Here is a 57,671-nt window from a genome sequence, read left to right on the forward strand (position 1 = left end):
TTTTCTATACGAACAAAGGCATGTTCAAAAAATGCATAAAAATAACCCGCAGCGTTAGGGACTGCTGCGGGTGCGAAAAGGAAAATAGAGAAATGGATCTGTTGCAAAATGAGATCGAACAGTTGATAAAAAAATAAACATCCATAGGTACTCCGAGTTCTGAAACACATTATGCAAAATTTTTTAAGGCCACTGCGGTATATCGATCTGTAATCAAGATATTCATATAACCTGCCTTCAAAGCAGCATGGATTGCCCGAATTTTTTCTTTACCTCCGGCAACCAGAATACGCGTTTCTTTTTTCTTGAATTCGTCCAACTGGATCCCTACCGTCCGGGCATTCAGTTCTTCATCTACGATTTTACCATCATCATCATAGAAACGTGAGCACAGGTCTCCAGCAGCTTTCTGACTGAGCAGTTCCCTATCCTTTTCATTAATATAATAGCCTAAGTGGAACAGGATAGATTCATTGGAAGCTGTTCCTACCGTTACAACGGCAATATTTGCTTTCTTGCCCATATCCAGTATATGTTTGACGTACTTATCGTGTTCGACCAGACGCTTTACTTCCATATTGTCGAACATGACTGGGATTGGCAGGAAAACGCCTGTGGTGGAAAATGCAGCGGCGACAAGTGTTACGATTTCATGGGCATACGTATTGGCCTTAGAATAGCTGATGCCCCCCTTTAACTGCACCACTTGTACGCCCTTGACAGGTTTTGATTTTAGATGAAGCGCCATCTGGTATAAGGAAGACCCCCAACCCATGCCGATAATGTCATTGTCTTTGACGGTTTTCCATAAATAGGATGCAGCAGCTTCGCCTATGGCCTTTTTTAGCTCACGGTCATTGTCAAGAGGAGCATTGGCTACGATTGCATCTTTTAAATGATATTTTTTACAAAGTTCACCACTGAGAGATGCCTTTAAATCAATGGGATCAATAATCCTGATCTGCACAAAGCCCTGATCTTTGGCATGCTGCAGCAACCTGGAGACGGATGGTCTTGATATCCCCAATTCATTCGCTATTTTTTGCTGGCTCATATCCGATTCGTAGTATAATCGGGCTGCATCGATGCTCAGCCTGTCTTTATCCCTATCCGGTTCCATATCTGTCATCCCTCTCAAAGAACTTTTTATCATTTTTATTATAACAAAACGCAAGAATTATATTCAATGGAAACCATATATTTTATGAAAAAGACGACATCCTTAAGGCAGGATGCCGTCTTTTTTCTGCGTTCCACTTAAGCGTTTAAGCGTTCAAAAGTTTCAATACCTCTTCCTTTTCAGGATACGATTTTTGCGTACCGCGTTTGGTTACGCTAAGACCTGCAAAGGCACTGGCCGTCTTCATCGCTGCGATGATATCATGATTTTCTACATAGCAGCATGCGAAGCAGCCGATGAAGGCATCTCCCGCGCCGGAGCTGTCTACTGCATTTACTTTAAACGGCTTTACAAGCTGAGTGCCGTTTTCATCTACCAAGAGTGAACCATGCGAGCCCATCGTGACGATAACGTGTTTCAAGCCGCGAGCGGATAACGATTTAGCAGCAGCTTCAATCTCTTCCTGATTGGATACAGGCATACCGGTTAAGATAGCCAATTCTGTTTCGTTTGGCATAAAGAAGTCGCATTGGCATACCTTAGCAATATCCAGTTCCTTTGTGGCCGGAGCAGGATTCAGCAGAACCGGGATATTATGTTTTTTACCGAAATCGATGGCATAATATACGGTCTCAAGGGGGATTTCCAGCTGCAGAATAATCAACTTGCAGGTTTTCAGATCTTCTTCTGCTGCATCGATATCAGCCGGTTTTAAATCATTGTTAGCCCCCTTGATGATCAAGATGCTGTTCTGTCCGTTTTTATCAACGAAAATCGGTGCTACACCACTGGAAACACCAGGAACTTTCTGAACGTATTTGGTGTCGATGCCATTCTTTTTAAAGTTAGCAATGGTATTGTCGGCAAAAAAGTCATCACCGACTTTGGTTACCATCAGAACGTCCGCACCGTATTTTGCAGCGGCGACAGCCTGGTTGGCGCCTTTACCGCCGCAGCCCATTGAAAAGTCTGGAGCTTCTAATGTCTCGCCAAGAACTGGCATACGCGTGATATACGAGGTGAGGTCGACCATGTTCGACCCAATAACAGCAATTTTCATGGGAAATGCATCCTTTCTATGATGCTGGAAATAATCAATGTCTTACTTTAAACCAGTCATAACAGTAAACGTCTTTTTCTCGTTCGGCTGGAGGTAAAGGAGCGTGCCTGCTTTCTTGGCAGCCAGGAATCCTTCCGGACGGCAGGTTGCTGGCAGGACAAAAGCGGCGACCTGCAGATCATCGTTCTTCATAATCCAGCGAGTAGCACTCGTGAAATCCTTCGTCGAGAATTCCGTCTTGAAGCCATAGCCTTTCGGGGAATCAATCTCTACCGTCACATCCGGTGCATACTGATCGATGTGGTCTGCCATGAAGACAATCTCCGGATCATACATGTCTGGCTGGTCGAGGACTTCCATGCTGCGTCCTTCCTTCTGCAGCTTTTTAATTTCTTCGTTATAAGCCAGCCATTTCTCGGTCGGATGAACATGCGACGGAATCGATTCACGCAGTTTGAAAGCTGTTGCCGGGATGTTCGACGAGATGCGTCCCTGATCAACATATGCGTAATTCATATGGCACATGTACTGCAGCGGCATTTCCGTGCAGGTAAGGTTTGTAACTTCCATGTGGATCTTGAAACGCGTAGCATCTTTTGTCAGTGTTACGCTTGGCTCTGCGATGTAATGATAACCGAAGCCCTGGCAATATTCGTACTTGCTGACCAAAGCTACAGAATCTGCAGTGACCTCTAACCAAGCTTCATCCATCGTTGCGCAGGAGAATTCACCATGCATTGGATGCGTATCTTCAGGCCCTGGGCAGCCATTCGCCAGAAGTCCGGAATGGAATGCAAAGCAGCCATAGGTATCAACAATGCATTTTGCAGGTTTCGGCTGTTTGAAGATATTCTTCAGGCGCAGGCTGATTCCATTAAAAGCAGCGTCCCAAATGATTTGTCCCATGTACGGAAGAAGCTCTACATAGCCTTTGCTGTTCTGGATTTTTACCGATTCAATGCCGGATGGATACCGAAACGATGTAACTTTAAAATCATCATTTTCCAGCAGAGTCTTATGACTATCTGTAAAATAACTATGATTCAGAAAAATCTTTGTAGACATCACTATGGACCTCCTAAATAAACAAGATGCTTAAGAATCTAGAGAATAAAGAACATTAATGTTCTGCCGTAGGAATGGCATCTTCAACTTTTTCCGTGCGATACTTTTTAAAGAAATAGTAGCCGACATAAGCGAAGCAGAAGAAGTTAACGATGAACGAGAACTGCATCGAGCCAGACACATCGGAAACATATCCCTGGATGGCCGGAACAACAGCACCACCAATGATAGACATAACAAGGATTGCACCAGCCGTAGCCGTGTATTTTTTATCAACCGTCTTCAGCGTTTCGCCGTAAATCGTTGCCCAGCAGGGTCCCATAAGAATGCTGATTGCTACAGCGGCATATACTGCCGTGAAGCTCGGCATGAAGGATACATAAAGAACAAGCAGGCAGCCGATGATGGAATATGCGACAAGTACTTTATTCGTTGAGAAACGGGCAAGAAGGAAGTTTGCGATAAACTTACCAACGAAGAAGCATGCATAGCTGATTACCATGAAGTTCGCAGCCATACGTTCGTTAATGGAGGCATCCATCGTCAAAGCCAGACGGATGGTGAATGACCAAACAGCAACCTGCATACCGACATAGAGGAACTCGGCAAGAATGCCTTTTTTGAATTTTGTGTTGTCTGCAAGGTAATGCAACGTTTCGATGATGCCAGGATCTTTTTCTTTGGAATTCTCGGGAACCACAGGTTTGCATTTCGGATATTTTGTGAAAGCAAACAGGGCGAGAACAGCGAGAAGAACAACGATGAGAACACGGTAAGGTTCCAATGTATTCATCAGCATATCAAGGCGATAAGCATGTGCCTCTTCTGCCGTCATGCTGGCAATCTGTGCGGCCATACTCTGACCATCTTCGAAGATTAAATATTTACCAAGCAGAATACCTGCGGCAGCACCAATTGGATAGAACGTCTGGCTGATATTCAGGCGAAGCGTGGAATACTTTTCAGGGCCAAGCATCGTGCTGTACGTGTTCGATGCCGTTTCAAGGAAACCAAGACCAATTGCAATAGCGAAGACAGCTGCCAGGAACATCGTATACGTTGCCATATGAGATGCCGGGAAGAAAAGTGAGCAGCCTACGATATAGAAGATTAAGCCGCAGAGGATGGCGGTCTTATAAGTCGTTTTTTTGATGACCATTGATGCTGGAATGGAAATGAGGAAGTAGCCACCATAGAAAGCACTCTGTACCAAGGCACTGGCAAAGTCACTTAGATCAAAAACACTCTTGAACTGTGTAATCAAAACATCATTCAAGCTTGCTGCTGCTCCCCAAAGGGGGAACAGGCAGGAAAGAAGAATGAACTGGAAAATCGGGGTTTTGTTCAGATATCCGTTGTCGTACTGAATCCATTTTGAACTCATATCTCTTTCCTCCTATTTTCAGAGATAATGGCTGACGAATCAGCCCTGCATAATTTCTACACCATGGCTGGTGCCGATGCGGTTTGCGCCAGCGGCAATCATAGCTTCAGCTTCTTCTTTGTTTGCTACGCCGCCAGATGCCTTGACGCCCATATCCTTGCCAACGGCCTGACGCATGAGCTTAACATCTTCGACTTTTGCGCCCCATTTCGAGAAACCGGTCGAGGTCTTTACAAAGTCAGCGCCAGCCTTCTTAGCGATTTCGCAGGCTTTGACTTTTTCGTCGTCTGTCAGCAGGCAGGTCTCGATGATGACTTTCGTTACTTTGCCGTCAGCGGCCTCAACTACTGAACGAATGTCATTTTCTACATACTCATATTGTTCATCTTTCAGGAAGCCAATGGGAATAACCATGTCGACTTCATCGGCTCCGTCTGCAATAGCCTGCTTGGTTTCAAAGACTTTGACGGAAGTCGGCGTTGCACCTTCTGGGAAACCGATGACCGTTACAACGTTCACACCACTGTCAGCAAGTTCTTTATGAGCATAAGATACCCAAATCGGGCTGATGCATACAGAAGCGAAGTGATATTCCTTAGCTTCTTTCAGGATCTTGTCGATGTCCTTTTTCTGCGCGTCCGGTTTGAGATATGTGTGATCAATATACTTTGCAAGTTCCATTTTGTATACCTCCAGATTGTTTCTTATTTCTTCTGACAGTTCATATAATAGCACTACTTTGAACGAATGTAAATAATAAAATGAACAAAATTTTATAATAAGAAAAAATATCATCCATTACTCATTGAAAAATATTCCCCAGCATAGCCAAAATTTTTAAATGTACGGCTTATAAGGCCTCAGATTACCCGCACCAGATGTTTTCTTTATACAAAAAATGGAGAGAACCTCACCAACGAGTTTCTCTCCATTTTTACTTTTTATATATCATCATTTAAGGATGGTAATGCGGCCCTGCGGCGCAGCGTACTGGCTGCCGACCGTGCCGCCAAGTTCTTTGATGTAGTTGCGCACGGCGTCTGCATCGAGATAGTCGACGTCGTGTACCTGAACCTTTTCGGGATCCTGCATGACGTAGTAGGAGTCGCCGCCCGAGGTCAGGAAGTCGGGAACCGCGATGTTATACACCGCATTCGGGTCAAAGGCCCTGCCGCCCACGCTCTTGATCGTCACGCGAGTGCCCGGTTTGGCCGGCTGATAGTAGACGGAATGCGGATAGAGCTCACCTTTGACAAAGGGCTTCGCCGTATCAATTGTGTACTCGATACCGGCGACCTGCGGGAAGGCACCAAGTGCCGTCGGCGTCGTGCACGTAGCAGCCTCGAGGACCTCGAGAAGCGTCGAGCCCTTGAGCGTGACATACTGCAGATCATTGTGATACGGCAGGACGCGCAGGATATCGGCCTGCGTGACTGTCCCCTGCTTAATGCCCGCGCGGATGCTGCCGCCGTTCATGACAGCGCCGTCAATCGTGACATGGTCAAGGACCGTGGCCTGACGGACCTGCCAGAGATACGCATCGGCAATAAAGTCGCCGAGGTTCGTTTCCTCCGTGCGCACGCCCGGGTCACGCGAGCCATTGAGCTCGACAGACGTCGTACCGAGAGGTGTCGAAAGCTGCTTGTCGATATCAGCCTGTGCCTTGTCGACCATAGCCTTTACCTGGGCATCTTCCTTGTTGAAGCGGCCATAGGCATGCAGGTCTTCCTGCCATTTGCCGTCTTTGTACTGCACAACGCCGATGTTGGCGAGATGTGCGCCCGTCTCCGTCAGCAGCGTACCGTTGACGTAAAGATTCTTGACCGTGTGGTCATGGCCGTCGATGAAGACATCGATACCTTTGACATTTTCGAGGACATCATTCGAGCGGTCGCCAGCGGCATCCGGCTCGCTGCCGAGATGGCCAATACCGACGATGAGGTCGCAGCCCGCTGCCTTAAGAGCGTCGACTTCCTTCTGTGCCGCCTTGTACATTTCCTCTTTCGAGAGGAACGTAAGGCCGCGCGTGCTCTTCGGATTGGCCGTCGTGATGGTCGACGGCGTCGTCAGGCCGAAGACGCCAATCTTGAGACTGCCCTTTTTGATGATGGTATGTGTTTTCGGCGTAAAGGACTTGCCCGTCGACTCGACGATGATGTTCGCCGACATGACGGGGAACTTCGCCTGCTTGATGCGCGCCAGCGTCACATCAGAGCCATAATCAAATTCGTGATTGCCGAGCGTCATGGCATCGTAGCCCACCGCATTCATGAAGTCGATGGCCGTCTTGCCCTTGCTGAAATTGACAAGGTTGTTGTCCTGAATGGCATCGCCGGCATCGACGAGCAGGACCTGATAGCCCTTGGCCTCATAATCTTTCTTGAGTGCCGCGACCGTCACCATGCCGTTGACGCCGTCGGCACGCTGGTCGTATCCATGCGTATCATTCGTATGCATGATGACGAGATGCGAAAAATCCACCGCAAACGCCGTGCCCCAAAGGCAGGCAAAGACGAGTGTCAGCACTGCCAGTATTTTCTTCATAGGCTTCCCCTTTCTTCGACAGCCATGGCTGTCAGACTGTTTTTTATCATTATATCAGGTTTTGTCGAGGTACGCATGACGCGCATAAAAATAACCCGCAGCGTCGGGGGACTGCTGCGGGTTTGAAAGGGAAAATAGAGAAATGAGGGATTTGTGATGCCCGCTTCAGTCTTCCACGAGCATCATGCCCTGGTTTTCACCAAGGTTCAAGGTGAGATTGCCGCCGCTGACGGTGACTTTCGTGCCAGTCAGTTCGTCGGTAAAGGCCGTGCCGTTGGCAAAGGAGACAGGCAGAACGACCTGCTGGGCCTTGCCGCGGTTGAGGGCAACAATGCCGGATTTGCCGGAGTCCGCCGTGCGGCTGAAGGCGTAGATATCGCCCTCGGCTTTGAGTGTCTTGACATCGCCGCGCGCAAAGATGTCCTTGTGCGCGTTGCGGACGCCGATGACCTTTTTATAGTAGGCAATGAGATCTTTATCCTCCTTGCCCCACGGATACGTGCGGCGGCAGTCCGGGTCGGCGCTGCCGAACTGTCCGGCTTCATCGCCGTAATAGATGGTCGGCATGCCCGGATAGCCCATGAGGAACGTCGCGGCGAGTTTGAGACGGGCCTTGCCGAGATTGTAATTGAAGTCTTTTTTCGTGGCCTGTGCGACATTTTCTGCACCGCCGCCGAATTTATAGATGGCGCGGACCGTATCGTGGCTGTCGACGATGTTCATGAGGTCGTAGAGAGCTTCCTTCGGATAGTTCTGGCGCAGAATCGTCAATTCATCGTCCGCAGCCTTGGCATCGCCCTTATCGAGGAAGAGGTCGCCGAGGGCAAACGAGAGCTTGTAGTTCATGACGGAGTCGAATGTATCGCCCGTGAAGAACTGCGAGCCGTCCTGCCAAATCTCGCCGAGCAGCAGCGGGTCGTCGCCATTCTTCGTCTTGATGGACTTGACTTCCTTACGTACATCGGCCCAGAATCCCGGCGGCACCTCCTTGGCGACATCGAGACGCCAGCCCGAGAGGCCTTCGTCGAACCATTTCATGATGACGCCTTTATCATTGCCGCGGCCATAGAGCAGATAATCGCCGAGGTCCGACTTGACCGTGCCCTGCTCCGAGCCCGGATAATCGGCATCCTTGAACGGCACGAGGCTGTCGTAGCCCTGCCAATCATGATAAGCGTATTTCTTGCCCATCATGTCCTGCGTCTTCTGGTTCTTTATCTCGAACCAGTTCTCCCAATGCCACGGGCTGAAGACCTGACCTTCGGCCTCGAGCTCTTTCTTCGCCTCGACCTTTGCCTGGTCTTCCGTCATATGCTTGTCATTCATGAGGTCATAGATGCGGCTCCAGTATTCATACGCACCGACCGTCTTATACTTGCCGTAGCGGTCGAAATAGATGGAGTCATCGCCGACGTGGTTGTAAACGCCGTCCATGATGAGGTGCATGCCGCGTTTCTGCATTTCCGCCGTGAGTTTCTCGAGGTCCTTCGTCGTACCAAGGAACGGGTCAATCGTACCGTAGTCGACGGCATCATAGCGGTGATTCGAGCAGGCGTTGTAAATCGGGTTGACGTAAATCGCCGTGACGCCAAGCCCCTGCAGATAGTCGAGCTTCTTCGTGATGCCGGCGATATCGCCGCCAAAGAAGTCGTTGCACTCCCATTTATCGCCATCGGCAGCCGGCGTCTTGCTGTAGTTGGCCGGCAGTGCATTCCATTTGCGGTGCTGGACCGGCTGGAAGCCGCGGGCATTTTTGCGCGCGTAGTCATTGCTCTTATCGCCATCGAAGAAGCGGTCCGGGAAAATCTGGTAGCAAACTGCGTCTTTGGCCCAATCCGGCGTCTTGAAGTCTTTGCTGTAGACCGTCAGCTGATACGGCTTGACGCCGCGCAGCTTAAGCTGCCCCGTATGGCCCGGCTTCGCGTCATCGCCGTATTCCTTCGTGTCGTTAAGCAGGAATTTATAGCCATAAAGGCCGTACGACTGCGGCGTAAAGGTGACAGACCAAATATCCTGGTCTCCCTTCGTGCCGACTTTTGTCATCGGATAGTAGCTGACCGTACCGGCCGTGTAATCCGGATTGTACTCATCGCCGCCGTTAGCCGTAATCTTGGCCTTGTAAACGACGAGTTTGGCATTCGTGACATCGCCCGTGCCCGTGGCGAGCGAAAGTTTGACCGGCGTGCCTTCCTTGACGGCTTCAAACGGAGAACGGTAAGCCGTACTCCAGCTGTCATGGTAGACCTTATCCTCACGGATGCGTCCATCGTCAGCGATGAGCTTCTGAGCCTTGCTGTCATAATAGAACGTAACGTCGCCGTCTTTGGCCACATTGACGGTCTGCGTCAAGGCATCATGGCCCGGCATCGCAACCGTCACCGTGTATTCACCTGCGGAAAGAGGAATCGTCTTCTGGAACAGATTGTCGAGCATCTGGTCGCGCATCAGCGGGTCCTTGACTTCGCCGAAGCTGCCCGAGATGACCGGCAGCTGACTGTCAGCGAGGAAATTGTACTCCGTGCTGTTCTCGATATGATGCGACTTATCATTATAATAGAAGGTAACTTCCTGCGCCTTCGGCAGCGTCAGCTGGACATTCGCACCGTCGAAGTTGCCGCCGAGGCCGTAGTTTTCGGCCCAGCTGCCGTTGACGGAAATCTTGTAGTAGTACGTGCCCGCCGGCAGATTCATCTTATACGTGTAGAAATCATGACCAATCGACTTCATGCGCGTCGTCTGGTCCGACGGGTCCCAATCCTTCTTGGCACCGGCCTTCGTCTGTACCGTACCCGTCAGGACGATGCTGCGTCCATCTGCTGCCAGAGCCTTCTGCTCGGCATCCTTGCCCTGATAATCGTACGTGATGGCATGCGTTGCATCGTCATACGTGAACGTGACATCGTGGTCCGCGAGCAGGCGAATGGGGATATTCTTGCCGTTGGCCTCGCCATTCGCACCGTAGTTGACGTCCCAAGAGCCGCCGACTGCGACCTTGAAATCATAATTGCCCTTCGGCAGATGGCCCGTAAAGACATGATGGCCCGCGCCATCCGATTTCATAATGGTCTTAGCATCGGCAGGATTCCACTCTTTCGCAGCACCGAGCTCATCCTGCAACGAGCCAACGAGTACCACATCTGTTTTCTGCACAGATGCGGCCTTCGCCGGTACTGTTTCTTTCACCTGCGCAGCAGCTTCTGCCATGCCGTAAAGTGAAATTGGCTGTACTGGAACAAACGGCACCGCCAACAGCCCAAAAGTCAACGACATGCCGACGGCACGCGCTAAAATCTTTTTCCGTTCCATATGAATCCTCCATATAAAAGGAACGATAAACCGGAGAGTATGGACTCCAATTTATCGTTCTTGTTAAGCTGTCAGGGAAATATCAGAAGTGGTAGTCCACCTGCGTGCGGAAGAGCTTGCGGTCATACTGCCAATCCTGACTCCAGCCGCGAACCTGCGGGGAATAAAGCGTTTCCCACTCAATATTCTTGGCCGGCACGTACTTGACGCCGAAAATCCAGCCTTTCGTGCCGTTCCAAATGGAGTTCCATTCATCATCACCAGCGAGCCAGCCGTTTGCACCGTATTTGATATAGCGCGTGTAAAGCTGATATGTGCCTGGGCAGTTAAGGTCCGTATTGCGATAGTTAAGGCGCAGAGCCAGGGAATTATTCTGGAAGTCTGCATCCGTGCGGGAGTAGTCAGCAAGGAAGCGTACATTCTTCGCGAGATTGATGCCGGTACTTGCTACCCAGCCATAGCTGCGAGGATTTTTCGAGCCTGCAACCGTTTTTTCCTTAATCTTATAGCCGTCATCAGGATCGGCATAAGCATAGGAACTCGTGCCGTTCACTTCACCTTTATCAAGACTGCTCTTGCCATACGCAAAGTTGACATCCACGGCATGGCCAATAGCACCCCAGGCAGCCACACCATAGATGCTCTCTTTATTGCCATCACCGGTCGAAGCCATCCAGAAGCCGCTGCCCGTCAAATGCGTGCCCGGAATCGGCACACCGAACTGGATACCATCGGATTCATTGCCGAACAAGACATTCTGCATGCCGAGGCCGCGCCATGCACGGCCGACGCTGACCCACGACTTCGAATTGGGGAAGTAACCATCCACCCAGATGCGCTGCATATTGCCATCGTGGCCGGACCAAGTCTTTTTGCCATTGGACGGGCTGAAGCCAGTTTCTTTGTTGCGGTCATGGCCATCATTATAATGACGGTTTGTCTCACTCTGGAAATGTGCCGTCCAATCCTTATTGACCTTGAAGTCACCATAGAGGTTCATATAGAAACGGTTGGTCTGTTTGTCCAATGTATCATCCGTCGTATTTTTATCATGGTCATACTGGGTACGGACAAAGCCATGGATATTGACACGGCCTACTTCATCCTTCAGGCCCTGAATATCTTTTGTATTCTGGTCAACCTGTTTCTTCAGCGTGCTGATTTCGCCAGCATACTCACCCTCGAGTTTTTCAAGGACGGTCTTATCACCATAGTTCAAATTCGTTTTCTGCATAGCCTTGGCAACGATGGATGCCATTTCATAACGCGTCATGGTGCGGCCGCCCTGGAAGGTACTATCCCCCATACCTTCGATGACGCCCTCTTTGGCGAGATAGTCAAGAGCCTGATAGGACCAGTGGTCCTTCGGGACATCCGTAAAGCTGTCCGCCGTAGCAGCAAAAGCGGTGCTGGACATTCCGACTGTCAGACCAGCGAGAATGGCAAGAGCTTTCTTGTTGATTTTCATGTGATAGACTTCCTTTCCCTCTAAAGATTCGGAATATTCATCTTTATAAGAGTGAGAGCCCCCGATCTATCCTTGTTCCGATGCGAAGGTCTCATCCAATAAATTCAAAAAGGATTGTAAGCGGCCTCGTTGTGATAGAGTTGAGGCCGTTTGCAAAAAATCATCTGCCTGTATGGTATCTATGTTGTCAGGCAAAGGGGAAATTTATAACACGCAAAATGCGCGAGGGGCTGATTTAAATGTTGGCGAGCAGCATGGCACCGACGCTTTCGTAGGAAGCGCGGGCCTCTGCCTTGATGGCGTCACGGGCTGTATCTACTGTGTACCCGTTGAAGGCCTGAATCATCGGCAGATCGTTGACTTCATCGCCAATCGCGAAGATTTCGGCATCCTGCCAGCCCATAAGTGATAGAGTATGAGCAATGGCCTGATCTTTGCCGATCTCCTTCGGCGTGATGTCGACGGCGCAGCGGTTCGGATAAGCGTGAACCACATCCCCGAACTTCGCATTGACTTCGTCGCTCGCGGCGAAGGCATCCTCGGGATTCGTGAAGCCGAGGGCAAATTGGTGGATGGTCTGCGGCAGATGGTCAACGTCACTCTCTTCGATGTGAACAATCGGAAAATCCCACTGTTTCGCTTCGCGGATGACCCAGGTACCTTCTGACGCATGGCAGAGATACGTGCGGTCCGCAGCGGACAGGGCAAAATGGAAGGACTTGCGCACCTCCGGCAGCTTGGTGAGTTCGGCGAGCATCTTCGGGGCGATTTCCGCTTCCCAAAGGACCTTGCCCTCAGCTGTGCAGATGATGCCGCCATTATTGCAGGCCAGATAATCGTAGCCAACGCCATAATGCTGGAGCTGCGGCACCAGCATGCCATGGTCGCGGCCCGAGACCACCCCAAATTTATGTCCGGCCTCACGCCATTTTTTGATTGCTTCCGCATCACTTTTCGCGATTACATCCTGACGGAAGAGTGTTCCATCATAATCACTAGCGGCTACTTTCATCTCGGATCCTCCTTATTTGGCATAGACAACGGCTTCCGCCGGTCTGAGCGTTCCTTGTTTCGAGTCCTCGTAATTGCCAAGTACATGCTTGGCTCCTTCGAGGCATGCTGCATCGTATGTTACAGATTCATTCGTGAAATTGACGATGGTATAAACGGTATGTTCGCCGAGCACGCGCTTGAAAGCGTATACGTGTTCATCGTCGTGCAGGATTTCTTCATAACGGCCCTGCAGCAGGATGTCAGAATACTCGCTTTCCGTGCGCAGGCGGTTCATCATGCGGTAATAGCTGAGAACAGACGTGCCGTCTTCGCTTTCCGCCTCTACACAGCAGCGGTCAAAATCCTTGTGAACCGGCAGCCACGGCGTGCCCGTCGTGAACCCTGCATTCGTATCATGCGTCCACTGCATCGGCGTGCGCGCGTTGTCGCGGCTCTGGAACTGTACGGCCTTCAAGGCTTCTTCCGGCGACAGGCCTTCCTTGATGGCGTATTCATACTGGCCGTGCGTCGAGATATCATTGTAGTCCTCGATTTTCGGGAAAGCCACATTCGTCATGCCAATTTCCTCGCCTTCGTAGACAAAAGGCGTACCGCGCAGCGTGAACAGGATGGTCGCCAGCGCCTTGGCCGCGGTTTTCGGATTCGTTCCTTCCGGGAAGTAACGGTGCATCGAGCGGTTCTGGTCGTGATTCTCAAAGAAGATCGGATACCAGCCTTCCTTGGCTGTCGCCTGCTGGCTGGCCGTCAGTGCCGACTTGAGCTGCGTGAGCTTCCAGGGGAAGCGCTTGCACCAAATCTCGCCTTCCGGATAGGAAAGCTCGAGATGGCTGAACTCAAACAGCATCGAGAAAACACCGTTGTCGCCGACCCACTGCGGCAACTCCTCAGGGCTGACGCCGTTGGCCTCGCCGACCGTGAAAATGTCGTGGCCGTCAAAGACCTCGCGGCGGAACTCATGAAGGAAATCGAGGATGCCCGGCGTATTGGCCGTCATCTCATGGATGCCCGAAAGGCCATCCGCGCCGTCAACAGGTCCATCCTTGAATTCCGGCTTCTTGATGTAGACGATGGCATCGATGCGGAAACCGCCGACACCTTTGTCGAGCCAGAAGTTGGCGGCATCGAACAGGGCTTTGCGGACTTCCGGATTCTCCCAATTGAGGTCCGGCTGCGCCTCGGCGAACGTATGCAGGTAGTACTGCTGGCGCTCTTCGCACCATTTCCACGCCGAACCGCCGAAAATTGCGCGCCAGTTGGTCGGGGCCGAACCGTCCGGCTTGGCGTCGCGCCAAATGTACCAGTCGGCCTTAGGATTCGTGCGGTCCTTCTTGGATTCGAGGAACCACGGATGCTGGTCGGAGCTGTGGTTGAACACGAGGTCCATGACAATGCGGATATTGCGTTTCTTCGCCTCGGCGATGAGTTCTTCCATGTCCTCCATCGTGCCGTACGACGGGTCAATATCGCAGTAGTCCGAGATATCATAGCCATTGTCGACCATCGGGGATGGATAGACCGGCGTGAGCCAGATGGCTCCGGTGCCGAGGGATTTTAAATAATCAAGATGGCTCGTGACGCCCGGAATATCCCCGACGCCCGTCCCCGTCGTATCCTGAAAGCTTTTTGGATAAATCTGATAGACGATGGATTTCTGCCACCATTTCAATTCTTTCATATAATAACTACTCCTTTCTTCCGAATATCATCCTATCATAAAAAGCAAGGGTGGAGTGTGGAGGTCTCCACGCTCCACCCTCTTTTTATGAATGACACATCAGAAGGAGATGATCGGGGTTTCGTTGACTACGACTTCGCCATCGGCAGCTTTCTTCATCTGCGGATAGTCGGCGCTGTTCGTGACGGCCAGGATGATCGTATCCTTGTAGCCGGCAGCCTTGATGGCGTCACGGCTGAAGCCGATGAGTTCGTCGCCGGCCTTGACTTTTGCACCCTGTTTCGTCAGGCAGCGGAAGCCCTTGCCGCCCATCTTGACCGTATCGAGGCCGATGTGGATGAGGATCTCGGCACCATTCGTCAAGCGCAGGCCGATGGCGTGATAGGAACCTTCCATGATCATGGTGACTTCGCCGTCAGCCGGAGCTACGACCATTTCCGTCGTCGGCTCGATGGCAACGCCGTCGCCCATCATCTTCTGGGAGAATACATCATCCGGAACTTCCGTCATGTCGATGAGTTTGCCGGAAGCAAAGGCATTGAGCTTCATCGAAAGATCCGTCTTGACGGGTTCACTCGGGTTGGCAGCAGCTTTCGCTTCTACCGGAACATCGGCGATATCGCCTTTAAGGAGAGCATCGAAGTAGCTGCGGACATTCGGCACAGAGAGGCCGACGATGACCTGGATGGCATGGCCGTTCTTAACAAGGCCAAAGGCACCGGCCTTCGTGAACTTGCTGGCTGCAGCGACTTTATCAGGATCTGCGACCGTGACGCGCAGACGCGTTGCACAGTTCGTGACTTCTTTGATGTTGGACGGGCCGCCGAGGTTATCGAGGAAGACCTGAGCTTTGAGGGCTTCCGGATTATTGGCAAGACCTTTCTTTTCCATTTCTTTCTTGGCCTTGTACTCGGCTTTCGTGAAGAGCTTATCCTCTTCATCGTCATCCGTGCGGCCCGGCGTCTTATAGTCGTTCTTGAGAATGAGATAACGGAATACGAAGAAGTAAATTGCGGTGAAGCAGAGGCCTACGACAATCTGCATGATGTAGGTGCCTGCATGATATTTGAAGAGTGGAATCCAGTTCTGGACGAAGCAGTCGATGAGGCCGCCGCCAAAGTTACCGGAAAGACCGAAGAAGTACAGCGTTGCGGAAAGCGTAGCTGCGAGAACGGCATGCACTGCGTAAAGGAGCGGTGCGACAAAGAGGAACGTGAATTCGATTGGTTCGGTGATGCCGCAGAGAACGGCCGTGACCGTTGCCGGAATCAGGAGCGTTGCGACCTTTTTGCGTTTCTCCGGCTTTGCGCACATATACATGGCAAGAGCAGCACCAGGAAGACCGAAGACCTTAGACATACCGTGGAGGGCGAAGCCGCCTTCCGGGAACATTTCTTTCAGCGAATGAGCGCTCGTAGCGAAATCATTGAGGTGCTGGAGCCAGTAAGCCTGGATACCGCCATCGCAGACGGCCGGGCCGAAGATGAACGGCAGGTAGATGAAGTGATGCAGACCAGCCGGCAGGAGGATACGTTCGGAGAACGTGTAGCACCAGACACCGACGATGCCGCTTGTTTTCAGGAAGAACTGGAACTGTTCAATTGCATGCTGGACAGCCGGCCAAACAAAGCAGAAGAGCAGTGCCATCGGGATCATGACGGCGAAGCCAACGGCGACGACGAAAGCAGGTCCCTTGAAAATACCGAGCCAATCAGGAATCTCGGTATCGTAGAAGTGGTTGTGCAGCCACGAGGAGCAGCAGGCGATGAAGATAGCACCGAGCATGCCCATATCGAGGGTCTTGATGTTCGCGATCATCGCGAGGCCCGTGCCGGCACCAGCGGCCTGGCTGTAGTCAACTCCGAAGAAGCTGCCGTGCAGCGTCAGGAAACCGGAGATGAAGTAGTTGAAGCACATGTAGATGACGAAGGATTCCATTGCGCAGCGCGCCGGTTCCTTCTTTGCGAAGCCGATTGGCACCGCAATGGCAAAGAGGATTGGCATCTGGGCGAATACCGTCCAGGCACCCTGTTCTACGACAAACCAGAAATCATACCAGACGGTGCCTTTATCTGCGATGCTGCCGAGAAGCATGGTGTTCTTGCAGACAATCGAGATGGCGACCGTGAGACCGAAGAATGCGAACAGAATGACCGGCGTGTACATTGCGCCGCCAAACCGCTGCAATTCCTGCATGACGCGATCTTTCTTGATCGACATGTTCATTCCCCCTAAATCTTCATTACCCTTACATATAATAACGTTTGAAAACCCTGCCGCCTCGATTCGTTTCTTATCGATTTGGCTTGTCATCCAGAGGGAGGATTGCAATCCCCCGATCCATCTCTCTGGATTCCCTGTGACTAAAGAATACTAAAAAAAGCCCGCGAACGCAATAGTTTCGCGGGTTTCAGGCACATTACCCCTGTCGTGTACCATGGTACATTTCACGGATATTGATACACATGAGCAATAGCAAGGGTTCAAGGGCACTTCTTGTTTATATCCATTTATATTGTTGACTGAATGTTTTTCTGTTTCAGCCGATGCACATACATGCGGTATTTGACATACCAGACTTCGATGAGCATGAAGTACGGCATCATCGACCTAAACATAATATGTTTGCCGTCATCGGCATCGTAGAGCTGGAATTCCGCCGGTGAGACGTAGAGATTGACGGTCGAAAGGCTTGCCAGCGTATTGTCGTGGAGCTTCGTGATGGATATCAGCGGAATATCGCGCAGCCCGAGTTCACGTGCGACCTCAACGACGATCGGCGTTTCCCCCGACAGGGAAATCACAATAAACAGGTCATCCTTTGTCGCTGTCTCAAGTGCTGAATAGAATTCTTCCCTTGCCGGAATTTCACAGAAAAAAACATGGTCGTAGAAAAACAGGCGTTTTAGCTCATGCATAACATTGGCCTGCACGTATCCCGAAGCAAAAGCAAAAACACGGTTGGCTTCATGCACGAGGCGGCTTGCACTGTCAAAATTACGCTTGAAAATCTTTTCACCAGTCTTAAGATAGAATGTCTTGAGGTCCTCAATGACATTCGTGTTGTAATGCGGCTGGTCGGGTTCCTCCATTTTGAGAACAGCCTTGAGTTCGCCAAAGCCGTCAAGGCCAAGTTTCTGCGCAAAACGCACAATGGTCGTGCTCGAGACGCAGCATTCCCTTGCGAGCTCATGAATGGAGATATGGCTTGCAAGTTCCCGGTGCTGCAGGATATATTTCCAGATGACCATGTCTGTATCATTAAGGTCTTGTCGATGGGTGTTGATGAGTTCATCGAGTCGCATGCTCTATTCCCCCTAGGATATTTCTTCTTTCGTCTCTATCTTCTCTAAATGATACCATCCATAGAGAAAACCGACAAGGCGTTCGCTCATAGATATTTTTTATGTACCGTTAAGGGAATCATTAGAACATGCCAAGCGTCTTCAGGACAAAGACCCAGCCGAAAATCGTAAAGCACGAAAGCCCCGTCGTATAGACGACACAGTTGCCGGCAAGATCCGCATCGCTGCCCATCTGCTGGGCCATGGCAAAGCCGGCGACGGCACACGGCGTCGCAAAAATCGCCATGAGCGTCACGAGCTCGATGCCGCGGAAGCCGAGGAAAATTGCGAGGCTCAGCATGATGGCCGGCACGATGAGGAGGCGGCCGCAGATACAGCCAATGAGCTGCGGCAGATGCTCATGGTACGTACCAGCCTTGAACGAAGCACCGAGGATAATCAGGGCAATCGGCGTCGTTGCCGCGGCAATCTGGCTGATTGGCTTCAGGATGACCTTGGGCAGAGGAATACCGAGCAGCAGGAGCGCGAAACCGAGAATAGCACCGAGAATCATCGGATTCTTAAGCACATTCCTGAGAATGCCCCAAACGTCAAAATGACCGCCGCGGAACGTCTCGAGAATAAAAACGGAAATGATATTGTACATCGGCACAATGATGGCAATCATCATCGTCGGAATGGCCAGCTGGTCGTCGCCGAAGATGTTGCTGATGATTGGAATGCCCATGATGACAAAGTTGCTGCGGAAAATGGCCTGAATCATCGCCCCGCGGCGTTTATTCGACTTTTCAATCAGGCAAATGACGATGCCACCGATAATGGCCGACGCGAGGACGCCGAGGGCACCGAATAAAATCAGATGCGGCTTAAACGTCTCGGCAATATCCGTGGTGTAGATGTTGTAAAACATCATGAAGAAGAAGAAAATCTTAAAGACCATGCGGTTGACGTGCGCGAGTTCCAGCTCCGTCAATAATTTCATCTTTTTGACAGCTACACCAATGAGCATCAGGAAGAACAAAGGAATGACCGCACCAATCGCCACGATCAAATTGCTTATCATAGGATTCCCAGCTTTCTTTCAATAAATAAATCCAATACTTAATTCATCCATAAAACAGAGTTATGGTTTCAGTATAACACAAAAGGGAGCATCTGTGTAAAATGTCACAGATGCTCCCTTTGCATATGAAAATTCTTACCAGCGATGGCGAAGTTTCCAGAATTCAGGGCTCAGCATGACGAGCAAAGTGAAGAGCTCGAGGCGGCCTAAGAGCATTTCCACGCAGAGAATGCTCTTCGTGAAGTCCGACAGCCCCGCAAAGGTGCAGGTCGCGCCCGCAATGCCAAAGGCCGGACCGACGTTGCCGAGTGCCGTAACGCTGATGCCGATGGCGTCAAATGCCTCGATGCCGTCAAAAGTCAAAAGCAGCGCCCATAAGACAATGCAGAAGATGTAAAGAAAGAAGAACTGTCCGACGCGCAGCAGAATATCGTTTCCTACTTCTACGCCGTTCATGCGCGCGCGGATGACGCGGCGCGGGCTGAGCTTTTGATGCACGACGGCCCAGGCACTCTTCACGAGCAGCACGACGCGCGAAATTTTGACGCCGCTGGCCGTCGACCCTGCACAGCCGCCGCCAATCATCAGCATCATCAAGATGCCCTTTGAAAAAGCCGGCCACTGGTCAAAATCAGCCGAGACAAAGCCCGTGGTCGACAAAGAGCCCACCTGGAAACTCGCATAGCGGAAGGCCTCAGAGGGCGTCATGCCCATTGCAGCGACAAGATTCCAGGTGATAAAAAGCATCGCTGCCGCGAGGATGCCGAGATACGCCTTGAACTCCGTATTGCGCCAAAGAACGTGCGGCCCCTTCTTCCAGACGCGGTAGTAAAGGCCGAAGTTGCCGCCCGCAAGAATCATGAAAAAAGTCATCCAGCTCTCGAGAGCCGGATTGTCAAAATGCATGGCATTGTCATCATAGAGCGAGAATCCCCCCGTGCCGAGCGTGCTCATAGCATGCGCGATGGCATCGAGGAATGTGAGCCCGCAGCCCAGATAGATGATGCAGGCCGCCGTCGTGAAGACCATGTACATGACAAAAAGAGAGCGCGTCATCTCGCGCAGGCGCGGCAGCACGCGGTCACGCGTCGGCCCCGTCGTCTCCGCGTTGTACATGTAAATCGTGCTCTGGCCGGCCTGCGGCAGCAGCGCGATGAAAATGACGATAATGCCGAGTCCGCCGAACCAATGTGTCATCATGCGCCAAAACAAAATGCTGAAAGGCTGCGACTCGATGCTCGTCATAACCGTCGCACCCGTACCCGTAAAGCCCGAAATACTCTCGAAAAGGCCGTCAAGAAAGCCGAGCGAACCGCTCAAAAGATACGGCAGCATGCCTAAAAAAGTCGCGAGCATCCAGCCAAGCCCCGTGATGGCCGCACCCTCGCGCATCGTCAGCTGCTCATTTCCCGACCTGCCCTGTACGCGCAGCGCTGCGCCGATGAGCACGCAAATGAGGATGGACACGGCAAAAGCCGGTGCACTTGCCTCCTGACCGTAAACAGCCATCAAAAAAGGAATCATCAGGATGACAGCTTCTGCTGAAACAAGCCGTCCGAGTACATAATAGATGATATTCCAGTTCACGCTGTCACCCCCCTTATCCGTAAAATACGCTTACCAATGCCGTCCCAGCGAGCGGATGCCGCCATCGAGCAGCACAAAGAATGAAAAAATCTCAATGCGGCCGATGATCATGATGAACGAGCAGAAAAGCTCGAGCCAGGCAGGCGCCGCAGAGAAATCCGCTATGCCGAAGAGGTCCGCCGTCGAACCCGCGCTCGTCAGGCAGCCTGCGGCCACGCCCATGGCCTGCATGAGACTCATGCCCGCCAGCGAGATGACCAGGGAAGACACGATGAACAGGCTCATGAACAGAAAAAAGAACGTCAGGATGCGCCCGACAATTTTCATCGGCACGGGCAGTCCATCGATCTTGATGCTCACGACCATGTGCGGGTGCAGGGTATGGCGCACTTCCGTCACGGCCATGCGCATGAGCACCAGAAGCCTCATGGCCTTGAGGCCGCCGCCCGCCGAACCGATACAGCCGCCGACAAAGACGAGTGCAAAGAGCAGCAGGCGCGAAAAATCCGGCCAGTCCCAGCACGGCGCCGAGACAAAGCCGCTGGTCGACAAAAAGGACATGGTCTGAAAAAAGCCGTAGCGCAGACTGTCTGAAATATTGTAAACACCAGTACGGCAGAGGTTCCAGGCAATGAGGCCGCCGCTTGCTAAGAGCAGCGCCGTATAAGCCTGCAGCTCCGTATCGCGGAGCATCAGGCGAAAACTCAGCCTGTCCCAGGCCTTCCAGCAAAGCAGGGGATTGAGGCCAGCCATGAACATCGAAATGCCCGCAGCCAGTTCCAGATTGGGACTGTCGTAGGCCACAAAGGCCGTCGTCTCAGCCGAACCGCTTGAAGATAGCGTCACCATGGCCCGCGTCAGCGCCGAAAACGGCTCCAGCCCGGCCAAAAGATACAGGAAGAACGACAGGGCCGTCAGACTCGCGTAAACGCCAAAGCCCTGCCGCGCCGATTCTGCCATCTTGTGCCAGACAGGACTGAAAAAAATACTTTGCCGCGCCGAGAGCGTCAGGCCAAAGCAGCCGCTGACCTGCGGCAGCACGGTGGAAAGGATGATGATGAAATTGAGACCGCCCAGCCAGTTCATGATGCTGTGCCAGAGAATCATGCTTGGCAGCATATCTGGCCGCGCATAATCAAGGCACGAAAGCCCCGTCGTCGTGATGGCGGCCGCGCTTTCAAAAAAAGCATCGACGGGATGGGGCAAAATACCCGACAGCACATACGGCATCATGCCCAGCATGGAAAGCAGCGGCCAGACCAGCACCATGAAAAGGGCACCTTCCCAGACATTGATTTGTCTTTTATGGTCGCGGCCCAGCCAGATAAAGCCAAGTCCCAGCATCATGGACAGGACAGCCGGCACCAGATAAATCCAGTATTTCCCTTCCTGCCCGAGCAGGCTGTCAGCCATGGGCGCAAACATAGAGAGCCCGATGATTTCGGACACGCCGCCCATGAGCAGCCAGAAGATATCGAGCTGCCGACTGCTCTGCCTCAACTTCAACATGGACTCTTCCTCCGCCTTCTCATTCTTTGCCCTTAAAATACTTCATGACCTTTTTCGAAAACTGTGTCTGGATAAAGAGAATCGTACGGTCCCCAGGCTGCAGGACCGTAGAACCATTTGGAATGACGGCTTCGCCATCGCGCACATAGGCGCAGACGAGACATTCGCGCGGCAGCTTGGCCGCCATCAAAGGCTTGCCCGCCACGGGTGCGCCTTCCTGCACAATGACTTCGACGGCCTCGGCCTTCGCGCCTTCGAGCAGCGAGACCGAAACGACGCCGCCGCGTCTGGCAAAGGCCAGGACCTCACTTGCAGACAGCAGGCGTGCCGACAGAACGATATCGACGCCGACTTTCTCCATGAGCTCGACGTATTCATTGCGCGCAACGCGCACGACGGTCTTGGTCTTATTATGCGACATATGGCGGGCCAAGAGAGCCAGCATCAGATTGAGCTTATCATCCTCTGTCAGGCAGACGACGACATCGGCCTCAGCCACGCCCTCTTCCGTCAAAAGGTCGATATCCGTGCCGTCCCCGCAGATGGCAATGCCGTCGACGAGTTTATCGGCCATGAGGCGGCAGCGGTCCGGATCTTTATCGATGACCTTGACGCGCACGCCCTGCTTTTCGAGCATCGGCGCCAGAGCGCGGCCGGCTCTCCCCGCCCCGATGATGATGACGCGGTGCAGTTTGCGCGCATCGCGCTGCACGAAGGTCTGACTGAATTTCTCGATTTCCTCCGGAATGCCGATGAAATACGCATTGTCATGCGGCAGCAGGCAGTCATCGCCGTGCGGGATGATCATGCGGTGATCGCGAAAAATCATGCCCGCGAGCACGCCCTTCGGGAAATCAATATCCTTGAAGGGAATGCCAGCCAGCGGCGATGAACGCCGGACCTTCGTCTCGAACAGGCGGATCTTGCCATGGGCAAAATCTTCGACATCGAGTGCGGCCGGCGTCATGAGAATGCGGTTGATTTCATTGGCCGTAATGAGCTCCGGATTGAGCATGAGGTCGATATCAAAATTTTCCTTGAGATAATCCTTTGCTTCACTCATGAACTGCATATCGCGGATGCGCGCAATTGTGTGCTTGATGCCGTGTTTTTTCGCAAGGATGCAGGCCACCATGTTGACTTCATCACTGGCCGTCACGGCAATCAGGATATCCGAGCCGCGAATGTCAGGATCATTCATCGTGATAGGGCTTGCACCGTTGGCAAAGATAGTCAGTACATCGAGGGTATTCTTGACTGCCTCAAGCTGGCTTTCATCGTGGTCGATGACAGTCACATCAAACTGTTCCTTAGAAAGCAGCGAAGCAATGCTGTACCCGAGCTTGCCGGCTCCTACTACAACGATACGCAAGTTGACGACCTCCCCTGTCCGGACTTTTCTATCGTAAAAAAATAAGACGTTTTTGCTGTTATTATACCATCTCTGCTATTTGCAAACAAATCCGGACACAGAAAACGGGCAGGAACCTGATAGCTCCTGCCCGAAATTGTGTGATTTAAGAGGGATCTGTCTTTGCTTATTCTGCGAAAAGCTCCGTGGAGAGGTAACGGTCGCCCGTATCCGGCAGCAGAGCAACGATGTTCTTGCCTGCAAATTCCGGACGTTTTGCGAGCTCGATGGCTGCCGAAAGGGCAGCACCGGAAGAAATGCCGATGAGCACGCCCTCGACGTGCGAGAACTGACGGCCATACTTGAAGGCATCTTCATTGGCAACAGCGATGACCTCATCGTAAACCTTCGTATCGAGCGTTTCCGGCACAAAGCCTGCGCCGATGCCCTGAATCTTATGCGGGCCAGCCTGTCCTTTCGAGAGGACCGGGCTCGTTGCCGGCTCAACAGCGACAACATGGATGTCCTTGTTCTGCTTCTTGAGGTAGTGGCCAACGCCCGACAGCGTGCCGCCCGTGCCAACACCGGCGATGAAAGCATCTACTTTGCCGTCGAGGTCGTTGTAAATTTCCGGGCCCGTCGTTGCTTCATGGGCAGCCGGGTTAGCCGGGTTGTTGAACTGCTCCGGAATGAACGAGTTCGGCGTGACTTTGGCGAGCTCCTCTGCCTTGGCAATGGCACCCTTCATGCCTTTGGAGCCGTCCGTAAGGACAATCTTGGCACCGTAAGCCTTCAGGAGGTTGCGGCGCTCCACACTCATCGTCTCCGGCATCGTCAGGATGGCCTTGTAGCCGCGTGCAGCTGCGACGCTGGCAAGACCGATGCCCGTGTTGCCGGAAGTCGGCTCGATGATCGTAGCACCCGGTTTGAGCTTGCCATCTTTCTCAGCCTGCTCAATCATGGCCTTGGCAATGCGGTCCTTGACGGAACCAGCCGGATTGAAATACTCCAGCTTGACGTAGATGTTTGCCTTAAGGTCGTTGGCCTTGATGAAATTATTGGCCTTCAGAAGCGGCGTGCCGCCAATCAGTTCCGTAACGCTGTTGTAAACTTTAGCCATGGTGAATACCTCCATTTATCTTCTTGTTATCTTCTTGCTTAAACGCTTAATTGAAAACATATATGATTAATATGTTTATATATTAGCACAGGCTATCCGGCTTGTCAATAGCAATTCTGCGGGGATTGACTTTTTCCTCTATTTTTACTATGATATATACTATAGTATACTAGAATGACATATCGTTTTGGTATGAATATTTGTAGAAACGAGGGAATATAGATGAAGATTTCTGCCAAGGGCCGTTACGGCCTTGCTGCCATGACCTATCTTGCCCGCAATTATGCTGCAGATACGCCTATCACCATTGTCAATATCTCGAAGAAACTCGGCATTTCGAAGATCTATCTGGAACAGGTCTTTTCCTTATTAAAGAGAGCTCAGCTCGTCACTTCCATAAAAGGAAGCCAGGGAGGCTATCAGCTGGCCCGCGCGCCGCGCAGCATCACGACCTATGACATTCTTGCGTCCATCGAGCTGTCACTCATGGAAAAAACAGCCCCGGCTGCTCAGGAAAAGATGCCGGAACTCGACCGCGCACTGGCTTCCTGCGTTTTTGACCCGCTCGATAAGGCCATCCAGCAGACACTTGCCTCCGTATCGCTCGATGATATCCTCACGGCCATCGACAAGGAGAAGTCAACGGAAAGCCTCATGTACTTTATCTGACCTCTCTAAGCAAATAAATCCAGCAAAAGAACGGCAGAACGTCGATGATTTCCTCGTTCTGCCGTATCTTTTGCGCAAAAATATGCATGTTCCGCCATTATTTATATAGAAAACGTTATCTTAATGGGATTAATTCCACAAAATCATGGAATTTCCATAAATTAGACGTAAAATGCAGGTTAACATCAATTCCAATCTGTAGTATAATAACCGTAAGTTGTGAAGGATACGCCCCTATCCCTCTCATCGCTTACAACAGCCCGCAAGTTTTCAATGCATGATATTTGAATTTCTCAAAGTCATGCCGTCGGTTTTGTTGGAGGTGTTTCCCATGATGATCGACAACATTCGCGTTATCATCGAACAGGGTCCCTTCTCCGCGGAAGACGCGCAGTATTATATCGAACGTATCAAAGCTACTACGAAGTTCACATTGAAAAAAATTACATTTACACGTTCCGATACTTATCTGGATATCCGCTATTCCTTTGCAGAGATTCCATTTGAGCGCATCCGCCGAGTGCCATTGGCGGCCCCACCAGAAAAACGTGCTGTGAATAACTGATTGTATGTTATATATCGGTTTACAGAAAAGCCCCGAAGCAGATTATCTGTTTCGGGGCTTTTTTGCTGTCTATTCCTTTTGGCAGATTTCAGGGATTAGGGATTAAAGCGGAAAGAGTCGAGCTCCCAAACGCGGCCCGTAACGGTCTCGAGCGGGGCATCTGCCGTCACCCGGAGTTCCGGACGGATATTCTTCTCAGGGAAGACGAGGAAGCTGGCCGCTTCTTCACCATGCTGGAAGAATGCCTCGACGGCTGCACGGTCGACAAAAAGCTGCAGAGAAAGCACGCGGTCGACAAACATCTTGAAGCGGCGCACGCCGCGGCCGCCATTTTTCATGCCCGTGCGGTCAATCGTCATGACCTGGGTCGTATGGTCATAGGAGAACACCGTCTTCTCAAGGCCATAAACAAGAGTCAGTTCCACTTTTTTTGCCTTGCCGAGTGTGATGTCCATGAGAACTTCCGAGCCATCGAAGAGACGGGTCGACAGTTTGTCTTCCATATCGCTGTCAATATCGAGGGCCGTGTCCTCGATGCGCAGTGCCTTGAGCTCGGCAGCCGGCCGCGAGAAGATATGGCCCTGACGGAGCGTCAGCACGCGCGGCATCGTCAGGCTGTACATCCAGCCCTTTTCACGCGTCGGATACTCATCATCCCTGTCGGGCATGCCCATCCAGCCGAGCAGAATATGGCGCCCCTCGTGCTGGAAAACCTGCGGTGCATAAAAATCGAAGCCATGGTCGAGTTCCTGGAATTTCGTATGCTGCATCATATCCATGCTGTCAAGCGACAGATGGCCTGCAATATAGCCGGCCTGATAGAGATTCTGACGGTCAAACTCGCGTGCCTCAAGGCCCTGCGGGCAAAAAATCAGGGCATCGTAGCTGCCGAAATGGAGCATATTCGGGCATTCCCACATATAACCGAAATCGCCGAGGCGCGTATGGAGCTCACCGAGATTCTGCCAGCCATCCTTGCCTTCTTTATAGATGAGGACCGTGCCGCGCGGCTTCTCACCGTCCGCCTGTGCGCCGATGACAAAATAGCGCCTGCCATGACGATGAAAGAGATACGGATCGCGGAAATGGCCCGTGATACCCTCCGGACTGTCGGGAATCACGATTTCGTCTTTGCGTACCGAGCCATCTTCCTGCAGCGTGCCAAGGCGCTGCGCCGGCGTGCGGACGCCGTCATTTTTGGCATTGCAGGTATAAAAGACGCGTACTTTGCCCTTCTCCGCAAAGCCGCAGCCCGAATAACAGCCATCTTTATCGTGCTCATCGCTCGGCCAAAGCGAAAGTTCCGGCAGTGAATAATGTACGAAATCACGCGTGCGGACGTGGGCCCAGCATTTGTTCTTATGCTCACAGCCCAGCGGATTCCACTGGAAAAAAATATGATATTCACCATCCGCATAAGTCAGACCGTTTGGGTCATTGATGAGGCCAAACGGCATCTCAAGATGAAAGCGATTGTGCCAGCGGTCCGTAAACGGCAGGCCTGCTGCGACTTTACTGTCGATGGCCTTTTTATCAAAATGTTCCATGACGATTCCCCTCTTTACTATTACTTATAAGGAAAGAAAAAGGGCTGCCGTAAAGGCAGCCCGTACGTTTCTTACGCTTCGTCTTCTTTTTCCGGGTTAAACAGCGTGAACGTCAGAGCAAACGCTACGGCAAAACCAACTACATTGACGAGGATGTACTGCGGCAGATGGTCGAGGTACAAAAGCGTACCTGGAAGAACCGTGATGCCCATGCCCGTACCGGCGAGATGCAGGAAACCGGCAATGCCGCCTGCGCAGGCGCCGCCGACCAGTGCATAGAGGAACGGCTTCATGAGACGCAGATTGATACCGAAGATGACAGGCTCCGTGATGCCGAGGAAAGCCGGCACGATGGAAGAAACGTAGAGAGCGCGTTTCTTTTTGTTCTTCGTGCGGGCAGCGACAGCAGCTGCGGCACCGCCCTGGGCAATGATGGCGCCCGTGATGATGGCATTGAACGGGTCGACGCCGGTCGTAGCGAGCAGCTGAACCTCAAGGGCATTGAAGACGTGGTGTACACCAAAGACGACGATGACCTGGTGGATGCCGCCGACGACGAAACCGCCGATGCCGTACGGCATAGCGAGAAACGCCTGAACAGCGCCGAAGACAGCGAGTTCAATCCAGTGCATGATCGGGCCGACGATGAGCAGGCCGAGGATCATGGAGATAAAGAGCGTCAGGAACGGCGTAACGATGAGGTCGATGACATCCGGGATGAAAGTCTTGAGCCATTTCTGCAGCTTCGCGGCAAAGATGCCGAGGACGAGCGCCGGCAGAACAGAACCCTGATAGCCGACGACCGGCACTTCAATGCCGAGGAAATTCATCATGATTGGCTGGGCTTCACCAGCGGCAATCGCATAAGCATTTGGCAGCTGCGGGGCGACGAGCATGAGGCCGAGGACAATGCCGATGACCGGCGTGCCGCCAAAGCGCTTTGTCGTGGACCAGCAGACAAGGGCTGGCAGGAAGGCAAAGGCCGTATCCGTGAGAATCTGGCTCATGCGCAGGACGTTGTCACTGAACTGGACGCCCATGCTCAGGCAGGCGCCGCGCAGGCCCATGAAAAGACCGGTAGCAACGAGAACCGGGATGATCGGCACGAAGACATCGCCGAGCGTGCGGGAAATCTTCTGGGCCATCGACATCTGCGCATAGGCCTCAGCCTTGTTGTTGCTGGCGCCGGCAAGATCCGTGCCGGCCGTGAAAGCATCGTAGACCTTGTCTACAAAGCCCGTGCCGAGAATGATCTGATACTGGGCAGCCGCGAAGAACTGGCCTTTGACGCCATCGATATTCTCGATTGCTTTTTCGTTCAGTTTGGACTTATCGTTGATGATGAGGCGCAGGCGCGTTGCACAGTGCTCAGCGCTGCGGACATTGTCACGGCCGCCGACATATTTCCAGATGAGCTTGGCTACGCGCTCTTCCTTCGGCAGATTGCTGTAATCTTCCTCAGGTTCAGATGCAGCTTCTGCAGAAGCAGACGGGGCCTCGTCCTTCGTCTCTTCCGGCTCGGCCGTGACCGTCGTGATTTCCTGGTCGCCAAGGGCTACCGTGATTTTGTCGTAGTCAAAGGCATTCGTCACGAGAACCGGCGTCGTCGTGTCATATCCCTCTGCCTTGATAGCTTCCGGGTCAAACTCTAAAAGGAGCTGGCCTTTCTTGACCGCATCGCCCTGCGCAATCTTGGCATCAAAATGCTTGCCGCCGAGATTGACCGTGTCAATGCCGACGTGAATCAGAATATCGGCACCGTCGTCTGCATGAATGCCAATGGCATGCTTCGTGCCAAAAAGTACCGTGACGGTACCATCGACCGGCGAATAAACCTTGCCGTCCGGATTCTTGACAGCCGCGCCTTTTCCCATTGCGCCGCTGGCAAAAGCCGGATCCTTGACATCTTTCAATTCGATGAGCTGTCCGTTGAGCGGACTGTCCAAGCGAATTTCTTTCATGAAGATTTCCCCCTTTTCTTTTTTCCTCTCGCTTCCGTGTGATTCTTCTTTATGAGACCGTTTTCATACTTAAAGTGTATTACGTCACTTGCCATTTGTCAAGCAAAAAAGCACATGAAAATTTACTGCTGCAGCATATCGCGGAACTTCGTAAATTCTTTCTGGAAGTACAGCTGAATTGTATCGACAGGGCCATTGCGGTGCTTGGCGATGATGACTTCCGTCATATTCTTATGCTCCGTATCCTTATCGTAATAATCCTCGCGGTAAAGGAACATGACAATATCGGCATCCTGTTCGAGAGAACCCGATTCACGCAGGTCGGAAAGCATCGGCCGCTTGACCTGGCGTGCCTCGACCGAGCGCGAGAGCTGGGAAAGTGCAATGACCGGCACATCGAGTTCCCGGGCCAGCGCCTTCAGCGAACGCGAAATCTCGGAAATTTCCTGCTGGCGGTTGTCGCCATTCCGGCTCGGACGGCCCTGCATGAGCTGCAGATAGTCGATGACGATGAGGTCAAGGCCGTGCTCTGCCTTGAGTCTGCGGGCCTTCGAGCGCAGGTCCATGACGGTGATGCCCGCAGTATCATCGATGTAAATAGGAGCGCGGTTGAGCTGATCGGCGACCGTGACAAGGCGGTTCCAGCCGTCATCATCGAGCTGGCCTGTGCGCAGCAGCTGGGAATCAATCTGTCCCTCGGAACAGAGCATGCGCTGCATGAGCTGTTCCTTGCTCATCTCGAGTGAGAAAAACGCGACCTTGCCGCCGTGCAGGCCGACATAGGAAGCGATGTTGAGCGTAAAGGCCGTTTTGCCCATCGAAGGGCGTGCAGCCACGAGGATGAGGTCTGAGGGCTGCAGGCCGCTCGTGATTCTGTCAAGGTCTTTAAAGCCAGTCGGCAGGCCCGTAATCCCGCCTTTTGACTCGTAGAGCATATTGATGTGTTCAAATGTGCGCATGAGGATGCTCTTGAGCGGTTCAAAGCCATTGTTTACCTGCGTGCCGGCTACGGCGAGGATTTTCTGTTCGGCCGCATCCATGATGTTCTCAACGGGCTCTGCATCTTCATAGGCCGCTCCGGCAATCTCGGTTGCCGCATCAATGAGACGGCGCAGTTCGGCCTTCTCCTTGACAATCTTGGCATGGTAGCTGACATTCGCCGCTGTCGGCACGACATTGGCAATTGTCGTGATGAACGGAATGCCCCCGACTTTTTCGAGGTCGCCGTCGCGGCGAAGCTGCTCCGTCAATGTGACGAGGTCTACGGCCTCATTGTTTTCCGAGAGTTTCAGCATGGCCGCATAGACGCGGCGGTGCGCCTCCCGGTAAAAATCATCGGGCTGCAGGATTTCCTGTGCCTCGACGATTGCTTCTTTCTTGATCATCATCGCACCGAGAACCGCTTGTTCGGCTTCGATGTTCTGAGGCGGCACACGCTCTGGTAATGCCATTTTTACTCCTCCTCAAAAATCAGCGCAAAGGCTTCTTTGGCTGTGGTCACGGCGTGGATATCGAGCCCTAAAAGGTCTTCCGGGATATCGCGTTCATTTTCCTTCGGGATGACGAGCGTCCGGATGCCGGCCTGCCGTGCGCCATACGCCTTTTCAAAAACACCGCCGACCGGACGCACGCGCCCCGAAAGGGAAATTTCGCCGGTCACGGCTACATCCTGACGGATTTTGCGGCCCGTCACGGCGCTGACGATACAGGCCAAAATAGCGGTGCCGGCACTCGGACCGTCGATATTGCCGCCGCCGATGACGTTGATGTGGATATCGTAGTCATGGATATCCCGGCCCGTGAGCTGACGCATGACGGAAGCTGCGTTAAAGACAGAATCCTTGGCCATGCTGCCCGCTGTCTCGTTAAAGCGCACGGTCCCTTTGCCTTTTTCGTGAGCAGGGAACGCCACGGCTTCAATCTCGATGACCGAACCCAAAAAGCCTGCCACGCCGAGGCCGAAGATATGCCCCTGCACGGCTGTGTGTTTGGCCTTTTTCGTGACAAACTGGTAAAGCCGTGCGACCTGTGCCACTTCGTAGACTTCATCGAGGCCGACCGTCAGATTTTCAGAGCTTCCTCCCGCCTTCTCAAGGGCAAGGCTGTAAGCATCGGCGAGGATGTTGATGGCCTTGCGGCCCTCAATCGTATATTCGGCAATGAGCCCGGCCACACCGTCAGCCAGACTGACCTTGAGCTTGGCCGCCGCGTTGCGGACGATCTGCTCGATGTGCTTTGGCGTCAGCGGCTCGAAATAAATCTCTGCGCAGCGCGAACGCAGGGCCGGATTGATATGACTGGCATCGCGCGTCGTCGCACCGATCAGCACAAAATCTGCGGGTGCGCCTTCCTCAAAGAGCTTGCGGATGTACGGCGGCACCTTGGGGTCCGTCGGGTCGTAATAGGCCGACTCAAAATAGGCCCGCTTATCCTCAAGAACTTTTAAGAGCTTATTCTGCAGCATTTCATCCATCTCGCCGATTTCATCGATGAAGAGGATGCCGCCATGTGCTTCCGTGACGAGTCCCGGCTTTGGTTCCGGGATGCCGCTGTCCGCCAGTGTCTTCTGCGCGCCCTGATAGATCGGGTCATGAACCGACCCGATCAGGGGATTCGTGATATCGCGCGGGTCCCAGCGCAGGGTCGTGCCATCTGTCTCGACAAAGGGCGCATCCTCGCGAAAAGGCGAAGATGACTTTTTGCGCGCAGCCTCAAGCACAAGGCGGGCGGCCGTCGTTTTGCCGACGCCCGGAGGGCCGTAAAGCAGCAGATGCTGCGGATACGGCGAGCTCAATTTCGCCAGCAGTGATTTTACTGCGCGTTCCTGACCGACAATTTCGCTGAAATCCCTGGGCCGCAAGAGCTCCATGACAGACTGCGTCAAATGGATGCTGTCGAGTTTCTCTAATTTTTCGCGCTTGATGGCGTCCTGCGGGGACTCAGCAGCAGGTTTCTCCTCTTTGATGACCTGCTTGCGGATATCTTCAACGTATTCCTGATGCTCTTTTTCGAGCTTTTCATTGACTTTTTTCTCGATGCGCTCTTCCACATCCTTGCGCGCGCGCTTCTCGGCGATGCGCTCCGTCAAAAGCTGCAGAATCTCGGGCAAATCCTTTTCCCGCGGAGCCGGATGAATCAGCGGGTCCTCGTCTAAGATGCGCTGCAGGGCCAGAACGCGTTCGCAGCGGTCCGTGGAACGCAGCAGCTTCATCGCATTGAGCCGCCCCGCCTGAATGACAAGAGCATCCGTGCCAATGAGGTCGACAAGGGCCTGATAGAGTGCATCGATTTCGCGGTCGATGGGCAGGACTTCTACAGGTGCCTGTTCTGCCGGCTGTTTTTGCTGTTCTTCCTTTTCTTTATGCTGAAAGAACCGGTCTAAAAAACTCATATGCCTTCCTTATCTATATATCCTGAAACAAAAAGCCCCCTCTTGCGAGGAGGCCTTAAAATCACTCAGCAACAACGCTGACCTTGATCTTGCTCGTGACAGTCGGATGAACCTTGATGACAGCTTCATAAACGCCTGTACCCGTCACCTCGCCCTGAATGGTGATCTTGCGCTTATCAATGTCAATGTTCTGCTTCTTCAGCGCTTCTGCCACATCCTTGCCCGTGACGCTGCCGAAGAGTTTGCCGCCATCGCCGATGCGCACAGGAATCTTGACTTCGACTTTTTCAAGCTGCTTGGCCATGAGCTTGGCTTCGTCGGCAGCCATGGCCTGTTTGCGGGCCTTTGAGCCAGCCTGAGCATTCGCTACATTGAGGTTCTGCGCCGTGGCCAGGACTGCTGCCTTGCGCGGCAGCAGGAAATTGCGGCCGTAGCCTTCCGATACCTCGACGACATCGCCTTTTTTACCGAGTTTTTTAACGTCCTGCTGTAAGATTACTTTCATCTTGATCATACTCCTCTATGTATTTTTGGGCAATCTCGATTGCCTTTTTCTTGATTTCTTCCACATTTCCGTCCTTGACCTGCGCACCGGCCACATTCTGATGACCGCCGCCGCCAAAGGCTTCCATGATGACCTGCACATTGAGTTCGCCGGTCGAGCGCGCGCTGATGCCGACCGTATCCGCTGTCAGCTGGAAGACTACGATGCTCATGCGCACATTCTCGATGCGCAGCAGAGAGTCAGCGACCTGCGCGGCAATGACCTGACCGTTCGAGATGAGCTCCGGACAGGTCGAGACGATGAGGCCACCTTCGTAAAATTCCGAACGGGCCTCGGCTTTGGCAAGGGCCACGGTCGTCTCGTAATCCGTGCGGAAAAGATGGCGCACCATCACAGGGTCGGCACCGCTGCGCCGCAGATAGGCCGCAGCATCGAATGTCCTGACGCCCGTCTGCACGGCAAAGTTTTTCGTATCGACGACAATGCCCGAATAAAGGGCCGTGGCCTCGATGCGCGAAAGCACGAGGTTCTCGCTGAAATACATCAAGAGCTCCGTGACGAGCTCACTTGAAGAACTCGAAGCCGGCTCGATGTAGACGAGCAGCGGATTCTTGATGAAATGCTCGCTGCGGCGGTGATGGTCGATGACAATGACGCGGTGAATGCGTTCGAGAAGAGACGGGTCTGCGACGAGATGCGGGATATGCGTATCGACAACGACGAGCACCGGATTGAGGGCCGTCATGTTGTTGAGTTCATCAGCCCGCACGATGATATCCTGATATTCTTCCTTGCCCCTGAGGATATCGGCAAACTTACCAATGCCTTCATTCATATCCGACAGGACGATGTGCACGGGCTTGCCGAGCTGACGCGCCATTTTCGCGACGCCCATCGAAGCGCCAAAGCAGTCAAAATCTTCATTATGATGACCCATGACAAAGACGGCATCTGCGCCATCCATGATTTCACGGATGGCATGGGCGACGACGCGTGCCTTGACGCGCGTGTGTTTCTCGACGGCCTTGGCGCGGCCGCCAAAGAACTGTGTCTTGCCGCCCATCTGCACAGCAACCTGGTCGCCGCCGCGGCCAAGTGCCAGGTCAAGCCCGGCCTGTGCCTGCGTGCCAAGGTCTGCCATGCTCTGACAGTCGGCCACGGCCACGCCCATGGAAAGCGTGACGGGCAGCCTGTTTGTGCTGTGCAGCTGGCGGACTTTGTCAAGAATGTCAAAACGGGCCGCAATCGCCTTATCGAGGGCCCTGCGCTCCAGAATGACCACATAAAGGTCATCTGAGACGCGGCGCATGAAACCGCCGAGATTTTTCATCCAGGCATCGAGCTGCTGATTGACGGCCAGCAGCAGCGCCGTGCGGGCAGCTTCATCGAGGCCCTGAATGACCTCATCGTAATTGTCAATCTGGATATAGGCAAGGACCGTCCGGCTGAGCTTGTAGGAATTGCGCAGCGTCTCAAACCCCGTGATATCCTGAACATAAAACGCCATCAGCGGCTGCTGATGCGGCGGCACGGGCACGGGGCGGTAGCGCGCCTGATAATAGTGTTCCTCGTGTGCAAAGACGTATTCGCCTGATGTCCCCCAAACGGGGCCGACAATGATGGACGGCCAAATATCCTTGATATCCGTATCCTGTTCGGGCTTTTCGCCGACATATTCCGCCAGGCGCTCATTGCACCACTGGATGCGGCCTTCTTCATTGACGATCAGGATGCCCTGCGGCAGGTCCTCAATGGCATAATTCATCATCTCATTGAGATTGCGCACGACATTGCGGCAGTACCGTTCAAAACGGCGCGAACGGTCGCGGCAGCGCTCCCTGGCAAAAAGGACCAGGCAGAGCCAGACAACAAAAGCAATGGCAGCTACAAAATGATTATAGCACGACAGGACGCCGACGAGCAGCAATATGACGAACAAATGTATCGAAAGATCGATCCATGCCGAGAGATTCCGCGGCATTTTCTCACCTCATTCCTCTTACAGCCTCACTGCTTCTTCTGGCCAAAGCGGCGCCGATAATCGAAAAGCATATCGAAAAGTCCTGTAAAGGCCAAAATCTGCACGAGTACGCCGCCCAGCAGCACAAAGGCATAAAGGCAGACACGCATGAGTTTCCCCACGCGGAAACGGTCCATGGCATAACTCATCAGGGAAAGTCCCTGTATGATGCCGGCCCCCATCGCCACCATATTGAGATTGAACGCAGCCTGATAAAGCGGCTGAATTTCACGCGACCCGCCCCAGTAAATACCGACGAGGGCAAAGCCCAGGAGATACAGGAAAAACTGCGGCAGACGCCACTCCGCAAAAGGCGGCAGCTGCGGTACATTCTCGCCGAGCCTGCGCAGGACGCGGCTGCTGACAATGTAGGCCACAGCAGCATCCAAAAGCCCCATGACCCCCACGATGAACGGCAGCAGCAGATTCAGATACGTAAGAGCCTGCTCAATCTGGCCGCGGCTTTCTTCAATAGCCTGCTCATTGAGCCCCATCTGCTCGTAAACGGCAAACGTCTGGTCAAAGCTCTGACGCATGACATCCATCTGCAGATTGAGCGGATTGACTGAAGTAATGAGGAACAGTAGGCCAAAGGTCAGCAGCTTGCCTGCAACCGACGCGATGAGCGTCATGCCAAAAGCCCTGGCTCCCGACCAGCGATGGCGGAAGGCATAGCCGAGCATGAGTCCCGTCGGACCAAATGACAGGACCATGCGCAGGGAAAGCGTCGGCTCGATGAGAAGGGCCATGATGATGCCGGAGACCAGCACTGCCATCATGCCCCAGCGCAGCCCATGACGCACGACGAGTACGACCACGGGCAGGGCCCAGACCAGCGCTGCCACCATGCCGATTACCGGCAGATAGACCGCAGCCAGTGCCAGGATGACCGTCAGGGCGGAGAGCAGGCCGCTCTCCGTCAGCGGCGTAATTCTATGTGAAGTCATTCTTTCATCCTTTCCAGAAAATCGGAAAACCTGAAAATGAAAAAGAAACTGTCTCAAAAAGACTATCTTTCATTATATCAGAAGAATATCGCCTTGTCTTGCCAGCAGGTACTAATCATTCCTTACTGACAGAAGATAATCATAAGATAAAAAGAAGGCCCCACGCCTTGAGCGGGAGGTCTCCTTCATCAGCTTGCAGAATCGCGTCACTGAGCCTGTGTCGTTACCACGCCATAGAGCGTCGTATCGGCCTTTGTCTGAATGTAAAGTTCGGTGCCGGCCGGCAGATTGACATCCTTGCCATGGACAAAGGCACCGGCGACAATGCCGATAGGACCGAGGATGGCAATGCCGGCAAGACTTGCGCCAGCGGCCATCGCAAGGCTCTTCATCTCTTTCTTGGCAGCTTCGCCGATGTACGTATCGACATAGGTGCCGTCGATGGATTTCGTCTTATTGAAGTCAATCGAGACTTCGGCATTGCGGCCAAAGTTGCGCGCCTGCTTGACCTTGGTCACCGTGCCTTCGCCCGGCAGACCCTTGGCAAAGACGAGCTTGCCATTGACGATGACATCATCGGCAATCTTGTACTGGATGGTGTCGCCGACCTTGAGATTATTCGAATTGGCCGGCGTCACGAGAGCAACCTTGATGAGCGTATCCGCCGGCACGCGCACCTGGTCAAGGGGCAGCGTGGCGGAACCAAAGGATGCTTTCGAAAGCGTGGCCAGTCTTTCCTTATATGTACCGGTCCCCGTCTTGCCCGTCATGTCCATTTCAAGGTCTGCCATGCGCGAATCCACGGGGTCCATGCTGACCTCGTGGCCGATATTCCATTCCACCGCATTGAGGTCCGCGAGCAGCGACGGCTTCGTGCTGTTCGTGTAGACTTCATCGTAAATCGCGTTGACGCGCGCCATCATACTGCCGCTTCTGTGCGTGCCGTCGTAATCCTTCTCGAGCTTATTGATGCGGTCGACAAGAGCACCTGTCTGTACGGTGCCATACGTATCCTTTTCGATTGCACCGAGTTTATCCTGCACCGTCTCCGGCGTGGCAGCTGCCGTGATGCCCATAGAAGAAATGAGGAATACAGCGCTCAGGAGCGCACTGAAAATCTTGCGGAACTTCATGATCCGGCCTCCCCTTTTGATTTATTTCTTACAAATTACATTCTGTACTGAGTCTATTCTGTCATAGTTTCTTGTAAATAGCAAGGAAAGAAACAAAAAGAAGCTCAGACTTTCTGTGCAGGACTGACATTTGCCTGCGATTCCTCGTAAAGACTGACCTTTGTCTCCACATCGTGATAGCCGGCAGGTTCCGGATGAATCATGATGTCAAAGGTGCCAAATTCTTTGCGGATGAGCTGTTCGAGTTCATCGCAGATGGCATGAACCTGTGAAAGATGCATATTGCCATCAAACAGCACATGCACATCGAGGAGTTTATACGAGCCGGACCTGCGCGTCCTGAGACAGTGGCAGCCCTTGACTTCCGGCACGCTCTCGATGATTTTGCGAATGCGCGCTTCTTCCTCTTCCGGCAGGCTGGCATCCGTGAGCTGCATGGTCGAGTCGACAATCATGCGCCAGCCGGCGCGGAAAATGATGCCCGCGACGAAGATGGCGATGACAGGATCCAGCCAGGCCCAGCCCGTCACCTGCATGAGGACAAGTCCTGTGAGTACGCCGACTGAGGTCCAGATATCCGCGCGCAGATGCAGGCCATCGGCCTCAAGCGCCTGCGAGCCCGTCTTTTTTGCCACGACGATCAGACGGTGCGAAACAAAAAAGTTAATGACAATCGAGATGACCATGATGAGAATGCCGTAGCTCAGGAACTCCGGCACAGCTGACTCCTGAAACTTCGATACGGCCTCATAGACGATGCCGAGGGCTGCGGCCACAATCAGGACAGCCTCGACAGCGGCAGAAAGATTCTCATATTTGCCATGGCCGTAGTCATGCTCCACGTCAGGCGGCGTGACCGACTTGCGCACCGCCCAAAAGGCGATGAGCGCTGCGATGAGGTCGACACCTGAGTGCAGGGCCTCAGAAATCAGGCTGACGGCCCCGACAAAAATGCCGACAGCGAGTTTCAGCAGTACAAGCGTGGTATTGGAAAAGATGGACAAATATGCTGTCCGCTGCTTTAAAACAGCGTTTTGTGACATATTGACTCCTCCTTTAAAATTTCTTCTAGAAAAATAAAAAATGTCTGGACAAAGCAAAACTGCCCCGCTATAATGAATTTGTCGAGCAATCGATATACTCAAAAGCACTTATATTTTATAGTTGTTCTTGCTTTTTGGACGCGTCAGCGTCCTTTTTTTTCATCTCAATATCGTGAATTCTGCAAACAAGAATCCTTTGCAGATTGTCATAAATCGGAAAAGAGCCTGCCCAAACGGGCAGGCTCTTTTTTATTCGGTTGAAGATGACGGCGCTGTCATGATGAACTGCACGATCTCGTTCATCGGTGAAGTCGCGAGGTAAGGCCTTACAGGCTCTGCCTGATCACTCGACTGCAGGACATCCTTCGTATCGTAACGCTGTACCTCAGAAGCAAAGATTTGATACGTTCGCTTATCCGGGTCAAACTGCATGAGATAAATGTACCGCCTGTTGAGGTCGGCGCGAATAACGGCCACTCTGGCAGTCCAGAGTGTTTTCTGCACATCGTTTTCCACGACCTGATCCGATGAAATCGAATCGGTATCTACATAATAGCCCGTCGAACCGTTTGCATCTACAAACTGCATATTCTCGGCATAGACGCGGCTCATGAATACCATCAGGCAGGCGGCCAGTACACAGCCGATCTTCCGGATATTCATCAATCTATCGCCCTTTCCTATTTTCCGATATGGTTGAAACTGCTTTCTTTTTTCATTTACTATCTTCCTATTATAAAAAAATCTTTTTGGCACGTCAAGCATAGTTGCTATGCTCTGCAGCCAAAAAGATTTCTCTTCTTATTTATTCAGCAGCAGACTGAAATGAATCAGCAGATGCGCGGCACAAGATTGCCGAGCGGCATATCGACGATGCGGATGCCGCCAATGGCTGTCCTGAGGCCGACCTGGCCCGGAGCTTCTGCCGTGACTTCGCCGATGATGCAGGCATCTTTGCCGTACTTATTGGCCTTCATGACCGAAAGGACCTTGTCGGCCTCTTCTGCCGGCACAAAGGCAATGCACTTGCCTTCATTGGCCAGATACAGAGGGTCAAAGCCAAGAATGTCACAGACGCCCTGAACTTCCGCGCGAATTGGCAGAGCATCCTCATCGATGAGCACGCCGCAGCGGGATGCTTCCGCAATTTCATTGAGTACAGCTGCCACGCCGCCGCGCGTCGGGTCGCGCAGCACGGCGATATCAGGAGCCGCTTCAAGCATCGCACGCGTCAAAGAGTTCAAGGGGGCACAGTCCGTCTTGATGGTATCCGGCAGTTCGAGGCCATGACGGCCCGCGAGCACGGTTGCCGCATGGTCGCCGATAAAGCCCGAGAGCAGCACTTTCATGCCGGGCTTCACGCGCTTTGGCGAAATATCCGTTCCCGCAATGATATCACCGATGCCGGCCGTATTGATGAAAATGCCGTCCGCCTTGCCGCATTCGACGACTTTCGTATCGCCCGTGACAATGGCAATGCCGGCCTCATCGGCCATCTGACGCATCGTATGCGCGATTTTCCTGAGGTCCGCGATGGGGAAACCCTCTTCGAGAATCATGCCGACCGAGATGTAGCGCGGTACGGCCCCCGTCATCGAAAGGTCGTTGACCGTGCCGCAGACCGCGAGCTTGCCGATGTTGCCGCCGTTGAAAAAAAGCGGCTGCACGACGTAAGAATCCGTCGTAAACGCAACATGGGCACTCATATTGACGGACGCGCCGTCGTGAAGCTCATTGAGATAAGGATTGGAAAACTCCGGCAGGATGACCTCCTGCATGAGCTGCTGGCTCATCTTGCCGCCGGCGCCATGCGCCATCGTTATGCGTTCATCTGCCATATGAAAATCTCCCCTGTCCGTATTTATACCAAGCCGCGCAGACACCTTCGACCGAGACCATGCACGGGCCGACCGCATGCGTCGGCACACATACTTTGCCGAAAAGCGGGCATTCCTTCGGCGTCACGATGCCGCGCAGCACTTCGCCGCAGCGGCAGCCCGGCTTATTTTTGCCCATAGGCACATCGAGGGGCAAAAGCCGCTCGATATCGTAAGCCGCAAATTCCTCGCGCATGCGGAGGCCGGAGAGCGGAATGATGCCGATGCCGCGCCAGGCCGCATCAGCCGGCTCGTAGACGAGCTCCGTTGCCTTACGTGCGGCAGGGCTGCCCTCTTCGCGCACGACACTGCCGTATTCGTTCTCGATGCGTGCCTCACCCTTTGTGACCTGCTGCATCAGGCGGTAAAGAGAACGCAGAATCTGCAGGGGCTCAAAGCCCGTGACTACACCAGGCATATGATACTCTGAAGCGAGGAAGGAAAATACCCCCGTGCCCGTGATGACCGAGACATGGCCCGGCAGAATGAAGCCATCGACGCGCACATCGGGGTCATCGAGCAGGGCGCGCAGAGCAGGCGGCACGAGTTTCTGGGCAGAAAGCATGTAGAGATTCGTAAGCCCCTGCTCTTTGGCCGCGAGCACGGTGGCTGCCGCCGTCGGCGCCGTCGTCTCAAAACCGACGGCGAGGAATATGACTTTTTTATCCGGATTGTCCTTGGCAATCTGGATGCTGTCGAGCGGCGAATAGACAATGCGGATATCCGCGCCCTGTGCCTTGGCTTCCATAAGACTCGACTCAGAGCCCGGCACCTTGAGCATATCGCCAAACGTCGTGATAATCGTGTCATCGCGCAGCGAATAGGCAATGGCCTTATCCATATAATCATCCGGCGTCACGCAGACAGGACAGCCGGGACCTGAGACGAGTTCGACATTTTCTGGCAGCATCTGGCGCAGACCGGCGCGGAAAATGGCTACGGTATGTGTGCCGCAGACTTCCATAAAACGAAGTTTATGGTCTGCCTTTTCTGCCATGCGGCCGATTTCCGCTACCAATCTTTTGGCGAGCTCACGCTCTTCCTGTTTTGTCATATCTGCATACCACTCGCTTCCTCTGGAATATCCGTAACCGTGCGCTCTGCGCCGTTCATCTCGGCGAGCAGGGCATTCGTCTCCGCGACCTCTTCCTCGCTGACTTTCTGGATGGCAAAGCCGGCGTGAACGAGTACGTAATCGCCGACCTGCGTCTCCGGCAGCAGCATCAGGCTGATGTCGCGCTCCACGCCCGAAATATCCACTTTGCCCATGGCATCATGAATAGCGACTACTTTAGCAGGAACTGCCAAACACATACTTCTTACCTCCGCTTCTATAATATAGCAGTATAATTTATTTCTGTTCCATTTCCGCTTTCACGGCTTCTTCCGCCACAACACCGTAATTCACAGTGCCGTTTTCCGCCTTTTTCTGCGGCTTGATGCCCCATTCTTTAAGAACGGACACGGCCTCTTCTGCCACCTGAGGCAAAAGTTCCTTCATTTCAGGACTCAGTTCCACGCCTGCCTCTAAATCGTAAGGCTGGGCGCCGAGTACGACGACCTCCGGAATCTTGTGTCCCGTGACCGTCAGCAGGGCCAGCACGTCCTGAATGCCGACTTCATGGGCACTGAGTTTCTCCTGAAAATGTTCCATGATGGCATCATTATGGAAATGAAACCGTGTTCCAGGAGCCTGACCGCCATTGATGGAATCAATGACAAGGAGCTTTTTCGTGCCCGTCACATATTGTGTGAGCTCGATGCCGAGCGTGCCGCCATCGACAATCTGGACTTCTTCCGGGAAATCGTAGTGAGCATCGAGATATTCCGCGACGCGCACGCCAAAGCCCTCATCGCGCAGGATGACATTGCCCACGCCAAGGACCGTGACTTCAGCCGGATGCAGGACATTGTCGAGAGCCGCAGCATCCTCGCGGCCGTTGCCAAATACGTCAGCCATATTACGCTCCTTTTTTCTGCTTGTCCGCGACGCGTGCGAGCAGCCAGCTGCACCACTCGTCAATGCCCTGTTCCTTTGTGCACGAGACTTCAACGACCGTCATGCCAGGATGCAAAGTCGTGATATCTTCACGCGCAGCTGCCATATCGAAATTGCAGTACGGCACGAGGTCGACTTTATTGAGCAGGGCAATGGCCGACTCCTTAAAAATCAGAGGATATTTCATCGGCTTATCATCGCCCTCTGTAATCGAAAGCACAACACCTTTGTCGTCCTCACCGACGGCGAACTCTGCAGGGCAGACGAGATTGCCGACATTCTCGACGATGAGCAGGTCGAGATGATCGAGGTCAAGCTGCTTGGCGACTTTCTGTACCATCGGTGCATCGAGATGGCAGCCTCCAGCCGTATTGATCTGAATGACCGGCACGCCGTGTTTTTCAATGCGGTCCGCGTCTTTGCTCGTGAAGAGGTCTCCCTCGATGACCGCCATGCGGACCTTGTCCTTGAGCTTTTCCATGGTCTTTTCGAGCACCGACGTCTTGCCGGCTCCCGGCGAGCCCATGAGATTGATGACATAGACGCCCTTTTCCGCGAAAAGGGCCTGATTTTCAGCCGCTACGCGGTCGTTTTCACCTAAAATATTCTTCATGACCTGAATTTCAGCCATTTAATCCACCTCCAGATATTCCACCTGCATCTCGCGTCCCGAAATGGTCTTGAGGACTCCGTCCTTACATTCCGGACACCAGAAATCATAGTGCTCAATATGGAATGTTTTGCCGCATTTGACGCAGCGCCCCATCAGCGGCACATGTTTGACCTTGATCTCGGCGCCTTCGGCTATCGTTCCCTTGGCTATCATATCGAAGGAAAATGTCAAAGAGTCGACAACCACGCCGGACATCTCGCCAATCAAAAGCCCGATCTCGCGGATGCGTTTGGCATCATTCTTCTTCGCATAGTCCAAGGCAATATCGAGCACGCCCTCGGCAATCGCCATTTCATGCATAGTATGTTCTCCTGCAGCCAAAACTGCTTCACAGAAAAACGCCTCCCCGCCATCTTACCTGACAGCTGGGAAGGCGTTCCATCAATTTATTACCGGTTCATTATAACGCGGCTTCGAGATTACGTGCCTGCAGGACACCCAGGATATCCATGAGCTTCGTCTTAGCGGGGCTGTAATCCACCGTTGTCTCACCGTCGTGTGCATGAATGTGGACAAAGAGCACGCCCGGCAGGCCGAGCAGAGCCTTCTCTACTTCCTTTGCACTCTCTTCTGTATAGCCTTTGACCGTAAACTGGAGACGCGTATTGCCGTTTGTCTCGCCGCAGCCGCATTCTTTACACATAAGTCAGTTACTCCTTTATTCCCTTGGGAATGTTCATTTCTTCTTCGGCTTCGGGCCTTCCTCATTGATTTCCGGAGCATCGAGCGGTACATGCTCGAGGAATTTCACGCCGGAGAACATCGAGGAAGCTTCGCCCTCGGCTTCCATGAGGTCTGCGCGCAGAACCATGTAAACATGGCCGATGGCGAAGACGATGATGAGCCAGGCGACGATATGATGGACCCAATGCGTGACCATCTCACCGCCGAGCACGACATTGACCCAGCCAAACAGCGTGCCGCCGATGGCATTTGGCTCTGTCATGTAGTACATCGCAAAGCCCGTGAGAATCTCGATGAGGACCATCACGTAAAGGCCGACATACGACGTACGTGCCAGCGGGTTGCGCAGATACGGGTCATGGCCCGGTTTCAGCAGCATGTAATGCAGGGCAACGTCAATCGTATCACGGTAGAAGTGGCCCTTCCAGACACGCGGAAAAAGGCGGTCGCCAGGATAGCGGATATAGCCGTAAATGCGCAGGATAAAAGCTGCGCAGAACGCAAACGCCGCAATGAAGTGAATATTTCTTACCCAGTCCATGGACATGGAGGTGTAGGTCGGCTCAATGCCCATTACCGTCATCGGCTTCGTAATCAAAAGTCCGGTAATGAACAGCGTGACGATAGCCAGCACCATGATCCAATGGAACATCCGCAGAAACGGACTGAACAGGTAGTAGACTTTTCGTTTTTCCTCTTTCATTCTACTATTCCTTTCCTTTCCACCAGGACTCCGGCTCACTTCTCAACATGCGTGCCGGAATACGGATCCGTAGTGATGACATTGATTTTCTCGCCCTTGGCATTAAACATATGCGTAGAGCAAGCCATGCACGGGTCGAAGGAACGAACAACCTTGACAATCTCAAGCGGCTTGTCAGCAATCTTGACCTGCGTGTCCATCATGGCCTTCTCATAAGCGCCATGACCGGCTTCATCGTCGCGCGGGCAGGCGTTCCAAGTCGTCGGAACGACAGCCTGATAGTTGTCGACTTTGCCGTTCTTGATAACGACATAGTGAGAAAGTGCACCGCGCGGAGCCTCGTAGAGACCAACACCCTTGCAGTCTTTCGGCCACGTCGACGGATCCCATTTCTCCATGTTCGCCGTCTTCGTATCGCCCGACTTGATGTTCGCGATGAGCTTGTCAAAGAAGAACTTGTTGATTTCTGCATTGAGCTGGCAGTCGAGACCGCGGGCAGCCGTACGGCCGACCATCGTCGGCAGCCAGACTTCCGGTGCGAGGTTCAGGACTTTCGAAACAGCGTCAATCTGGTCGAGCATCATCTTCTCAGCCCAGGTCGGCTCACCGAGCATGCCCTTCTGGGCTTTTGCGTAAATGATAATGTAACGTGCCAGAGGACCGACTTCGCAGACCTTGCCGCGCCATTTCGGCGTCTTGAGCCAGGAGTACTTGCCATTCTCGTTGAGGGCTTTCCAGTCCGTCGGCGTGCCTTCTTTCGGACCCGTGAATTTCGGTGCCGTGACACCATCCCACGGATTGAGGTCTTTCTGACCGCCCGACGGATATTCATACCAGGCATGCTCGACGCCTTCCGTCAGTACTTCCGGATCGTTGAGATCTTCCTCATTGAGTTCATAAACTTTGGCTGCAGCCATGCCCTTGCCGAAGTCTTCGACGACACCATTCGTACGGATCAGCAGATTCTTGAAGAAATCGCCATTTGACGTGCCGGAGAACGGCTCAATCGGATACGAGCCATAGCCGATGACGCGCTCCTTGGCAAGTCCGCCGCCGTCTACGCGGCCAGCCTTGACATAAGCCGTGCCGATGGCGAGAAGATCCGGCAGATAGTAATTGTTGACGAGCGTACGGCCAAGGTTGATGGCGCGGTCAACAATGCCAAGACGGGCCGTATTGACCGGTGCATTGCCATCCTCAAGCGAAATAGCGCACGGCATGCCACCGACGACATAATGCGGATGCGGGTTCTTGCCGCCGAAAATGACCTGCGGCGTTACGAGGTCGCGGTGCTTGTCGAGCATCTCGAGATAATGCGCGATGGCCATGAGGTGAACCTCAGGCGGCAGCAGTTTGTAGTCCGGATGATCCCACCAATTGGCGGAGAAAATACCGAGCTGGCCGCTTTCAACGATGGCCTGGACCTTATTCTTGATTTCTGCAAAATACTGCGGCGTAGCAGCCGGGAAATCATGGTCGTATGCTTCCGTCACCAAAGTGCCCGGAGCGCGGAACGGCAATTTGTACGTATTGAGCACCGTATTCTGCAGATTTGCCGTAGCCACAGGATCTGCTGCGAGGGCTTCAACCGGGCTGACCCAGTCGAGTGCATGCAGATGATAGAAATGGACGATATGGTCCTGCACGGTCAGCGTAGCTGCCATGATATTGCGGATGTAGTTGGCGTTTTTCGGGATCTTGATGCCGAGAGCATCTTCAACGGCACGCAGGGCACCGAGAGCATGTGCACTCGTGCAGACGCCGCAGATACGCTGGATATAAGCCCAGGCATCGCGCGGGTCACGGTCTTTCATGACGAGCTCAAGGCCGCGCCACGCCGTACCGGAAGAAAGAGCATCGGTTACTTTGCCCGAGCCCTCGTCGACCTGCACTTCAACGCGCAGATGACCTTCAATTCTTGTAATCGGATCTACTACTACGTGTTTCATTTATTCACCTGCTCCCCATTCTCTTTCTCAGCGGCATCGCGTTTCTTCTTCTGTACCACGCTGGCTGCGGCGTGTGCTGCTACGCCGACGGCCGTAACGGCAGCGAGACCGGCACCAATCTTATCGACATCGCCGAGCGGCGGTGCAAAGCGCGGCAGGCGCTCGCTCATATTGCCCTCATCCCAGAAATGAGCGTTCGAGCAGCCGATGCACGGTGCACCGGACTGGATTGGGTAGCTCATGCCCTGGAACCAGCGCATATTGCCGCAGGAGTTGTACGTCTCCGGACCGCGGCAGCCGAGCTTATAGAGGCACCAGCCGGCCTTCGAGCCTTCATCATCGAAGCTCTCAGCGAACATGCCGGCATCGAAGAACGGACGGCGGTAGCACGTATCATGGATGCGGTTGCCGTAGAACTGCTTCGGACGGCCCTCGCCATCGAGCGGCGGTACCGTACCGAAGAGAGCGACATGCATGATGACACCCGTCATGACCTCCGGGATTGGCGGGCATCCCGGTACATTGACGACCGGCGTCTTGCCCGTGAAATGCGCAATGCCCGAAGAGCCCGTCGGGTTTGGCTTAGCGGCCTGGATGCCGCCCGAAACGGCGCAGGTGCCATAGGCAATGACCGCAGCGGCATTTTCGGCAGCGCGCTGCAGCGTGTGCGTGAACGGATGACCGCCGCTCATGCAGTAAACGCCATTGTCCTTCGTGCAGGCAGCACCTTCGACAGCCAGAATATACTGACCCTTATACTTCTGAATCGTCTCCTCGAGGTGGGCCTCGAACGGCTCACCGCTGGCAGCAGAAAGCAGATGATCGTACTCGAGAGCAACCTGGCTCAGGATGACATCCGAAGCATACGGAGAACCGGAACGGATGAAGGACTCATCACAGCCCGTGCATTCGTGTCCATGAATCCAGATGACGACTGGAAGCGGTTTTTTCTCGGCAGCCTCGACGACCTTGGAAAGCTTATCCGTGCTCAGGCCCATCAGAGACGTCAGTGCAACGCAGCCCTTGACAAAGCTGCGGCGGCTCATGCCTTTTCTGAGATATACATCCCACATACTCTCCCGTTTGTCCACTTTTTTACCTCCTCATTAATCCTTGCGGATTCCGTTGCGACTCCCTTGACAGTGGCGGCTCGTTTCCTCTGTCGGCAGAAGGCAGACGCGTTAGTGTGGCTTATCTTATTTTATTATACGCTGAATACGAAGAAATATCCACATCTATTCTCACATCTAATCATGATAAATTTTATTGATATATCATGAGGAATAGTAAGAATAAATATATTGATAAATCATATTTATTCAGCATATATATTGTTTGGCAATTGTGTTTATGTTCGCGGTTATGCTCATGAATTCCTGCTCTGCATCCCGTTTTTTTATTCCTTTTCCGCATGGCACGGATAGAAATTCTGAATAAAGGCAAAAAAACTTGAAAATACGCGGCAAACGCGGTATACTGAATTTTGTCTTGGGGACGTAGCTCAGCTGGGAGAGCGTTCGGTTCGCATCCGAGAGGTCGAGGGTTCAATCCCCTTCGTCTCCACCAAACAGGATATACAGCAGGCAGAGGCCTGCTTTTTTTATGCCATGATGCAGAAGGCTTCTTCTCTGCACCTTATCTTCTTTGAAAATTCGCAGTCATTGACAAGCTCTCCAAACAGTGTTATTCTTATGTTGTAATTTAGTTGAGTACAACATTTTATGGAAAGGAAGATTGCTATGACAAAAGAAGAAGTTCTGCAGCATGTCAAAGGTGTCGTCGAGGCTCCGAGCGTTTACGCCGGCCTTAAAAAAGTCGCTGAGGATTACCTCGCTTCCGTCGGCAAAGCCGATGAAAAAGAAAAGGCACAGGCCCTTATCGCTGCACTCAAGGAATGTGTCTGCAGCATCGATGACGTTATTCCGTTCTTTGATTCCGATAAGGCAAAAGAAGCCTTCGGCGCGGAGCAGGCCGCTGCCATGAGCAAAAAAGCCCATGAAGTCAAGGCTGCCGGCGGTGATACCTGCTTCTGCCCGGCCTGCACGAACGGCAAATTCGTCCTCGACCACCAGGATGTCCTGCTTGGCTGAGGCAAAGCATAAGATTCTTCCATAATATAAAAGAGACTGCGCGGGGCAGTCTCTTTTTGTATGCAGAACTTTGTTTTAGTCTTTGAAAACACTCATATCGAGGCTTGTAAAGCCCTTGAGGAATTCCTGTACTTTGGCGGCAATCTCAGCCACACCGCCTTTTTTGCGGCTTTCGATGTTCAGAGGCATCTGCGGGTCATGAAGGCTCATGCGCAGAAGCGCCCAGCCATCGGGGAATACCAGACGCACGCCCTCATAAGACGGCTTGGCCGAGCGAATGCCGGCCTCGGCTGCGCGCTCTTCAAATACCGTGAGGACATTGGCACCGTAGCCGCGGAAATCTTCCTCGCCCATGATCTTCATGCGGAATTCGCGGCTCTCGACCGGTTCGCCGAGATTCTTGACGAGGTCAGCAAGATGGCGTCCCTTGGCCTTGGCCTTAGCAGCTGCGATGAGCAGTTTGACAGCGAGGTAAGCGCCATCATCAAGGTAATAGTTCTCGGAAAGGGCACCGTGACCGCTCGTCTCGATGGCCAGAGGCGAAACCGTCCCCTCTTTGTTCAGTTCGATGCACTTATCAATGACATTTTTATAACCGCGTTTATAGCGCAGATGTTTGAGGCCGAGCTCACCCTGCAGGAATTCCGTGAGCTCATCGCTCGTGACGGAGTCCGTGACAATCGTGCTGCCCGGATAATCCGGTGCGATAATGGCGGCCATCATCGCAATCAGGGCGTTGCGGCTGATTTCCTTGCCATTCTTCAGGACAGCGCTCATGCGGTCGACATCCGTATCGAAAATCAGGCCGAGGTCTGCATGACTGTCAAGCACAGCCTTGCGGATAGCGGCCATGGCCTGCTTATTCTCCGGATTCGGGATGTGATTTGGGAAATGACCGTCCGGCTCCAGGAAAACACTGCCCGACGTATCGGCGCCGAGGCGGCCGAGCACCTGCGTCGCAAAAAAGCCGCCCGCACCGTTGCCGGCATCGACGACGACATGCATGCCGCGAAGCGGCGTATCGCCCATATTGAGCGCCGCGCGGATTTTCTTGCGCAGATGGTGGCAGTAGCGGTCGATGAGGTTGTATTTCTGAACCTTCGTCAAATCGCCCGTGACCTCCGGATTGCGGGCTGCCGCTTCGAGGATGGCGAGGATGTCTTCGTGCTCGACGCCGCCGTCTTTCGTGAAGAACTTGAGGCCGTTGCGGTTAAAGGGCAGGTGGCTGGCCGTGATCATGATGGAACCGTCCATTTTCGTCTCCGGGAAAACAATGGACATGAACATCGACGGCGTCGACGCGAGGCCGCAGTCGACCGTCACGACACCGGCATACGTCAGGGCCTCAAGCACGGCTTCCTTGAGCATCGGCGCGGAAAGGCGCGAATCATGGCCTACGGCAATGCGCAGATCCTTGATTTTCTTGCCCGTCTTCTGAGACAGGAAATCGAGGAAACCACTCGTAATGCGGTTGGCCGCTTCGGCATTGAGCGTCACAGGCTCATCGGCAACGCCCTCGATGGAAACACCGCGCACGTCACTGCCATTGGCCAGTTTCAACAGATTTTTTTCGGATATTGGCATAGGATTACCCCCCTGCAAGATTGATGCGTTCCTTTATATTGGTACCTATCTTTATTCCATACTTCAGGAAGAAAATCCTGCAAGGCATAGAAAAATGGGAATCGCCGCCTGTGGGGCAATTCCCATTTATTTCTTCATATTATAAAGTGGATCAGTCTTTTTTGCCGCCCAGTACGACTTTTGAGAAAATCACGAGGGCTGCAGCAAAGACAGCCAGGCCGAGGTATTCTGCCGTATCGGCAAAATCCTTGCCCACGATGGCCAAAGGTGCTTCCGAGCCGCCATTCGTGACGGAAACGACGATGACACCGGCCAGCACGACGCCGACAATCGATTCACCGACAATCAGGCCTGAGGCAAAGAGCGTGCCGCGGCGGGCTCCAGCCTTCGCTTTTTCTTCGCCCCATTTTTCCTTCATGTGTTTGCGCAGGAAATAGCCGAGGACAGCACCGACCACGAGCGGCGTCTGTACAGAAGGCGGCAGATAAATGCCCATGCCGACCGCGAGCGGCGGCAGGCTGAGATTTCTCGTATTGCGCTTCAGGAGCTGGTCAACGATGACGAGGACGACGCCGAGGCCAAGGCCGATATAAATGTAATTCCAAGCCAGCGTGCTCGAGAAAATGCCCTGGGCAATCGTCGTCATCAGGGCAGCCTGCGGAGCGGCCAGAGCCTGATTCGGGTCCATATCCGGACGCGGCAGAGCCCCCGGGAAGCCGTAGGCCTGATAAAGAAGATTGAGGACCGGCGCGATGACGAGAGCGCCGACAATGCACCCGAGGAGCAGTGCGACCTGCTGACGCCACGGCGTAGCGCCGACGAGATAGCCCGTCTTGAGGTCCTGCATATTATCGTTTGAAATGCAGGCAATGGCGACGATGATGGACGTCGTGAAGATGGCCGTAGCCGTCGCAAATTTTTCGCCGCCCGGCAGCGCAAAGATGCCAAACGAAGAGCAGAGCGCGTACATGACGAGCGAAGCGACGATGATGGCTAAGATACCGATACCCGAAATCGGGCTCGAGCTCGTGCCGACGAGACCTGCCATGTAAGCGCAGGCAGCGGCAACGAAGAAGCCCATGAGCACGGCAACGCCGACACCGATAAAGGTAAAGGCCAGATTTTCAGAAGCCGGCAGACCTTCCGGGCTGACAAACATATAGAAAATGACGAGCAGACCGGCCACCGTCAGGGAAAAGACCATGGCAACACTCTGGATGCTCATATCGATATCCATGCGATGTTTGCCTTTTTCGGAATCCGGCGTATGCAGGGCAGCCAGAGATTCCTTGACGCCGTCGATGACAGGACGTGCAAGCATGATGAGCGTCCAGACAGCCGCCACACCCATGGCACCGGCACCTATGAGGCGGACGCGCTCCTGATAGACAGAGCCGGCAAATTTCTGCAGAGTCATGCCGTCAGGCAGGGCACTCGTAATCGTGTAATACGGCACAAAGCCAGCCCAGGCAATCAGGATGCCGACGAGCATGGCAAGGCCTGCAGCGATGCCGATGAGGTAACCGGCACCGACAAGAGCTGTGGAATAGCCGAGCGGCAGCTGTGTCATGCCGCGGCCCACAGGAATCCAGAGAGAGAACTGCGAACCGAGGACCTGCAGGGCGTTCGAGCAGAACGCGATGATGCCGGCGAGGACACCGCCCGAAGCGATTTCCTTGACGCCGGAGCCTTCGGCACTCTTCCTGCCCTCTTTATCATCTTTACGCGACTGACTGCCGACTTTAAGGATTTCTGCAGCAGCCACGCCTTCCGGATAAGCGAGGTCGCTGTGCACGACCATGGCGCGGCGCAGCGGGATGGTGAAAAGAACACCAAGGCAGCCGCCGCAGGCCGAGACCATCAAAGTCTGCCAGAACTCAAAGCCCTGCCAGTAACCGATCATCAGCATGCCCGGAATGATAAAGATGATGGCCGACAGCGTGCCGGCAGCCGAAGCCTGCGTCTGTACCATATTGTTCTCGAGAATATTGGAATTCTTCGCCATCTTGAGCACAGCCATCGAGATGACTGCAGCCGGAATGGCTGACGAGAACGTCAGGCCGACTTTAAGTCCGAGGTAGACATTCGACGCTGTGAAGATGACAGTCAAAACAGCACCGAGGAGCATGCCGCGGACAGTGAGCTCAGGCAGCCGCAGTTCGTGCCGCATGAACTCATTCTCTTCTTGTTTCATGATGATTGCTCCTTTAAAGGAATTTTTATTTTTGTGCACCACAGGCGCACAATCACAAACTCCATTATATCATATTTTTTTACGCTGTAAACAAAATTTTCTGTATACAATCGGCATAAAAAAGCCTGCTGCCACTCAGGACAGCAGGACCGAAGCAATCGTATAAATGCAGGTAACGTAAAGCAAAACATAGATGAGCCGGCGTATGAGCATCTTCGGCACATACGGAAAAATCGCATGACCGACAAAAATGCCGATGGCCAGCGCCGGCAGCAGGTAGATGAATTCGCCCCAGGCCGGCACAAGTGACAGCCCGCCAAGCGTGTAGCTCGTCAGCGAGGTCGCATTGCAGAGGAAGAAAAACACAAAACACGTCGCGCGCATGACATCAACCGTCATGCGGCTGTGTGCCATATAGATGAGGAAAGGCGGACCGCCCATGCCGGCCGTTATGGATGTGAAGCCTGAAAAAATGCCCGTGATGCAGGAGTTCCGGCGGCATTCTTTGACGTGCAGGTGCAGAACCTGCATAATGCCGAGCGAAAAGAGGACCATGACGCTGATGAAAATCTTCAGCGTCGCACTCGCAGCATGGTCAAAAGCCCAAAAACCGAGGGGCTGCCCGAGGAGCACGCCGAGGTAAAGCCAGAAAACGAGCTTCAGATTTGCCGTGCGCAGGGAAAAGAGCCCTTGGGCAAAATTCGCACAGCAGGCCAGAAGAAGCATGACGGGCACCGTGAGTTTCGGGTCATAAAAGAGCATTAAGAGCGGGGCCGCGACAATTACGAGTCCAAAGCCCGTGATGGACTGCAGGACAGCCGACAGAAAAATGACAACGGCCGGCCAGAGATGGCCCTCCACGCCCATGAGATACGCTGTAATCATAAATCTCTTCTCTCCCCCTGAACTTGCTAAGATGATTTTATCTTAGCACCGAATCCGGGAAAAGCAAAGAGCCCGCCCTCATAAATTCTGAGGACGGACTCCTTCTATTTGTCCGAACAGGAAGTATTAGTCTTCCCCAAAGAACTCGTTTTCTGCTGCGATGCAGAGCATATGGTAGACGGGCAGATGGAGCTCCTGAATGCGGAACGTCTCATCATCCGGCACGCAGATCGTGATATCCGCAAGGCCGCGGGCTTTAATCTTGCCGCCGCTTTTGCCCGTCAGGGCAATCGTGCGCACGTTCTTGACCTTGGCCATCTGCAGGGCATAGATGACATTCGTCGAATTGCCCGAAGTCGAGATGGCGAGGAGCACATCGCCTTCATTGCCCATGCCCAGAAGCTGCTGGGCAAACGAAAGGTCCGGAGCCTGATCGTTGGCAAAGGCCGTGTTCAGAGCAACCTGGTTGACCATCGAGAGGGCCGGCAGCGCCCCCTGCAGATTCTTCATGAAGTAATCGGCCTCTTCAGGGCAGACCTCGCGCATTTTCTTTTCCATCTCAGGGCCGAGCCTGCGCGGCAGCAAAAAGCCCTTCATGAGCTCGCCGACAATGTGCTCAGCATCCGACGCGCTGCCGCCGTTGCCGCAGACGATGAGTTTATGGCCTGCGGCATAGCTTGCGCAGATGGCCTTGACGGACTCGATGAGATCTTCGCGGCAGACGGCCAGCGCCGGATAACGCGCGATGAGGTCATCGACTTTGTCGAGAGTTGACTTTTTTGGCATATAGACACTTCTTTCCAGTACACATTGAGGTCTGGCAAAAATCGGCCGGACCGACAAAATTTCATATTTTAACGATTGCGGTAGCGGTCCGCCGTGGACTTGGCATCGTAATCGTTTTCGCGCGGCTTGATATCCTGGATGGGCTTATGAGCCTGCGGGGCCGATGCGTTGTCCTGCTGACGCATCTCGAGCGGCTGATGGTAAGCCGTATTCTCACGGCGCGCGGATTTATTGCCGCGGAACTTGTTCCAGAGCCAACGCACGATCATGACGGCCGCAACAATCATGATGCCATTCATCAAAAGGCCCATGATGTCGGCAAACATGCCGCTGCCCATGCCAAAGAAATGCGAAAGCATGGAGCCTAAGAGCATGCCGCCCGCGAACAGGCCGATGCCGCGCATGATGCTGCCGAGACGGCTCGAGCTCTGCGTATTCGTGTTTGCCGCCGTATTGGCCTTTGCATTGGTGTTAGACGCCGGCGCATTCTTCTCAAGGCTCTTGGCATCTTTCGACGGTGCGTACGACGAGCCATTGCCCGAGACGGACTTGCTCTGCGACGTACTGCCCGTGCTGGCTGCCGGCGCCTTTGGTGCAGCCGGAGCCGCCTTCGGGACGCTCATTTTCGCGCCGCCCTTCGCGGCATAAGCGGTGTTAACGGGATTCAGGAAGGCCGGAGCCTCAGGCAGCACCGGAGCTGCCGAGAGCACCATGGCACCGACCATAAACGCCGCCATTGTCTTCTTGAAATTCATATAGATTCTCCTTACCTTATATACACAGAACGATTATTCTTCCTTATAGGATTTGATATCCTCAGGGAAGGCGTAAATCTCACCGACCGTATCGAGTTCGCCCGACAAATAGCGGTCAATGTCATCGACATCGATGTAGAGCTTGCAGTCAATGTCAAGATAGCCCTGTTCACGGCCATTCGACAAATCGCGGATTGCCATGAGCTTTTCGCGGAGCTTCAAAAGCTCGCTGCGCGTGGCGTGGATATCGAGTTTGATCTGCGGCACGCCGTATTCCTTGAGCACCTCGTCCATGGTCATGCGTTGTGACATAATCGTCATCCTCTCTTTTGACTTTTTGATGTTTTTTATTTTAATGATACACGCTGAATACTTCCTGAAAAGCTGCTAAAAATCAGGATTTTTTTGTCTCTTCTTCTTTCTCACGCGCCTGAATGCGGTCTAAGATGCGCTGCAGATGGCGTTTCTGCCTTAAATGCGTCTCATATTCCAAATCATTCGAATCAATGCGCATGCGTTCTTTCAGCATATCGATACTGGCCTGAATCCTCCTTATGGCTTCATTTTCTGCCATCCCTTACACCTCCAGTCTTTATGACTTTATCGGATTCCATACGATTTCATTATACAGGAAAACAGCGTCAGCGACAATGGCAGGGCTCTGCCCGCCGTCAGAGCTGTCATGTTATAATACTTATAATACAATCAGGACCCATGACCGATCTATTTGCACTGAGGTGATTTTATGCTCGATTTCAAAAATATGCGAAAAGAGGGCCTGCAGAAACTGCAGCAGCTGAAAAAAAAGCAGCAGCAGCTCGTTCTTTTGCGCACATCATCCTTCCTCATCATGATCTTTTCCTTTGCAGCAGGCTGGGATGGCCATATTTTCGGCCTTGTGCTCGGCTTTCTGATGCTCACTGCCTTTCTCCTCTTTATCCGCCGCCATCAAAAACTCGGCCTCGCCATGCTGCTGACCGAAAGCCGTCTTGCCTGCCTGCAGGCCTGCCTTGACCGCATTAGCGGCAAATGGCGCGATTTTCCCGATGACGGCCGCGATCTCATGCAAAAAGGACGGCCGCAGGAAGCCGACCTGCCCCTTCTTGGTCCGGCCTCCCTCTATCAATATCTGGTGGCAGCCCGCACAAAAGCAGGACGCCGGCAGCTTGCCTCCCTGCTCTCCCCATATCCGGAATCGCCTGACCGGATTCTGCAGCGGCAGCAGGCCGTCAAAGAGCTCAGCAGCGCGCCGGAAAAGATGATAAAACTTGAGGCCCTCGGCCATCTGCTGCCCCGGCAGGCAGATTTTGCGGAATTCTGTACCATGATGGAACATACGGCCATTCAGCCGCGGGCCGCACTGCGCCTGCTCTCCTTCATCCTGCCAATCATTTCCTTTCTGTCGCTGGGACTTGCCCTTGCAGGATATCTCGGCCTCACGATTCCGGGACTTCTTTTTTCCCTGCAGCTCCTGCTGACCTTCCTGCTGCTGCGGCGCAGTCAGGCCCTGCTCGCACCGCTCATGGCCCTGCCGCAGGAATTTGCCCTCTACGAAAAAATTTTTACAGCCTTCACCCATACAGACTGGCAAAGCCCCCTGCTGCAGGAATATCAGCAAGAACTGCGCGGCGGACAGGCGGCAGAAAGCCTGCAGCAGCTTGCCGCCCTTGCCGACAAAGCCGTCATGCGGCGCAACATCTTTTTCTTTCTCACTGCCAATACGGCCGTTCTCTTTGACCTGCACTGCACGGCAAAAACATTTCACTGGCAGGCGCAGTCAGGCTGTAAACTGCGCCGCTGGCTGCAAATCTGGTCCGAACTTGAGGCTCTGCTCTCCCTTGCCAACGCCGCTGTCACGAGAGCAACAGTCTGCTGGCCAAAATTCCTTGATGGCTCTCCCTGCCTGCAGGGCAAAAATATCACTCCTCTTCTGATAGAAGAAACAAAAGCCGTGCCAAACGATGCAGATTTCAAAGCCGGCACCGGCATCATCACGGGCTCGAATATGAGCGGCAAAACCACCTACATGCGCACGCTCGCCACCTCTGCCATTCTCGCTTACGCCGGCGCCCCCGTCTGCGCCGCTTCCTTCTCGCTGACGCCGATGCGTGTCTTTACCTCGATTCACGTCAGCGATGACCTCTCGAAGGGCATCTCGACCTTTTACGCCGAAATCCTGCGCATCCGCCAGATGGTCGAGGCCTGCAAAGAAGATATTCCCCTCTTCCTCTGCATCGACGAAATCTTCAAGGGCACGAACTCCGCCGACCGCATCACCGGAGCGGCTGCCGCGATCAAGCGCCTGACCGCGCCGCACGCCATCACCCTCGTCACAACCCACGACTTTGAGCTCTGCGACCTCAAATCCTCGAATCATCTGCCCATCCAGAACTATCATTTCGAAGAATACTACAAAGATGACAAAATCCACTTCGACTTTAAAATCAAGCCCGACCGCTGCCACACGACCAACGCCAAATACCTGTTGAAAATGGCCGGCATCCTCTCCTGATCACTCTTCCTCTTGTACAAAAAAGAATCTCGTCAGCTGCTGCCGTAAAGGGCGGGGCATATATTTCGCCTGCAGGAGCGCAGTGTCTGCCCGCAGGGTGGGGCCCAAACAATTCCCCGCGAAACACTGCGATGTAAGAACGCCGCGGCAGGCGGCGAAGTCCCTAAAAGCAAAAACCTGCCATGGGTCCCATTTAACGGAGCGACGAAGCCGAAATATATGCCCCGCCCGCTCTTGCCTCATACAAAAAGCTCCTGCCAAAAATCGGCAGGAGCTTTTCTGGTGTTATAGGAGTGTATAGGATGTTTTAAGATGTTTTGATCTTTGGATGCTTATTTCTTGATATTGAAGGCCTGTTTGCCCGGATAGACGGCACTTTCGCCGAGCTCTTCTTCGATGCGCAGCAGCTGGTTGTACTTCGCCACGCGCTCAGAGCGGGACGGTGCGCCCGTCTTGATCTGGCTCGTGTTGAGTGCCACGGCGAGGTCCGCAATCGTCGTATCTTCCGTTTCGCCCGAACGATGCGAGACAATGGCCGTATAGCCGGCCTTATGTGCCATCTTGATGGCTTCGAGCGTCTCAGAGAGCGTGCCGATCTGGTTGAGCTTGATGAGAATGCTGTTGCCGC

At 53.3% G+C, this 57,671-nt stretch carries 49 protein-coding genes and 1 tRNA gene (1 of these 50 running past the window's edge); 5 read left to right on the forward strand and 45 right to left on the reverse strand.

Annotated features, from left to right (window positions below):
• Positions 1-169: 169 nt before the first annotated feature.
• The 17 genes from deoR to cysK form a co-directional block, all read right to left on the reverse strand.
• Entirely contained in the window at positions 170-1,129 is a 960-nt protein-coding gene (deoR, locus tag ACI4OH_RS08520) for a DNA-binding transcriptional repressor DeoR (protein ID WP_435721564.1), read from the reverse strand.
• A 136-nt stretch (positions 1,130-1,265) separates the two neighbouring features.
• Complete coding sequence (gene rbsK, locus ACI4OH_RS08525) at positions 1,266-2,180, reverse strand: ribokinase (protein WP_432646915.1); 915 nt, start codon at positions 2,178-2,180, stop codon at positions 1,266-1,268.
• A gap of 42 nt (positions 2,181-2,222) precedes the next feature.
• Positions 2,223-3,245, reverse strand: coding sequence for an aldose 1-epimerase family protein (locus ACI4OH_RS08530; RefSeq protein WP_432646914.1), 1,023 nt, complete (start codon positions 3,243-3,245; stop codon positions 2,223-2,225).
• A 55-nt stretch (positions 3,246-3,300) separates the two neighbouring features.
• The gene (gene fucP, locus ACI4OH_RS08535; protein WP_432646913.1) at positions 3,301-4,629 is read right to left on the reverse strand and encodes an L-fucose:H+ symporter permease; all 1,329 of its coding nucleotides are present in this window, start codon (positions 4,627-4,629) and stop codon (positions 3,301-3,303) included.
• A 39-nt stretch (positions 4,630-4,668) separates the two neighbouring features.
• Positions 4,669-5,310 carry a deoxyribose-phosphate aldolase gene (gene deoC, locus ACI4OH_RS08540; protein WP_435721565.1) on the reverse strand — a complete coding sequence of 214 codons (642 nt, stop codon included), beginning with the start codon at positions 5,308-5,310 and terminating at the stop codon, positions 4,669-4,671.
• A gap of 270 nt (positions 5,311-5,580) precedes the next feature.
• Positions 5,581-7,173 (reverse strand): bifunctional metallophosphatase/5'-nucleotidase, encoded by a 1,593-nt coding sequence (locus ACI4OH_RS08545; protein WP_439784594.1) that lies wholly within the window; start codon positions 7,171-7,173, stop codon positions 5,581-5,583.
• Between the two features lie 165 nt (positions 7,174-7,338).
• Positions 7,339-10,479 (reverse strand): pullulanase X25 domain-containing protein, encoded by a 3,141-nt coding sequence (locus tag ACI4OH_RS08550; RefSeq protein ID WP_439784595.1) that lies wholly within the window; start codon positions 10,477-10,479, stop codon positions 7,339-7,341.
• Between the two features lie 82 nt (positions 10,480-10,561).
• On the reverse strand, positions 10,562-11,947 hold the full coding sequence (locus ACI4OH_RS08555) for an S-layer homology domain-containing protein (protein WP_439784596.1): 1,386 nt from the start codon (positions 11,945-11,947) through the stop codon (positions 10,562-10,564).
• A 235-nt stretch (positions 11,948-12,182) separates the two neighbouring features.
• Positions 12,183-12,959, reverse strand: a complete 777-nt coding sequence (locus tag ACI4OH_RS08560) for an HAD-IIB family hydrolase (RefSeq protein ID WP_439784597.1) — start codon at positions 12,957-12,959, stop codon at positions 12,183-12,185.
• Between the two features lie 12 nt (positions 12,960-12,971).
• Positions 12,972-14,636: a glycoside hydrolase family 13 protein gene (locus ACI4OH_RS08565; protein ID WP_439784598.1), complete on the reverse strand. Its 1,665-nt coding sequence runs from the start codon at positions 14,634-14,636 to the stop codon at positions 12,972-12,974.
• A 99-nt stretch (positions 14,637-14,735) separates the two neighbouring features.
• Complete coding sequence (locus ACI4OH_RS08570; RefSeq protein WP_435721576.1) at positions 14,736-16,856, reverse strand: alpha-glucoside-specific PTS transporter subunit IIBC; 2,121 nt, start codon at positions 16,854-16,856, stop codon at positions 14,736-14,738.
• Between the two features lie 290 nt (positions 16,857-17,146).
• Positions 17,147-17,941 carry a MurR/RpiR family transcriptional regulator gene (locus ACI4OH_RS08575; RefSeq protein ID WP_295634195.1) on the reverse strand — a complete coding sequence of 265 codons (795 nt, stop codon included), beginning with the start codon at positions 17,939-17,941 and terminating at the stop codon, positions 17,147-17,149.
• A gap of 121 nt (positions 17,942-18,062) precedes the next feature.
• Positions 18,063-19,004: an AEC family transporter gene (locus ACI4OH_RS08580; RefSeq protein ID WP_435721580.1), complete on the reverse strand. Its 942-nt coding sequence runs from the start codon at positions 19,002-19,004 to the stop codon at positions 18,063-18,065.
• Between the two features lie 135 nt (positions 19,005-19,139).
• Positions 19,140-20,591 carry a TrkH family potassium uptake protein gene (locus tag ACI4OH_RS08585; protein ID WP_435721582.1) on the reverse strand — a complete coding sequence of 484 codons (1,452 nt, stop codon included), beginning with the start codon at positions 20,589-20,591 and terminating at the stop codon, positions 19,140-19,142.
• Positions 20,592-20,621: 30 nt separating this feature from the next.
• Complete coding sequence (locus tag ACI4OH_RS08590; protein WP_432647430.1) at positions 20,622-22,100, reverse strand: TrkH family potassium uptake protein; 1,479 nt, start codon at positions 22,098-22,100, stop codon at positions 20,622-20,624.
• A gap of 19 nt (positions 22,101-22,119) precedes the next feature.
• Entirely contained in the window at positions 22,120-23,472 is a 1,353-nt protein-coding gene (gene trkA, locus ACI4OH_RS08595; protein ID WP_432647431.1) for a Trk system potassium transporter TrkA, read from the reverse strand.
• A 166-nt stretch (positions 23,473-23,638) separates the two neighbouring features.
• Positions 23,639-24,571 (reverse strand): cysteine synthase A, encoded by a 933-nt coding sequence (gene cysK / locus ACI4OH_RS08600; RefSeq protein WP_432647432.1) that lies wholly within the window; start codon positions 24,569-24,571, stop codon positions 23,639-23,641.
• 222 nt (positions 24,572-24,793) lie between these two features.
• On the opposite strand from cysK, the gene ACI4OH_RS08605 reads away from it, so the two are divergent.
• Together ACI4OH_RS08605 and ACI4OH_RS08610 are read left to right on the forward strand one after the other, a co-directional pair.
• Positions 24,794-25,240, forward strand: a complete 447-nt coding sequence (locus tag ACI4OH_RS08605) for an RrF2 family transcriptional regulator (RefSeq protein WP_432647433.1) — start codon at positions 24,794-24,796, stop codon at positions 25,238-25,240.
• Between the two features lie 331 nt (positions 25,241-25,571).
• Positions 25,572-25,805 (forward strand): ferredoxin, encoded by a 234-nt coding sequence (locus ACI4OH_RS08610; RefSeq protein ID WP_432647434.1) that lies wholly within the window; start codon positions 25,572-25,574, stop codon positions 25,803-25,805.
• 95 nt (positions 25,806-25,900) lie between these two features.
• On the opposite strand, the gene ACI4OH_RS08615 is transcribed toward ACI4OH_RS08610, so the two are convergent.
• From ACI4OH_RS08615 to ACI4OH_RS08710, 20 genes are all read right to left on the reverse strand, one after another.
• Entirely contained in the window at positions 25,901-27,352 is a 1,452-nt protein-coding gene (locus ACI4OH_RS08615; RefSeq protein ID WP_439784599.1) for a glycoside hydrolase family 32 protein, read from the reverse strand.
• Between the two features lie 71 nt (positions 27,353-27,423).
• Positions 27,424-29,313 (reverse strand): glucose PTS transporter subunit IIA, encoded by a 1,890-nt coding sequence (locus ACI4OH_RS08620; RefSeq protein ID WP_435721586.1) that lies wholly within the window; start codon positions 29,311-29,313, stop codon positions 27,424-27,426.
• A 122-nt stretch (positions 29,314-29,435) separates the two neighbouring features.
• Entirely contained in the window at positions 29,436-30,764 is a 1,329-nt protein-coding gene (dnaB, locus tag ACI4OH_RS08625) for a replicative DNA helicase (RefSeq protein WP_432647437.1), read from the reverse strand.
• A 2-nt stretch (positions 30,765-30,766) separates the two neighbouring features.
• Positions 30,767-32,704: a Lon family ATP-dependent protease gene (gene lonC, locus ACI4OH_RS08630; protein WP_439784600.1), complete on the reverse strand. Its 1,938-nt coding sequence runs from the start codon at positions 32,702-32,704 to the stop codon at positions 30,767-30,769.
• Between the two features lie 61 nt (positions 32,705-32,765).
• Positions 32,766-33,209: a 50S ribosomal protein L9 gene (gene rplI / locus ACI4OH_RS08635; RefSeq protein ID WP_432646971.1), complete on the reverse strand. Its 444-nt coding sequence runs from the start codon at positions 33,207-33,209 to the stop codon at positions 32,766-32,768.
• A complete protein-coding gene (locus ACI4OH_RS08640) occupies positions 33,181-35,190 on the reverse strand; it encodes a DHH family phosphoesterase (protein WP_435721591.1) in 2,010 nt (669 codons plus the stop codon). Before ACI4OH_RS08640 ends, rplI begins: the two co-directional genes overlap by 29 nt.
• 26 nt (positions 35,191-35,216) lie before the next feature.
• Positions 35,217-36,176 carry a YybS family protein gene (locus ACI4OH_RS08645; RefSeq protein ID WP_432646973.1) on the reverse strand — a complete coding sequence of 320 codons (960 nt, stop codon included), beginning with the start codon at positions 36,174-36,176 and terminating at the stop codon, positions 35,217-35,219.
• A gap of 206 nt (positions 36,177-36,382) precedes the next feature.
• The gene (locus ACI4OH_RS08650) at positions 36,383-37,309 is read right to left on the reverse strand and encodes a hypothetical protein (RefSeq protein WP_432646974.1); all 927 of its coding nucleotides are present in this window, start codon (positions 37,307-37,309) and stop codon (positions 36,383-36,385) included.
• Positions 37,310-37,413: 104 nt separating this feature from the next.
• Positions 37,414-38,352 (reverse strand): cation diffusion facilitator family transporter, encoded by a 939-nt coding sequence (locus tag ACI4OH_RS08655; RefSeq protein WP_432646975.1) that lies wholly within the window; start codon positions 38,350-38,352, stop codon positions 37,414-37,416.
• A gap of 249 nt (positions 38,353-38,601) precedes the next feature.
• On the reverse strand, positions 38,602-39,015 hold the full coding sequence (locus ACI4OH_RS08660) for a hypothetical protein (RefSeq protein WP_432646976.1): 414 nt from the start codon (positions 39,013-39,015) through the stop codon (positions 38,602-38,604).
• 167 nt (positions 39,016-39,182) lie between these two features.
• Positions 39,183-40,190 carry a hydrogenase expression/formation protein HypE gene (gene hypE / locus ACI4OH_RS08665; protein WP_432646977.1) on the reverse strand — a complete coding sequence of 336 codons (1,008 nt, stop codon included), beginning with the start codon at positions 40,188-40,190 and terminating at the stop codon, positions 39,183-39,185.
• A complete protein-coding gene (gene hypD / locus ACI4OH_RS08670) occupies positions 40,180-41,283 on the reverse strand; it encodes a hydrogenase formation protein HypD (protein ID WP_432646978.1) in 1,104 nt (367 codons plus the stop codon). The genes hypE and hypD overlap by 11 nt, the downstream gene beginning before the upstream one ends.
• Positions 41,280-41,543, reverse strand: a complete 264-nt coding sequence (locus ACI4OH_RS08675; RefSeq protein ID WP_432646979.1) for a HypC/HybG/HupF family hydrogenase formation chaperone — start codon at positions 41,541-41,543, stop codon at positions 41,280-41,282. Before ACI4OH_RS08675 ends, hypD begins: the two co-directional genes overlap by 4 nt.
• 37 nt (positions 41,544-41,580) lie before the next feature.
• A complete protein-coding gene (locus tag ACI4OH_RS08680) occupies positions 41,581-42,189 on the reverse strand; it encodes a HyaD/HybD family hydrogenase maturation endopeptidase (protein WP_432646980.1) in 609 nt (202 codons plus the stop codon).
• 1 nt (position 42,190) lies between these two features.
• A complete protein-coding gene (gene hypB / locus ACI4OH_RS08685) occupies positions 42,191-42,859 on the reverse strand; it encodes a hydrogenase nickel incorporation protein HypB (protein ID WP_432646981.1) in 669 nt (222 codons plus the stop codon).
• Positions 42,860-43,201: a hydrogenase maturation nickel metallochaperone HypA gene (gene hypA / locus ACI4OH_RS08690; RefSeq protein WP_432646982.1), complete on the reverse strand. Its 342-nt coding sequence runs from the start codon at positions 43,199-43,201 to the stop codon at positions 42,860-42,862.
• A gap of 100 nt (positions 43,202-43,301) precedes the next feature.
• On the reverse strand, positions 43,302-43,544 hold the full coding sequence (locus ACI4OH_RS08695) for a heavy-metal-associated domain-containing protein (RefSeq protein ID WP_005840792.1): 243 nt from the start codon (positions 43,542-43,544) through the stop codon (positions 43,302-43,304).
• Between the two features lie 33 nt (positions 43,545-43,577).
• Positions 43,578-44,288, reverse strand: a complete 711-nt coding sequence (gene cybH / locus ACI4OH_RS08700; protein WP_432646983.1) for a Ni/Fe-hydrogenase, b-type cytochrome subunit — start codon at positions 44,286-44,288, stop codon at positions 43,578-43,580.
• A gap of 35 nt (positions 44,289-44,323) precedes the next feature.
• Complete coding sequence (locus ACI4OH_RS08705; RefSeq protein WP_432646984.1) at positions 44,324-46,237, reverse strand: nickel-dependent hydrogenase large subunit; 1,914 nt, start codon at positions 46,235-46,237, stop codon at positions 44,324-44,326.
• Positions 46,234-47,328: a hydrogenase small subunit gene (locus tag ACI4OH_RS08710; protein ID WP_432646985.1), complete on the reverse strand. Its 1,095-nt coding sequence runs from the start codon at positions 47,326-47,328 to the stop codon at positions 46,234-46,236. Before ACI4OH_RS08710 ends, ACI4OH_RS08705 begins: the two co-directional genes overlap by 4 nt.
• Before the next feature lie 399 nt (positions 47,329-47,727).
• Between ACI4OH_RS08710 and ACI4OH_RS08715 the strand changes: the two genes are divergently transcribed.
• Both ACI4OH_RS08715 and ACI4OH_RS08720 read left to right on the forward strand, forming a co-directional pair.
• Positions 47,728-47,803 (forward strand) — tRNA-Ala (locus ACI4OH_RS08715).
• Between the two features lie 173 nt (positions 47,804-47,976).
• Complete coding sequence (locus ACI4OH_RS08720; RefSeq protein WP_432646986.1) at positions 47,977-48,327, forward strand: heat-shock protein Hsp90; 351 nt, start codon at positions 47,977-47,979, stop codon at positions 48,325-48,327.
• A gap of 75 nt (positions 48,328-48,402) precedes the next feature.
• On the opposite strand, the gene ACI4OH_RS08725 is transcribed toward ACI4OH_RS08720, so the two are convergent.
• The 7 genes from ACI4OH_RS08725 to ACI4OH_RS08755 all read right to left on the reverse strand — a co-directional run bounded on the left by ACI4OH_RS08725 (position 48,403) and on the right by ACI4OH_RS08755 (position 55,105).
• Positions 48,403-49,911 (reverse strand): phosphohexomutase domain-containing protein, encoded by a 1,509-nt coding sequence (locus ACI4OH_RS08725; RefSeq protein ID WP_435721612.1) that lies wholly within the window; start codon positions 49,909-49,911, stop codon positions 48,403-48,405.
• 151 nt (positions 49,912-50,062) lie between these two features.
• Entirely contained in the window at positions 50,063-52,105 is a 2,043-nt protein-coding gene (locus ACI4OH_RS08730) for an OPT family oligopeptide transporter (RefSeq protein WP_432646988.1), read from the reverse strand.
• 135 nt (positions 52,106-52,240) lie between these two features.
• Positions 52,241-52,990 (reverse strand): sulfite exporter TauE/SafE family protein, encoded by a 750-nt coding sequence (locus ACI4OH_RS08735; RefSeq protein ID WP_435721614.1) that lies wholly within the window; start codon positions 52,988-52,990, stop codon positions 52,241-52,243.
• Positions 52,991-53,116: 126 nt separating this feature from the next.
• On the reverse strand, positions 53,117-53,776 hold the full coding sequence (locus ACI4OH_RS08740; RefSeq protein ID WP_435721615.1) for a D-sedoheptulose-7-phosphate isomerase: 660 nt from the start codon (positions 53,774-53,776) through the stop codon (positions 53,117-53,119).
• A gap of 68 nt (positions 53,777-53,844) precedes the next feature.
• Positions 53,845-54,531, reverse strand: coding sequence for a hypothetical protein (locus ACI4OH_RS08745; RefSeq protein WP_435721616.1), 687 nt, complete (start codon positions 54,529-54,531; stop codon positions 53,845-53,847).
• A 33-nt stretch (positions 54,532-54,564) separates the two neighbouring features.
• Positions 54,565-54,843: a hypothetical protein gene (locus ACI4OH_RS08750; RefSeq protein ID WP_432647517.1), complete on the reverse strand. Its 279-nt coding sequence runs from the start codon at positions 54,841-54,843 to the stop codon at positions 54,565-54,567.
• Between the two features lie 82 nt (positions 54,844-54,925).
• Positions 54,926-55,105 (reverse strand): aminoglycoside phosphotransferase, encoded by a 180-nt coding sequence (locus tag ACI4OH_RS08755; protein ID WP_432647518.1) that lies wholly within the window; start codon positions 55,103-55,105, stop codon positions 54,926-54,928.
• A 171-nt stretch (positions 55,106-55,276) separates the two neighbouring features.
• Between ACI4OH_RS08755 and ACI4OH_RS08760 the strand changes: the two genes are divergently transcribed.
• Positions 55,277-57,043, forward strand: a complete 1,767-nt coding sequence (locus tag ACI4OH_RS08760) for a MutS-related protein (protein WP_435721617.1) — start codon at positions 55,277-55,279, stop codon at positions 57,041-57,043.
• 332 nt (positions 57,044-57,375) lie between these two features.
• Here the strand turns inward: ACI4OH_RS08760 and eno are convergent, their stop codons facing one another.
• On the reverse strand, positions 57,376-57,671 hold the final stretch of the coding sequence (eno, locus tag ACI4OH_RS08765) for a phosphopyruvate hydratase (protein ID WP_435721618.1). It continues 1,006 nt past the right edge of the window; the window shows 296 of its 1,302 coding nt (coding positions 1,007-1,302); its start codon lies beyond the right edge, outside the window; its stop codon occupies positions 57,376-57,378.

Origin of the sequence: Mitsuokella apri (assembly GCF_051886055.1) — a bacterium.
GTDB lineage: Bacteria > Bacillota > Negativicutes > Selenomonadales > Selenomonadaceae > Mitsuokella.

Excerpts from the sequence above, each read along its gene's own strand:
- ACI4OH_RS08655 (WP_432646975.1), bottom strand. The coding sequence starts at position 38,352 with ATGTCACAAAACGCTGTTTTAAAGCAGCGGACAGCATATTTGTCCATC.
- ACI4OH_RS08740 (WP_435721615.1), bottom strand. The coding sequence starts at position 53,776 with ATGCCAAAAAAGTCAACTCTCGACAAAGTCGATGACCTCATCGCGCGT.
- hypA (WP_432646982.1), bottom strand. The coding sequence starts at position 43,201 with ATGCATGAAATGGCGATTGCCGAGGGCGTGCTCGATATTGCCTTGGAC.
- ACI4OH_RS08570 (WP_435721576.1), bottom strand. The coding sequence starts at position 16,856 with ATGTCGATCAAGAAAGATCGCGTCATGCAGGAATTGCAGCGGTTTGGC.
- deoC (WP_435721565.1), bottom strand. The coding sequence starts at position 5,310 with ATGGAACTTGCAAAGTATATTGATCACACATATCTCAAACCGGACGCG.
- ACI4OH_RS08620 (WP_435721586.1), bottom strand. The coding sequence starts at position 29,313 with ATGAAAGAAATTCGCTTGGACAGTCCGCTCAACGGACAGCTCATCGAA.
- ACI4OH_RS08565 (WP_439784598.1), bottom strand. The coding sequence starts at position 14,636 with ATGAAAGAATTGAAATGGTGGCAGAAATCCATCGTCTATCAGATTTAT.
- ACI4OH_RS08530 (WP_432646914.1), bottom strand. The coding sequence starts at position 3,245 with ATGTCTACAAAGATTTTTCTGAATCATAGTTATTTTACAGATAGTCAT.
- lonC (WP_439784600.1), bottom strand. The coding sequence starts at position 32,704 with ATGAGTTTTTTAGACCGGTTCTTTCAGCATAAAGAAAAGGAAGAACAG.
- ACI4OH_RS08555 (WP_439784596.1), bottom strand. The coding sequence starts at position 11,947 with ATGAAAATCAACAAGAAAGCTCTTGCCATTCTCGCTGGTCTGACAGTC.
- ACI4OH_RS08705 (WP_432646984.1), bottom strand. The coding sequence starts at position 46,237 with ATGAAACACGTAGTAGTAGATCCGATTACAAGAATTGAAGGTCATCTG.
- ACI4OH_RS08760 (WP_435721617.1), top strand. The coding sequence starts at position 55,277 with ATGCTCGATTTCAAAAATATGCGAAAAGAGGGCCTGCAGAAACTGCAG.
- ACI4OH_RS08610 (WP_432647434.1), top strand. The coding sequence starts at position 25,572 with ATGATGATCGACAACATTCGCGTTATCATCGAACAGGGTCCCTTCTCC.
- deoR (WP_435721564.1), bottom strand. The coding sequence starts at position 1,129 with ATGACAGATATGGAACCGGATAGGGATAAAGACAGGCTGAGCATCGAT.
- ACI4OH_RS08640 (WP_435721591.1), bottom strand. The coding sequence starts at position 35,190 with ATGCCGCGGAATCTCTCGGCATGGATCGATCTTTCGATACATTTGTTC.
- rbsK (WP_432646915.1), bottom strand. The coding sequence starts at position 2,180 with ATGAAAATTGCTGTTATTGGGTCGAACATGGTCGACCTCACCTCGTAT.
- ACI4OH_RS08730 (WP_432646988.1), bottom strand. The coding sequence starts at position 52,105 with ATGAAACAAGAAGAGAATGAGTTCATGCGGCACGAACTGCGGCTGCCT.
- ACI4OH_RS08575 (WP_295634195.1), bottom strand. The coding sequence starts at position 17,941 with ATGCGACTCGATGAACTCATCAACACCCATCGACAAGACCTTAATGAT.
- ACI4OH_RS08675 (WP_432646979.1), bottom strand. The coding sequence starts at position 41,543 with ATGTGTTTGGCAGTTCCTGCTAAAGTAGTCGCTATTCATGATGCCATG.
- fucP (WP_432646913.1), bottom strand. The coding sequence starts at position 4,629 with ATGAGTTCAAAATGGATTCAGTACGACAACGGATATCTGAACAAAACC.
- hypB (WP_432646981.1), bottom strand. The coding sequence starts at position 42,859 with ATGGCTGAAATTCAGGTCATGAAGAATATTTTAGGTGAAAACGACCGC.
- ACI4OH_RS08615 (WP_439784599.1), bottom strand. The coding sequence starts at position 27,352 with ATGGAACATTTTGATAAAAAGGCCATCGACAGTAAAGTCGCAGCAGGC.
- hypD (WP_432646978.1), bottom strand. The coding sequence starts at position 41,283 with ATGACAAAACAGGAAGAGCGTGAGCTCGCCAAAAGATTGGTAGCGGAA.
- hypE (WP_432646977.1), bottom strand. The coding sequence starts at position 40,190 with ATGGCAGATGAACGCATAACGATGGCGCATGGCGCCGGCGGCAAGATG.
- ACI4OH_RS08735 (WP_435721614.1), bottom strand. The coding sequence starts at position 52,990 with ATGATTACAGCGTATCTCATGGGCGTGGAGGGCCATCTCTGGCCGGCC.
- ACI4OH_RS08545 (WP_439784594.1), bottom strand. The coding sequence starts at position 7,173 with ATGAAGAAAATACTGGCAGTGCTGACACTCGTCTTTGCCTGCCTTTGG.
- dnaB (WP_432647437.1), bottom strand. The coding sequence starts at position 30,764 with ATGGCATTACCAGAGCGTGTGCCGCCTCAGAACATCGAAGCCGAACAA.
- ACI4OH_RS08750 (WP_432647517.1), bottom strand. The coding sequence starts at position 54,843 with ATGTCACAACGCATGACCATGGACGAGGTGCTCAAGGAATACGGCGTG.
- rplI (WP_432646971.1), bottom strand. The coding sequence starts at position 33,209 with ATGAAAGTAATCTTACAGCAGGACGTTAAAAAACTCGGTAAAAAAGGC.
- ACI4OH_RS08590 (WP_432647430.1), bottom strand. The coding sequence starts at position 22,100 with ATGTTGAAGTTGAGGCAGAGCAGTCGGCAGCTCGATATCTTCTGGCTG.
- ACI4OH_RS08755 (WP_432647518.1), bottom strand. The coding sequence starts at position 55,105 with ATGGCAGAAAATGAAGCCATAAGGAGGATTCAGGCCAGTATCGATATG.
- ACI4OH_RS08725 (WP_435721612.1), bottom strand. The coding sequence starts at position 49,911 with ATGCCAATATCCGAAAAAAATCTGTTGAAACTGGCCAATGGCAGTGAC.
- cybH (WP_432646983.1), bottom strand. The coding sequence starts at position 44,288 with ATGAAAGAGGAAAAACGAAAAGTCTACTACCTGTTCAGTCCGTTTCTG.
- ACI4OH_RS08580 (WP_435721580.1), bottom strand. The coding sequence starts at position 19,004 with ATGATAAGCAATTTGATCGTGGCGATTGGTGCGGTCATTCCTTTGTTC.
- ACI4OH_RS08660 (WP_432646976.1), bottom strand. The coding sequence starts at position 39,015 with ATGAATATCCGGAAGATCGGCTGTGTACTGGCCGCCTGCCTGATGGTA.
- ACI4OH_RS08550 (WP_439784595.1), bottom strand. The coding sequence starts at position 10,479 with ATGGAACGGAAAAAGATTTTAGCGCGTGCCGTCGGCATGTCGTTGACT.
- ACI4OH_RS08745 (WP_435721616.1), bottom strand. The coding sequence starts at position 54,531 with ATGAATTTCAAGAAGACAATGGCGGCGTTTATGGTCGGTGCCATGGTG.
- ACI4OH_RS08720 (WP_432646986.1), top strand. The coding sequence starts at position 47,977 with ATGACAAAAGAAGAAGTTCTGCAGCATGTCAAAGGTGTCGTCGAGGCT.
- ACI4OH_RS08695 (WP_005840792.1), bottom strand. The coding sequence starts at position 43,544 with ATGTGTAAAGAATGCGGCTGCGGCGAGACAAACGGCAATACGCGTCTC.
- ACI4OH_RS08650 (WP_432646974.1), bottom strand. The coding sequence starts at position 37,309 with ATGAAGTTCCGCAAGATTTTCAGTGCGCTCCTGAGCGCTGTATTCCTC.
- cysK (WP_432647432.1), bottom strand. The coding sequence starts at position 24,571 with ATGGCTAAAGTTTACAACAGCGTTACGGAACTGATTGGCGGCACGCCG.
- ACI4OH_RS08560 (WP_439784597.1), bottom strand. The coding sequence starts at position 12,959 with ATGAAAGTAGCCGCTAGTGATTATGATGGAACACTCTTCCGTCAGGAT.
- ACI4OH_RS08605 (WP_432647433.1), top strand. The coding sequence starts at position 24,794 with ATGAAGATTTCTGCCAAGGGCCGTTACGGCCTTGCTGCCATGACCTAT.
- ACI4OH_RS08645 (WP_432646973.1), bottom strand. The coding sequence starts at position 36,176 with ATGACTTCACATAGAATTACGCCGCTGACGGAGAGCGGCCTGCTCTCC.
- ACI4OH_RS08680 (WP_432646980.1), bottom strand. The coding sequence starts at position 42,189 with ATGGCTGACGTATTTGGCAACGGCCGCGAGGATGCTGCGGCTCTCGAC.